The 57671-nt window shown below is 73.8% G+C and carries 45 protein-coding genes and 1 riboswitch (2 of these 46 running past the window's edge); of the genes, 12 read left to right on the forward strand and 33 right to left on the reverse strand.

Annotation, left to right across the window (positions count from 1 at the left end; translation table 11 throughout):
- On the reverse strand, window positions 1-182 hold the start of the coding sequence (locus ACFVQZ_RS11535) for a hypothetical protein (RefSeq protein WP_383621254.1). The gene continues 850 nt to the left of window position 1, outside the view; the window shows 182 of its 1032 coding nt (coding positions 1-182); it begins with the start codon at window positions 180-182; its stop codon lies beyond the left edge, outside the window.
- A gap of 378 nt (window positions 183-560) precedes the next feature.
- Between ACFVQZ_RS11535 and sepH the strand changes: the two genes are divergently transcribed.
- On the forward strand, window positions 561-1622 hold the full coding sequence (sepH, locus tag ACFVQZ_RS11540) for a septation protein SepH (protein ID WP_081959098.1): 1062 nt from the start codon (window positions 561-563) through the stop codon (window positions 1620-1622).
- A gap of 77 nt (window positions 1623-1699) precedes the next feature.
- On the opposite strand, the gene ACFVQZ_RS11545 is transcribed toward sepH, so the two are convergent.
- Window positions 1700-2527: a sulfurtransferase gene (locus ACFVQZ_RS11545; RefSeq protein ID WP_383621257.1), complete on the reverse strand. Its 828-nt coding sequence runs from the start codon at window positions 2525-2527 to the stop codon at window positions 1700-1702.
- Between the two features lie 163 nt (window positions 2528-2690).
- Here ACFVQZ_RS11545 and ACFVQZ_RS11550 point away from each other — a divergent pair, with 163 nt between their 5' ends.
- On the forward strand, window positions 2691-3464 hold the full coding sequence (locus ACFVQZ_RS11550) for a VOC family protein (RefSeq protein WP_383621258.1): 774 nt from the start codon (window positions 2691-2693) through the stop codon (window positions 3462-3464).
- Between the two features lie 30 nt (window positions 3465-3494).
- Here the strand turns inward: ACFVQZ_RS11550 and ACFVQZ_RS11555 are convergent, their stop codons facing one another.
- The 7 genes from ACFVQZ_RS11555 to ACFVQZ_RS11585 all read right to left on the reverse strand — a co-directional run bounded on the left by ACFVQZ_RS11555 (window position 3495) and on the right by ACFVQZ_RS11585 (window position 14210).
- Entirely contained in the window at window positions 3495-4832 is a 1338-nt protein-coding gene (locus ACFVQZ_RS11555; protein ID WP_383621260.1) for a polysialyltransferase family glycosyltransferase, read from the reverse strand.
- A 2-nt stretch (window positions 4833-4834) separates the two neighbouring features.
- A complete protein-coding gene (locus ACFVQZ_RS11560) occupies window positions 4835-5800 on the reverse strand; it encodes a glycosyltransferase family 2 protein (RefSeq protein ID WP_030495126.1) in 966 nt (321 codons plus the stop codon).
- A gap of 90 nt (window positions 5801-5890) precedes the next feature.
- Window positions 5891-8506, reverse strand: a complete 2616-nt coding sequence (locus ACFVQZ_RS11565) for a YfhO family protein (RefSeq protein ID WP_383621262.1) — start codon at window positions 8504-8506, stop codon at window positions 5891-5893.
- A gap of 213 nt (window positions 8507-8719) precedes the next feature.
- Complete coding sequence (locus tag ACFVQZ_RS11570; protein ID WP_030495124.1) at window positions 8720-9370, reverse strand: thymidine kinase; 651 nt, start codon at window positions 9368-9370, stop codon at window positions 8720-8722.
- A 41-nt stretch (window positions 9371-9411) separates the two neighbouring features.
- The gene (locus tag ACFVQZ_RS11575) at window positions 9412-10617 is read right to left on the reverse strand and encodes an alkaline phosphatase family protein (protein ID WP_383621264.1); all 1206 of its coding nucleotides are present in this window, start codon (window positions 10615-10617) and stop codon (window positions 9412-9414) included.
- Window positions 10617-11216, reverse strand: a complete 600-nt coding sequence (locus ACFVQZ_RS11580; protein ID WP_030495122.1) for a DUF5998 family protein — start codon at window positions 11214-11216, stop codon at window positions 10617-10619. The genes ACFVQZ_RS11575 and ACFVQZ_RS11580 overlap by 1 nt, the downstream gene beginning before the upstream one ends.
- 39 nt (window positions 11217-11255) lie before the next feature.
- Complete coding sequence (locus ACFVQZ_RS11585; RefSeq protein ID WP_383621266.1) at window positions 11256-14210, reverse strand: GNAT family N-acetyltransferase; 2955 nt, start codon at window positions 14208-14210, stop codon at window positions 11256-11258.
- Window positions 14211-14404: 194 nt separating this feature from the next.
- Here ACFVQZ_RS11585 and ACFVQZ_RS11590 point away from each other — a divergent pair, with 194 nt between their 5' ends.
- On the forward strand, window positions 14405-14686 hold the full coding sequence (locus tag ACFVQZ_RS11590) for an HPr family phosphocarrier protein (protein ID WP_030495120.1): 282 nt from the start codon (window positions 14405-14407) through the stop codon (window positions 14684-14686).
- A 187-nt stretch (window positions 14687-14873) separates the two neighbouring features.
- Here ACFVQZ_RS11590 and ACFVQZ_RS11595 read toward each other — a convergent pair whose 3' ends face one another.
- The 4 genes from ACFVQZ_RS11595 to ACFVQZ_RS11610 all read right to left on the reverse strand — a co-directional run bounded on the left by ACFVQZ_RS11595 (window position 14874) and on the right by ACFVQZ_RS11610 (window position 19633).
- Entirely contained in the window at window positions 14874-15557 is a 684-nt protein-coding gene (locus tag ACFVQZ_RS11595; RefSeq protein ID WP_030495119.1) for a GntR family transcriptional regulator, read from the reverse strand.
- A 193-nt stretch (window positions 15558-15750) separates the two neighbouring features.
- Window positions 15751-16521 (reverse strand): M23 family metallopeptidase, encoded by a 771-nt coding sequence (locus ACFVQZ_RS11600; RefSeq protein WP_030495118.1) that lies wholly within the window; start codon window positions 16519-16521, stop codon window positions 15751-15753.
- Between the two features lie 9 nt (window positions 16522-16530).
- Window positions 16531-16691: riboswitch (cyclic di-AMP (ydaO/yuaA leader) on the reverse strand.
- Between the two features lie 198 nt (window positions 16692-16889).
- Window positions 16890-18254: a M16 family metallopeptidase gene (locus ACFVQZ_RS11605; RefSeq protein WP_383621367.1), complete on the reverse strand. Its 1365-nt coding sequence runs from the start codon at window positions 18252-18254 to the stop codon at window positions 16890-16892.
- Window positions 18255-18280: 26 nt separating this feature from the next.
- Window positions 18281-19633, reverse strand: a complete 1353-nt coding sequence (locus tag ACFVQZ_RS11610; protein ID WP_383621269.1) for a M16 family metallopeptidase — start codon at window positions 19631-19633, stop codon at window positions 18281-18283.
- Window positions 19634-19822: 189 nt separating this feature from the next.
- Here ACFVQZ_RS11610 and ACFVQZ_RS11615 point away from each other — a divergent pair, with 189 nt between their 5' ends.
- Window positions 19823-22282: a DNA topoisomerase IV subunit A gene (locus ACFVQZ_RS11615; protein WP_030495115.1), complete on the forward strand. Its 2460-nt coding sequence runs from the start codon at window positions 19823-19825 to the stop codon at window positions 22280-22282.
- A gap of 64 nt (window positions 22283-22346) precedes the next feature.
- Here ACFVQZ_RS11615 and ACFVQZ_RS11620 read toward each other — a convergent pair whose 3' ends face one another.
- Entirely contained in the window at window positions 22347-23012 is a 666-nt protein-coding gene (locus tag ACFVQZ_RS11620) for a TetR/AcrR family transcriptional regulator C-terminal domain-containing protein (RefSeq protein ID WP_383621271.1), read from the reverse strand.
- A 97-nt stretch (window positions 23013-23109) separates the two neighbouring features.
- On the opposite strand from ACFVQZ_RS11620, the gene ACFVQZ_RS11625 reads away from it, so the two are divergent.
- A complete protein-coding gene (locus ACFVQZ_RS11625; protein ID WP_383621273.1) occupies window positions 23110-24621 on the forward strand; it encodes an FAD-dependent monooxygenase in 1512 nt (503 codons plus the stop codon).
- A 21-nt stretch (window positions 24622-24642) separates the two neighbouring features.
- On the opposite strand, the gene ACFVQZ_RS11630 is transcribed toward ACFVQZ_RS11625, so the two are convergent.
- Window positions 24643-25704: a CobW family GTP-binding protein gene (locus ACFVQZ_RS11630; protein WP_383621275.1), complete on the reverse strand. Its 1062-nt coding sequence runs from the start codon at window positions 25702-25704 to the stop codon at window positions 24643-24645.
- Window positions 25705-25886: 182 nt separating this feature from the next.
- On the opposite strand from ACFVQZ_RS11630, the gene ACFVQZ_RS11635 reads away from it, so the two are divergent.
- Together ACFVQZ_RS11635 and ACFVQZ_RS11640 are read left to right on the forward strand one after the other, a co-directional pair.
- Window positions 25887-27617, forward strand: coding sequence for an ATP-binding protein (locus ACFVQZ_RS11635; protein ID WP_383621277.1), 1731 nt, complete (start codon window positions 25887-25889; stop codon window positions 27615-27617).
- Window positions 27614-28294 (forward strand): response regulator, encoded by a 681-nt coding sequence (locus tag ACFVQZ_RS11640; RefSeq protein WP_030495110.1) that lies wholly within the window; start codon window positions 27614-27616, stop codon window positions 28292-28294. The genes ACFVQZ_RS11635 and ACFVQZ_RS11640 overlap by 4 nt, the downstream gene beginning before the upstream one ends.
- A 21-nt stretch (window positions 28295-28315) precedes the next feature.
- Here ACFVQZ_RS11640 and ACFVQZ_RS11645 read toward each other — a convergent pair whose 3' ends face one another.
- From ACFVQZ_RS11645 to ACFVQZ_RS11655, 3 genes are all read right to left on the reverse strand, one after another.
- Window positions 28316-29908, reverse strand: a complete 1593-nt coding sequence (locus ACFVQZ_RS11645) for a cation acetate symporter (RefSeq protein WP_030495109.1) — start codon at window positions 29906-29908, stop codon at window positions 28316-28318.
- Complete coding sequence (locus tag ACFVQZ_RS11650; protein ID WP_383621279.1) at window positions 29905-30345, reverse strand: DUF485 domain-containing protein; 441 nt, start codon at window positions 30343-30345, stop codon at window positions 29905-29907. Before ACFVQZ_RS11650 ends, ACFVQZ_RS11645 begins: the two co-directional genes overlap by 4 nt.
- 190 nt (window positions 30346-30535) lie before the next feature.
- The gene (locus ACFVQZ_RS11655; RefSeq protein WP_030495107.1) at window positions 30536-32653 is read right to left on the reverse strand and encodes a DNA topoisomerase IV subunit B; all 2118 of its coding nucleotides are present in this window, start codon (window positions 32651-32653) and stop codon (window positions 30536-30538) included.
- A 434-nt stretch (window positions 32654-33087) separates the two neighbouring features.
- On the opposite strand from ACFVQZ_RS11655, the gene ACFVQZ_RS11660 reads away from it, so the two are divergent.
- Window positions 33088-33318 carry a hypothetical protein gene (locus tag ACFVQZ_RS11660; RefSeq protein WP_030495106.1) on the forward strand — a complete coding sequence of 77 codons (231 nt, stop codon included), beginning with the start codon at window positions 33088-33090 and terminating at the stop codon, window positions 33316-33318.
- Between the two features lie 179 nt (window positions 33319-33497).
- On the opposite strand, the gene ACFVQZ_RS11665 is transcribed toward ACFVQZ_RS11660, so the two are convergent.
- From ACFVQZ_RS11665 to ACFVQZ_RS11695, 7 genes are all read right to left on the reverse strand, one after another.
- On the reverse strand, window positions 33498-34319 hold the full coding sequence (locus ACFVQZ_RS11665) for a serine protease (protein ID WP_030495105.1): 822 nt from the start codon (window positions 34317-34319) through the stop codon (window positions 33498-33500).
- Between the two features lie 178 nt (window positions 34320-34497).
- Window positions 34498-36051: an RNA polymerase sigma factor gene (locus ACFVQZ_RS11670; RefSeq protein WP_383621281.1), complete on the reverse strand. Its 1554-nt coding sequence runs from the start codon at window positions 36049-36051 to the stop codon at window positions 34498-34500.
- 381 nt (window positions 36052-36432) lie between these two features.
- Window positions 36433-37323 carry a FadR/GntR family transcriptional regulator gene (locus ACFVQZ_RS11675; protein ID WP_030495103.1) on the reverse strand — a complete coding sequence of 297 codons (891 nt, stop codon included), beginning with the start codon at window positions 37321-37323 and terminating at the stop codon, window positions 36433-36435.
- 160 nt (window positions 37324-37483) lie between these two features.
- Window positions 37484-39235 carry an ATP-binding cassette domain-containing protein gene (locus ACFVQZ_RS11680; RefSeq protein ID WP_383621283.1) on the reverse strand — a complete coding sequence of 584 codons (1752 nt, stop codon included), beginning with the start codon at window positions 39233-39235 and terminating at the stop codon, window positions 37484-37486.
- A gap of 122 nt (window positions 39236-39357) precedes the next feature.
- Window positions 39358-40122, reverse strand: a complete 765-nt coding sequence (locus tag ACFVQZ_RS11685) for an NUDIX domain-containing protein (RefSeq protein ID WP_030495101.1) — start codon at window positions 40120-40122, stop codon at window positions 39358-39360.
- A gap of 108 nt (window positions 40123-40230) precedes the next feature.
- Entirely contained in the window at window positions 40231-42285 is a 2055-nt protein-coding gene (locus ACFVQZ_RS11690; protein WP_383621285.1) for a glycogen debranching N-terminal domain-containing protein, read from the reverse strand.
- A gap of 115 nt (window positions 42286-42400) precedes the next feature.
- Window positions 42401-43801 (reverse strand): DUF4192 domain-containing protein, encoded by a 1401-nt coding sequence (locus tag ACFVQZ_RS11695; RefSeq protein WP_383621287.1) that lies wholly within the window; start codon window positions 43799-43801, stop codon window positions 42401-42403.
- Window positions 43802-43942: 141 nt separating this feature from the next.
- Between ACFVQZ_RS11695 and ACFVQZ_RS11700 the strand changes: the two genes are divergently transcribed.
- Window positions 43943-46126, forward strand: a complete 2184-nt coding sequence (locus tag ACFVQZ_RS11700; RefSeq protein WP_383621289.1) for a RecQ family ATP-dependent DNA helicase — start codon at window positions 43943-43945, stop codon at window positions 46124-46126.
- A 228-nt stretch (window positions 46127-46354) separates the two neighbouring features.
- Window positions 46355-46981, forward strand: coding sequence for a hypothetical protein (locus ACFVQZ_RS11705; protein ID WP_030495097.1), 627 nt, complete (start codon window positions 46355-46357; stop codon window positions 46979-46981).
- 123 nt (window positions 46982-47104) lie between these two features.
- Here ACFVQZ_RS11705 and ACFVQZ_RS11710 read toward each other — a convergent pair whose 3' ends face one another.
- The 3 genes from ACFVQZ_RS11710 to ACFVQZ_RS11720 all read right to left on the reverse strand — a co-directional run bounded on the left by ACFVQZ_RS11710 (window position 47105) and on the right by ACFVQZ_RS11720 (window position 49256).
- Window positions 47105-47728, reverse strand: coding sequence for a hypothetical protein (locus ACFVQZ_RS11710; protein ID WP_383621291.1), 624 nt, complete (start codon window positions 47726-47728; stop codon window positions 47105-47107).
- 106 nt (window positions 47729-47834) lie between these two features.
- Window positions 47835-48542, reverse strand: a complete 708-nt coding sequence (locus ACFVQZ_RS11715) for a ribonuclease HII (protein WP_030495095.1) — start codon at window positions 48540-48542, stop codon at window positions 47835-47837.
- 84 nt (window positions 48543-48626) lie between these two features.
- Complete coding sequence (locus tag ACFVQZ_RS11720; protein WP_383621293.1) at window positions 48627-49256, reverse strand: TetR/AcrR family transcriptional regulator; 630 nt, start codon at window positions 49254-49256, stop codon at window positions 48627-48629.
- 136 nt (window positions 49257-49392) lie between these two features.
- On the opposite strand from ACFVQZ_RS11720, the gene ACFVQZ_RS11725 reads away from it, so the two are divergent.
- Entirely contained in the window at window positions 49393-50946 is a 1554-nt protein-coding gene (locus ACFVQZ_RS11725; RefSeq protein WP_030495093.1) for an MFS transporter, read from the forward strand.
- A gap of 115 nt (window positions 50947-51061) precedes the next feature.
- Here ACFVQZ_RS11725 and ACFVQZ_RS11730 read toward each other — a convergent pair whose 3' ends face one another.
- The 3 genes from ACFVQZ_RS11730 to ACFVQZ_RS11740 form a co-directional block, all read right to left on the reverse strand.
- Complete coding sequence (locus ACFVQZ_RS11730; protein ID WP_383621295.1) at window positions 51062-51976, reverse strand: ADP-ribosylglycohydrolase family protein; 915 nt, start codon at window positions 51974-51976, stop codon at window positions 51062-51064.
- A 12-nt stretch (window positions 51977-51988) separates the two neighbouring features.
- A complete protein-coding gene (locus ACFVQZ_RS11735; protein WP_030495091.1) occupies window positions 51989-52648 on the reverse strand; it encodes a histidine phosphatase family protein in 660 nt (219 codons plus the stop codon).
- Between the two features lie 109 nt (window positions 52649-52757).
- A complete protein-coding gene (locus tag ACFVQZ_RS11740) occupies window positions 52758-53363 on the reverse strand; it encodes a YdbC family protein (RefSeq protein WP_030495090.1) in 606 nt (201 codons plus the stop codon).
- Between the two features lie 231 nt (window positions 53364-53594).
- Here ACFVQZ_RS11740 and ACFVQZ_RS11745 point away from each other — a divergent pair, with 231 nt between their 5' ends.
- Window positions 53595-54125 carry a TerD family protein gene (locus ACFVQZ_RS11745; protein WP_030495089.1) on the forward strand — a complete coding sequence of 177 codons (531 nt, stop codon included), beginning with the start codon at window positions 53595-53597 and terminating at the stop codon, window positions 54123-54125.
- Window positions 54126-54252: 127 nt separating this feature from the next.
- Here ACFVQZ_RS11745 and ACFVQZ_RS11750 read toward each other — a convergent pair whose 3' ends face one another.
- Window positions 54253-57150: a vitamin B12-dependent ribonucleotide reductase gene (locus ACFVQZ_RS11750; protein ID WP_383621298.1), complete on the reverse strand. Its 2898-nt coding sequence runs from the start codon at window positions 57148-57150 to the stop codon at window positions 54253-54255.
- Between the two features lie 174 nt (window positions 57151-57324).
- Window positions 57325-57671: the 3' portion of a transcriptional regulator NrdR gene (gene nrdR, locus ACFVQZ_RS11755; protein ID WP_030495087.1), read on the reverse strand. The gene runs 160 nt beyond the window's last position; the window shows 347 of its 507 coding nt (coding positions 161-507); its start codon lies off the right edge, out of view; its stop codon occupies window positions 57325-57327.

The raw sequence follows: 57671 nt of genomic DNA on the forward strand, positions 1-57671 counted from the left end.
GCGATCACCGCCGCGACGGCGCTGCCCGCCACCTGAGGCACGCTCAGGTCGATCTTCCGCTTGTCCGCGCCCCCAGGCGCGGGGTGTTCGCCCGGCCCGTCCCCGGTCCCCGGGGTCCGTATCTCCGGTTCGTCCGGGTCCGCCGGCTGCCTCTGACGCATCTCCACCCTCTGGTTGCTCATCTGTTCCACCGTGCACCCAGAAGGGACCCATGAGCGAAGTGAATAGTTCCGTTTCAGGGGGTTCTGTGAAGAGTGCCACGCGGGAGGAATGGAGTGGAGGGCCCAACTCCCGGGCACACGGAGAAGTAGGGCGGCGCGCCGGTCCACCCGGGTGGCCCGAATGGAGTACATTGACGAACCCTGGGTCCGGACGCCTTCCGGGGCGCCCGGGAACGGAACCGCTACTTAGTGTGACGCCCAGTCACTCCGGGTAGTGAACAGGTAACCGTGCCATAACGGCGGACCGGGGTCCACGCCCGACACGCCGGGCAACTCGGCAAGGTAGTGGCAGGCTGCACCCGGGCAGGCCACACTCGACTAGCGGAAGCAGCGACGCACGTGACGTCGGCAGGCACCACCCGGGAGGTCCCCATGCCCGAACTGCGTGTCGTGGCCGTCTCCAACGACGGCACACGACTGGTGCTCAAGGCTGCCGACAGCACGGAGTACACGCTTCCGATCGACGAGCGGCTGCGGGCCGCCGTCCGCAACGACCGCGCGCGGCTCGGGCAGATCGAGATCGAGGTGGAGAGCCACCTCCGCCCCCGCGACATCCAGGCGCGGATACGAGCCGGTGCCTCCGCGGAGGAGGTCGCCCAGCTCGCCGGCATCCCCGTCGACCGCGTCCGCCGCTTCGAGGGCCCCGTGCTCGCCGAGCGCGCGTTCATGGCCGAGCGCGCCCGTAAGACGCCGGTGCGCCGCCCGGGCGAGAACAGCGGTCCCCAGCTCGGCGAGGCGGTGCAGGAGCGGCTGCTGCTCCGCGGCGCCGAGAAGGACACCGTGCAGTGGGACTCCTGGCGGCGCGACGACGGCACCTGGGAGGTGCTGCTCGTCTACCGGGTCGCCGGCGAGGTGCACACCGCCAGCTGGACCTACGACCCGCCGCGCCGGCTCGTCCAGGCCGTGGACGACGAGGCGCGGGCGCTGATCGGCGAGACCGACGACACCCTCGCCGCCGCGCCGGAGCCCAGCTTCCCCTTCGTACCGAGGATCGCCCGGCTGCCCCGGGACCGGCCGCTCGACCGCGCCCTGGACCGGCAGCTCGACCGGGCGCCGCTGACCGCGTCGGCGGAGCCGGAGGAGGAGCGGGACTCGCTCACCAGCCTCCTGGAGGCGGTGCCGAGCTTCCGCGGCGACCTCGTGGTTCCCGAACAGCCCGACACCGAGCCGTCCGACGAGGTCGAGGCGGAGGAGCCGCCGGCCCCCGCGGCGTCCGCCGGGGCGGGCGCGGCCTACGCCGACGTCCTCATGCCGCGCTCCGTCTCCGGACACCGCGACCGGCTGCACGGCGCCACCGACCGGCAGGCGGAGGCCGACGGCGTCCGCCCGGGCCGCCGCGCGGCCGTTCCCAGCTGGGACGAGATCGTCTTCGGCACCCGCAGGAAGAAGCAGTCGGAGTAGGCCGGAGCAGGACGCAGTAGGACGCAGTACGGCGGCGGGCCCGCACCGGACGGCCGGTGCGGGCCCGCCGCGTCCGGCTATCGCGGGTCCGGTCCCGTGGCCACCGGGCGGGACGGGTCCGAGGACCACTCCGACCAGGAGCCCGCGTAGAGCGCCGCGGGAATCCCGGCCAGCTCCAGCGCCAGCACCTCATGGGCGCCGGAGACCCCGGAACCGCAGTAGACGCCGACCTCCGCCGCCTCCGTCGCGCCCAGCGCCGCGAACCGCTCGCGCAGCTCGCCGGCCGGCCGGAACCGCCCGTCCTCCGCCACGTTCTCCGTCGTCGGCGCCGAGTGCGCGCCCGGGATGTGGCCGCCGACCCGGTCGATCGGCTCCACGTCGCCCCGGTACCGCTCGGCGGCCCGCGCGTCCAGCAGCAGCCCCGACCGGGCCAGCGCCGCCGCCTCGTCCGCGTCGAGCAACCGCAGCCCGCCCGGCTTCGGCGTGAAGTCGCCCGGCTCCGGCTCCGGCACCTCCGTCGACAGCTCCCCCGGCCAGCCGGCCAGACCGCCGTCGAGCACCCGCACGTCCGGGTGGCCCGCCCAGCGCAGCAGCCACCAGGCACGGGCGGCGCCCCAGCCGAGCCCGCCGTCGTACACCACCACCGGACGGCCGGCGCTCACCCCCGCGCGGCGCATCGCCGCCCCGAACGCCTCCGGATCCGGCAGCGGATGCCGGCCGCCGGCCCCGGGCGGTCCGGCCAGTTCGGTGTCGAGGTCCACGTAGACGGCGCCGGGCAGGTGCCCGGCCTCGTACGCCGGGCGGCCGGGCGGGCCCCCGAGGGTCCAGCGCACGTCCAGCAGGACCGGCGGACGGGCACCCGCCGACTCGCTGGCGAGTTCGCTTGCGGAGATGATGGGCTTCATGGGGCCATCCTCGCGCAGCCACGCCCGCGCCGGGGACGGACCCGGCGTCCTCCCGAGGGATCGTGCCAGGACGGGTGCGGCCCGGGGCGGCGCGCCGTGCGCGGGCCGGCGGTTCCACCGGCGGCGGGGCACGGTCACGACCAGGTCCGAGGAGAGAGCGACCATGACCGAGGCGGCGCGACGCAGCCCGGGGACACCCTGCTGGGTGAGTCTGATGGTGCACGGGATCGAGGCGACCCAGGAGTTCTACCGGTCGCTCTTCGGCTGGGAGTTCGTCCCCGGGCCGCAGCAGCTCGGCCCCTACGTACGGGCGCTGCTGGGCGGCCGGGAGGTCGCCGGCATCGGCCAGCTCCCCCCGGACCGGCACCTGGACATCGCGTGGACCACCTATCTGGCCACGGACGACGCCGACGAGACGGCGGAGACCATCCGCTGCTGCGGCGGGACGGTCGCGGTGGGCCCGCTGGACGCCGGCGAGGCCGGCCGGATGGTCATCTGCGCCGACCCCGCCGGGGCCGTCTTCGGCGTCTGGCAGGCGGAGGCCCACCACGGCACCGCGCTCGCGGGCCCGCCCGGGACGCCGGTCTGGAACGAGCTGCTCACCTACGAGACGACCACCGTCGCCAAGTTCTACCGGACGGTCTTCGGCTACGAGGTCGAACCGCTGGTCTCGGCCGACTTCGACTACGCCACCCTGCACGTCGAGGGCCGCCCGATCGCCTCGCTGCACGGAGTGGGCGAGGCGCTGCCCCGGGACCGGGGCCCGCACTGGATGACGTACTTCGAGGTGGCCGACACGGACGCGGCGGCTGGGCTGGTGGTGCGGCTGGGCGGCCAGGTGCTGCGGCCGCCCCGGGACGGCACGGCCGGGCGGCTCGCCCTGGTCGCCGACCCGGAGGGCGCGGTCTTCACCCTCGTGCGGTCCGGCGACCGCTGACTCCCCGCCGCTAGGCGTGGGCCCGCGGGGTCAGCGCCGGCCGCGGACCAGGCCCCGGCGGGGTGCCGGGGGCGCGCTCCGGCCGGGTTCGCCGCCCGGGAGGTCCAGCTGGGTGAGGCGTACGGTGCCGAAGTGGTGGGCGACCGCCGGGTCGGCGTGGTGCGCCGCCAGGTACAGCTCCGTCTCCGCCCGCAGCCCCGGGTGGGCCTTGTGCCGCATGCAGAAGCTCACCGCCCGGACCAGCGGGGCGAGCGAGTCCGGCGCCGGGCCGGGCACCGCCGGCGCCTCGCCGCCCTCCAGGTCGGCGACCAGGTGGTCGACCACGGTGAGCGGGATGCGGTTGCTGTTCTCGAAGGGGGTCAGCCGCTCCAGCAGCTCCTCGGTGCCGACCCGGGCGACGGGGACCCCGTAGTAGACGGCGGCGGTGAGCAGGGCCGTGGAGAAGCAGCCGACGACCAGCTCCAGCTCGCAGCGCTCGTAGAAGGTCTCCGCGAGCAGCGGCACGTCGAGGACGGTGAGCCTCACCCCAGCCTCCTCCGCGGCCTCGCGGAGCGCGGTCGAGTAGCCGGCGGGCGCGGTGGGGTGCGGCTTGAACACGATGCTGCGGTGGCCGAGGGCGGCGGCGCCGCGCAGCATCCGCACGTGCAGTTCCTCCTCCTCCTCGACGGTCAGGAGGCCGAGCGCGGCGAGGTACTGGCCGAGGAGGAGCGCGGTCGGCCGCGCGGCCACGGCGGCGGCGACCGCCGGGTCGTCGCCCGCGTCGGCCGCGATCTCGGCGAGGACCGCGCGGAACGCGGCGTCGGGGACCAGCTCGGACGGCGTCCCGTACTCGGTGAGGAGCATCGGCGTCAGGCCTGGCACCAGGTCGAGGTGGAGCAGCCGGCGGATCCGGCAGGCCAGCGACTGGGCGACGTCCGTGCGGGTGGGGCCGTAGCTCATCAGCCCGTCGGCGTACACCTCGACGCTGCTCTCCGGGAAGCAGGCGCCGAGCGCCTTCGCCGGGTTGACCTGGATGGACTCGACGATCAGCTCGACGCGGGCGGTGCCGAGGTCCCAGGCGGTGCGCAGCACGCGCTGCCACAGCGGGGTCTCCTCGGGGCGGGGGGCCCAGGCGGCCGGGTGGTACGGGTGGATCGTCTCGTTCCAGTCGAGGACGCCGTCGAAGCGGGCGGCGATCCGCGCGTAGCCGGTCATGGTCTCCAGGCGGAGCGCGGTCTCCGGGATCTCGGCGTTGTGCGAGAGGAGGAGCAGGCGGCGGGCGTCGCCGGGGGCGCCGTACAGTCCGGCGTCGATCGCGGCGGCGACGGTCGCGGCGCCGTAGAGGGTGGAGACCTGGAAGATCTGGACCGTGGTGGTGTCGGGGATCATGGTCAGACGGTCCTTCCGGTCTCGCGCAGGCTCCGCAGAAGGGTGGCGCGGGGGGTGTCCATGGTGGCGAGGGTCTCTTCGAGGACGTCCTGCGGCATGCGGTGCAGGGCGTCGGCGACATCGGCGCGGAGCCGCTGGGCGACCTCGGGCTCGTACTTCCCCGCCTTGTTGACGTGGAAGGCGATCATGGCGCAGTAGGTGCGGACGACCTTGGGCAGGAAGCGGTCGGCGTCGCGGTCCCGGGAGACCTCCTCCAGGAGCAGGTCGTAGGAGGGGATGAAGTCCAGCTGGCGGTTGTCGCTGATCTGGGTGAGCGAGGTGGTGACGCCGCGCCGGTAGAAGACGCCGTGCAGGGAGAGGGCGGCGTAGGTGCGGGCCTTCAGGTGGAGGCGCCAGACCCAGAGCCGGTCCTCGGCGGTGCGCAGCTTCGTCTCGAAGCGGGACTGGCCGTTCTCGAAGAGGGTGCGGCCGTAGATGCCGAAGGGGACGAAGGGGTAGTCCACCATCGTGATCATGCTGGCCGGGGCGATGCCGTCGCGGGGGTCCATGACGGCGTCGCGGACCTTGGCGGGGGCGTACTTGACGTGCCGCTTGCGGCCCTCGGCGAGGACGTGGTCGGTGCGGGCGAAGTCGCAGCCCAGGCGCTCTATGCCGTCGACGGCGGCGCGGAGGTGGCCCGGGGCGTACCAGTCGTCGCCGTCGAGGAAGGTGAGGTAGTCGCCGGTGGCGGCGTCGATGCCGGTGTTGCGGGCCTGGGCGACGCCCTTGTTGGTCTCGTGGCGGATGACCCGGGCGTTCGGGATGCGGTCCTTCCAGCGGTCGAGGACGTCCGGGGTCTCGTCGGTGGAGCAGTCGTCGACCAGCAGGAACTCGAAGTCCGGGTCCGCGTTGCGGGCCAGGCTGCGCACGGTGTCGGGGGCGTACGGCCCGACGTTGTGGAAGGGGACGACGACGGAGAGTTTGGGCACGCGGAGAATCCCCACACTGGATCGGGAAGAGGGTCGGACAGGGCAACGCGGAGGTGGAGCGGTGGTGGAAGCGGAGGTGGATTCCGGCTGTCAGGCGCCGGTACGGCGGGCAGCGTAATCGGCGTCCTGGCCGCCCGAACGAGCCTCGTGTGGACGGTCGGTGAACTCTTGTCGTCCCGCGTGCGAACCGTCGGCCGGCCGTGCGGCGCGGCGCCGGACGAGGACGGCGGTGGCGAGGAGACCGAGCAGGGCGGCGGCTCCGGCGGCGGCGCCGAGCCGGACGCCGGGCGGCCGGAACGTGCAGCTCACGCGGGTCGCGCGGCCGTCGAGGGGGACGGCGATCAGGCCCCGGTGGGAGCGGGCGGAGACGGGTGCGGCGTCGCCGGCGGCGCACCGCCAGCCGGTGGCGCGGGGGATGGCGACGACGGCGATGCCGGTGCTGCCGGGCGGCAGTTCGGCGGTGAGGCCGTGGCCGGTGGCGGTGACGCGGGTGGCACCGGTGGCGGTGAGGCGGGCGACGGCGGCGGTGAGCCGGGCGCGGTCGAGGCAGCCGACGGACTGCCGGGGCAGGGTGACGGTCCGGTCGGTGACCAGGTCGATCCGGACCTCGCCGCCGGCCGGGACGGTGCCGAGGGCCCGCATGGCGGCGCGGGTGGCGGGCGGGCGGCCGTCGAAGTCGGCGGGGGCGCCGCCGGCGAGGGCCGCGGTGCCGTGGTACTCGGGTGCCCAGAACCAGACCTCCGTACCGGCCGGGCAGCGGGCCGTGAGGGTGGTGCCGGCGCGGCGGACGGCGGGCAGCGCGTAGACGGAGGAGCCGAGGAGGAGTTCCTGGTTGCGGAAGGCGGACTCCTCGGGGTCCACGGTGGCGTTCCCGGCCGGGTGGACGGTGACGAGCGGCGGTACGGGGGTGGTGGTGGCGGTCGCGGTGCCGCGGGGCGCGGCGTCCTGGCGTACCGGCTCGGTGGCCTCGGAGCGGATCCGGGTGCCGATGGAGAAGATCGCGTCGGTGACGGGGTTGTCGAGGGTCTCCGGGTGGCGGCCCTTGGCGTAGTGGCCGAAGCCGAGGGAGTCGAGGGTGCGGGAGGTGTTCTCGGTGGTGAGGCTGGAGTAGGCGTCGGCGCCCTCGCCGCCGAGGAGCAGCGGTTCATTGCCGCCGGGCAGCGGACCGGGGTCGGTGCGGTACGCGGGCCAGGCGTCGGCGCGGGCGACCTCGGCGGCCACCGCGCGCTGCCAGGGGCCGATCCGGGGTGCCCAGGCGACGTCAGCGCGCTGCCGCACCTCGGTCCGCATCCCGCTGACGGCCGCCTCCCCGGCCTGCGCGGCGAGCAGCAGCACGGCGGCGGTGACGGCGAGGGCGGGCCGCCGGGCGCGGTGGATCAGGAGCGCCGCGGCGCCGGCGAGCAGGAGGGCGGCGCCGGCGGCGGGGTAGGTCCAGGCGTCGATGTCGGTGCTGCCCCGGGCGGCGAGGGCGAGCGCGCCGGCGACGGCGGCGCCGCCGAGGAGGGCGGCCGGGCGGGGCGTTCGGGGGACGGCGGACAGCCAGGCGGCGATCAGCAGCAGGCCGCACAGGACGAAGGTCTGGCGGTACGGGTTGCCGTTGGGCGAGGCGCCCGCGTGCCACAGGAGGTGGGTGGGGCCCCACTGGAGGGAGAGCGTCACCAGGACGATCAGCGCGGTCCAGGCGAGCCGGACGCGCGGGGCGACGGCCGTGTGGAAGGGCAGGCTGAGGGCGAGGACGAGCGCCGGGGTGCCGATGAAGAGCGCCGGCGTGTTCACGTTGGCGGTGGCCGGCAGCAGGCGGCCGAGCAGTTCGGTCCAGCCGGCGGGCGCGAAGACGGTCTCGGGGGTGGGGTCGGCGTACGTCGTGCCGCGGAAGACGACGAGGACGAGCGGGGCGGCGAGGCCCACGCCGAGGCCGACCGTGCGCGCGGCCCGCAGCAGGGCGCCGGGCCAGGGGCGCGGCTGCTCGTCCGGGCCGGCGGTGCAGAGCCGGACGGCGAGGAAGAGCGCCGCGCCGAGGGTGGCCATGTAGGCGGTGTAGAAGTTGGCGATCCAGGCGACGGCGACGACGAGCGGGCCGAGCACCGGCCGCCGGCCGGCCCTGGCCCACTCGGCGACCAGGCACAGCAGCGGGAAGGCGATGAGGCCGTCCAGCCACATGGGCACGGAGGCGCCGTGGTTGAAGGTCCAGCCGGAGAGCGCGTACGCGGCGCCGAGGAGGGCGGCGAGGGGCCACGGGCCGGTGCGTCCGGGCGGGCGGAGCCGGACCAGCAGCGCGGCCATCGCCGCGCCCGCGGCGGCGATCTTGAGCGCGGTGATGACGTACAGCGCGAGTTCCGGCCGGTCGGCCGGGAAGAGGACGACGAGCAGGGAGAACGGGCTGCTCAGATAGGTGCCGATGTCGCCGAGGAAGCCCGCGCCGAAGCCGGAGTTCCAGTTGAGGAACGCGTCGCCGTGGGTGTCGCCGAGCAGGAAGGCGCGCCAGTAGGCGTGGTACGGCAGGTACTGCTGGCCCAGGTCGACGACGTTCCGGGTGTACGGGCCGAGGGGGTGGCTGCGGGCGAGCGCGGTGGCGAGCGCGAACACGGCGGCGGTGAGCAGTCCGGCACCGGCGGGGGCGAGCAGTCGCGGGTCGCGGAGCGGTCGGGGGCCGCCGCGTGCCCCGTCCCGGGCGGGTTCGGGCACGGGTGGGGCGGCGGGTGGCACGGGTCCTCCAGGGAGCACGGGGCTCTCTCGTCGATCACCCGCGGCGAACGCACGGCGGGACGACCCCATTACTCCTGGTGGGGGCGACCCGAAGTGGATCACCCGGCGATCCCCCGGCGACCCTCGGGTGAACAGCGGGTGTCACCACCGCCGTCCGGGTGACCGGCGGGGCGCCCGGCCCGGCGCGTCGGGGGCCTCAGACCGGCCGGCGCGTCAGGCCGGGGTGACGGGGAGGACGTCCGGCGAGAGGGCCGCCGCGCGGGCGCTCGCGCTCGTCATCCGCCGGCGGTGGTGGCGGCGGCACAGCACCTCGTACCCGACGACCTCGGCGGCCGTGTTCACGTCGCCGACGACGACCTGCTCGCCCTCGACGACCATGTGGCCGCCGACGGTCCGCGCGTTGTGGGTGGCCCGGGCGCCGCACCAGCACAGGGCCTCGACCTGGAGCTGCTCGATCCGGTCGGCGAGCTCGATCAGGCGCTGCGAGCCCGGGAAGAGCTTGGTGCGGAAATCGGTCGTGATCCCGAAGGCGTACACGTCGAGGCCGAGGTCGTCGACGATCCGCGCGAGCTGGTCGATCTGGACCGGCGCGAGGAACTGCGCCTCGTCCACGATCACGTAGTCGGCCTTGCCGCCCTGGGAGAGCTGGTCGACGAGATGGCCGTACAGGTCCATGCCCTCGGGCGCCTCGACGGCCTCGGTCACCAGGCCGAGCCGCGAGGACAGCTTGCCGGCGCCCGCCCGGTCGTCCCGGGTGAAGATCACGCCCTGGAGGCCGCGCGCGTCGCGGTTGTGCGCGATCTGGAGCGCCAGCGTGCTCTTTCCGCAGTCCATCGTTCCGGAGAAGAACACCAGCTCGGGCATGACGGGTCGGAAACCTTTCGGGTCGGGGGCGGTACGGAGGGTCAGGCGCGGACTTCGAGCAGCGGCACATGCTGCTCGGCCGGGGTCATCGACCCGTGCATGCCGGTCATCTGGGTCTCCAGCGGCTCGCCGACGGAGGCGACGAGCGCCACGTCGTGGTGGGCGGCGGCGACCACGTCGCCGATCCGGCCGTACACCCGCTCGTCGACGGTGTCGCCGAACCAGCCGAGCGCGATCGCCTCGTCGCGGCCCGCCACCCAGAACTGCTCGCCGAGGACCTCGCGCCAGCAGGTGAGGACGTCGGCCTCGGCGCCGGGCACGGCGTAGACGTGCCGGGCGCGGCCCTCGCCGCCGAGGAGGGCGACGCCGGCGCGCAGCTCCCAGTCCTCGTCGACATCGATGCGGTGCTCCTCGTCGAAGGGCACGTCGACCATGCCGTGGTCGGCGGTCACGTACAGCGTCGAGCGGGCCGGCAGCTGCTCGGCGAGCCGCCGCACCAGCCGGTCGACCATCATCAGCTGGCCGCGCCAGGCGTCCGAGTCGATGCCGAAGCGGTGCCCGGCCCCGTCGAGCTCGCTGTAGTACGTGTAGACCAGCGCGCGGTCGCCGGCGGCCAGCTGCTCGGCGGCGAGGTCCATGCGCTCCTCGCCGGAGAGCCGCCCGTGGAAGGTGCCGCCGCTCAGCGCGACCTGGGTGAGCGGGGTCTGCTCGAAGATCGGGGAGGAGACCTGCGCGGTGTGGACCCCGGCCTCGTGGGCCAGCCGGAAGACGGTGGGGTACGGCTGCCACACCTTCGGCTCGGTCCAGGGGCGCCACTTGAGCTGGTTCATCAGCTCGCCGCTCCGAGGGTCGCGGACGGTGTAGCCGCCGAGGCCGTGGCTGCCGGGGGCGCGGCCGGTGCCGACGGAGGCCAGCGAGGTCGCGGTGGTGGCGGGGAAGCCGGCGGTGATCGGCCGGCCGGTGCCGCCGCGGGAACTGCCGAGCAGCGAGGTCAGATAGGGGGCCTCGTCCGGGTGGGCCTTGATCTGCTCCCAGCCGAGCCCGTCGACGAGGAAGACGCAGACGCGGTCGGCGGGGGTCAGCTCGGCGATCCGCGCCTCGAAGCCGGGGACGCCCTGGCCGGCGACGACGGTGGGCAGCAGGTCGGCGAGGGAGCCGGTGCCGTATGCGGGCACGGGCGCGCTCGCCGGGTCGAGCGGCTCCGGTTCGTCGGGCCAGCCGTGGGCGACGGAGGTCGGCTGCGCCATCAGCGGCCGGCCGTCGGCGCGGTGGCGGCGGTGGCCTCGGAGAGCGCCTGGGCGAAGACGAGGGTCTGCCGGACGGTGTCCGGGCCGTCGCCGGCCTCGCTGACGCGCAGGCTGAGGTCGTCGGCGGTGGCGTTGCCGGTGTAGCCGTGGTCGGCGTCGCAGTTCGGGTCGCCGCAGGCGGCGGGCTCCAGGTCGATCCGGGAGACGGCGCCCCAGCCGATGGTGAGGACGACCTCGCGGGGCACGGTGCCGGGGGTGTACGACTCCGGGTTGGCGACGACCCGGCTGACCACGACCGACGAGATCCGGTCGAGCTTCACGGACTCGGTGGACGTGGTGGCGTAGGGGCTCGGGGAGCTGTTGTCGGCGGCCTGCTCGTCGGTGTGGCTGACGATGAACCGGCTCGGGGTCAGCACGAGCACGGTGACGTGGCGCCGGACCTCGTTGGCGTCGAAGGTGGTCTCCTGGTGGACCACGTACGACGCGACGTCCTCGCCGCCGACGGCGGCCTCCACCGCCTCGGCCACGAGTGCCGGGTAGTAGCCGCTGCGCTCGATCGCCGCGCGCAGCCCCTGGGTCGTCGTACCGGTCTTCGCCATGGACTCCATCCTACGGGGCGGTGGACCCCCTCCGGCCCGTCAGTAGCCGGGCAGGCGGCGGGGGCCGAGGTCGGTGGTGGGTGCCGCCGGGGCGAGCCGGACCTGGGCGCCGAGGACGGACACGCCGGCGGGGGCGACCACGGCCGGTTCGAGGACGACGGAGACGATCTCCGGGTGGTCGTCGACGAGCCGGGAGACCCTGAGCAGCAGCTCCTCCAGGGCGGGGGTGTCGACCGGCGCCGAGCCGCGCCAGCCGAACAGCAGCGGGGCGGTGCGGATGGAGCGGACCAGCTCGGCGGCGTCCCGGTCGGTGGCCGGAACGAGTCGGTGGGCCATGTCGCCGAGCAGTTCGGACGCGGCGCCGGCCAGGCCGAAGGAGAGCACCGCGCCGGCCGCCGGGTCGATGGTGGCGCGCACGACGGTGTCGACGCCCCGGGGCGCCATCGCCTGGACGACGGGCTGGAGCTCGGCGGGCCTGCCCAGGGCCTCGGTGAGCTCGGCGTAGGCGGTGCGCAGCTGCTCCTCGGTGGCCAGGTCGAGGCGGACGCCGCCGAGGTCGGGGCGGTGGCGGAGGTGGGGGGCGGTGGTCTTGAGCGCCACGGGGTAGCCGAGCCGGGCCGCGGCGGCGACGGCCTCGTCGGGTCCGGGCGCGGGCAGGGCGGGGCGGACCTCGATGCCGTACCGGCCGAGCAGGGCGCGGGCCTCGTCGGCGGTGAGGGTGACGCCCCGGGACTCCTGGCCGGCGCCCCGCTCGCCGAGCACCCGGTCGATGAGGGCGGCGGCGCCGGTCTCGTCGATGGAGTCGTACTCGGGTACGCGTCCCGGGTCGGCGGCCTGGCGCCGCCACTGCCCGTACCGCACGGCTTCGGCGAGCGCGCGGACGGCCCGCTCGGCGGCCGGGTAGGCGGGGATGTTGCGGACGGGCTCGGACGGCCGCGGGTCCCGCGCGTCCGGGGCCGGCTCCTCCGTCGCGGGGGCGGCCTCCGGGGCGGGGGCGGCCTCCGGGGCGGGCGGTGCGGCGGCGGCCGGGCGGCGGGGGCGCGCGGGCGCGGGGCGGGTGCTGGTGGCGGCGGAGAGGGCTTCGGCGAGTCCGCCCATCTCGACGTGGACGACGACGACCGGCTTGGCGGCGCCCGCGGCGCCCGCGCCGGCGACGGCCTCGCGGAGGGACGCGGCGAGCACCTCGGTGGTGCCCTCGACGCCGACCCAGGGGATCGCGGTGACGACGACGGCGTCGCAGGAGTCGTCGGCGAGGGCCGCGGCGAGCGCGTCCCGGAAGTCGGCCGGGGTGGCGCCGGTCGTCAGGTCCACGGGCCGCTGCGGGCGCAGCCCCTCGGTGAGGCAGGCGTCGTACGTGAGGAGGCCGAGCGACTCCGAGTTGCCGAGGATCGCGACGCGCGGTCCGGCGGGCAGCGGCTGACCGGCGAGGAGCAGTCCGGCGTCGACGAGTTCGGTGACGGTGTCGACGCGGATGACGCCGGCCTGGCGGAGCAGCGCGGAGACGGTGGCGTGCGGGATGCGGGTGACGGGGACGCGGTGGCCGGGCGGGGCGCTGCCGCTGTGGCGGGCGCCCTTGACGACGACGACCGGTTTGACGGCGGCGGTGCGGCGGGCGAGCCGGGTGAACTTGCGGGGGTTGCCGATCGACTCCAGGTAGAGCAGGACGACGTCGGTGGCCGGGTCGTCGTACCAGTGCTGGAGGAAGTCGTTGCCGGAGACGTCGGCGCGGTTGCCGGCGGAGATGAAGGAGGAGAGGCCCGCGCCACGCCGGTGCAGTCCGGCGAGGAGGGCGATGCCGATGGCGCCGGACTGGGTGAAGAGGCCGATGCGGCCGGCGGCGGGCATCTCGGGGGCGAGGGAGGCGTTGAGCCGCACGTCGTCGGCGGTGTTGATGATGCCGAAGGCGTTGGGGCCGATGATCCGCATGCCGTACGAGCGGGCCTGCCGGACCAGGGCGCGCTGCCGCTCGCGGCCCTCGGTGCCGCTCTCGGCGTATCCGGCGGAGAGGACGACGAGGCCGCGGACGCCGTGCTCGCCGCAGTCGGCCACGACATCGGGGACCCGTTCGGCGGGGACGGCGACGACCGCGAGGTCGACGGTGGCGCCGATGGCGGCGACGGAGGGGAAGGCGGGCACGCCGTCGAGTGCGGCGCCGGGGGTGCCGAGCACGGGGTTGACCGCGTACAGCCGGCCGGTGAAGCCGGTGCCCCGCAGGTTCCGCAGGACCGTGCGGCCGACGCCGCCGGGGGTGCGTCCGGCGCCGACGACGGCGACGGAGCCGGGGGCGAGGAGCCGCTGGACGGAGCGGGCCTCGGCGCGCTGCTCGCGGGCGCGCTGGACGGCGAGGGAGCGGTCGGTGGGCTCCAGGTCGAGGTGGAGCCGGACCGAGCCGTCCTCGAAGCTGCGCTTCTGGGTGTAGCCGGCGTCCGTGAACACCTTGATCATCTTGGTGTTGGCGGGCAGTACCTCGGCGGCGAAGCGGCGGATGCCGCGCTCGCGGGCGACGGCCGCGATGTGTTCGAGGAGCGCGGAGGCGACGCCGCGCCCCTGGTGGGCGTCCTGGACGAGGAAGGCGACCTCGGCCTCGTCGGCGGGCGCGGAGGCGGGCAGGCCGCGGGCGTCGATCCGGTCGTAGCGGACGGTGGCGATGAACTCGCCGCCGACGGTGGCGGCGAGGCCGACCCGGTCGACGAAGTCGTGGTGGGTGAAGCGGTGGACGTCCTTGGCGGAGAGCCGGGGGTAGGGGGCGAAGAATCGGTAGTACTTCGACTCGTCCGAGACCTGCTCGTAGAAGCTGACGAGCCGGCCTGCGTCGTCGGCGGTGATGGGGCGCACGCGCGCGGTGCCGCCGTCGCGGAGCACGACGTCGGCCTCCCAGTGGTCGGGGTAGGCGTGCTCCTGCGGGGCCGGGCGCCCGGCCGGGGCCTGCCGCTCCCCCGGTCCCGCACCGCCCGTCCCGTCCGGTCCGTCCGCCTGTTCCGACGTGCTCCGCATGGGGCACAGCCTACGGCCGGGGTCCGACAGCGGCACCGTCCGCGCGCGGCCCGGGAGGGACGCGGCACGGTCCGCGCGCCGCCGGGGCGGGAGGGCCGGAGGTCGTACGGTGGGGGGACCAACGTCGACGGGAGCACTCCGCTTCCCGTGAGAGACTGGTCTAGACAACCGCTGAAGACCTGAAGGGCAACACCATGGCTGAGCGCCGCGTCAACGTCGGCTGGGCCGAGGGCCTGCACGCCCGCCCCGCCTCCATCTTCGTCCGTGCCGCCACGGCCTCCGGTGTTCCGGTGACCATCGCCAAGGCCGGCGGCAACCCGGTGAACGCCGCCTCCATGCTCGCGGTGCTCGGCCTGGGCGCGCAGGGCGGCGAGGAGATCGTGCTCGCTTCGGACGCCGAGGGCGCCGAGGCCGCGCTGGAGCGCCTCGCCAAGCTGGTGGCCGAGGGCCTGGACGAGCTTCCCGAGACGGTCTGATCACGGCGAGTCGATCCCGTTCCCCACGGACGGCCGTGTCCCCGGAATTCCCGGCGGACACGGCCGTCCGGCATTTCCGCGGTCCCGCAATTTCCCTTTTCCGGGCAGCAGGAAAAGGCCGGGACAAGGTCGGCACAAAGCCGCGACAAGGCCGGGAGAATTCCTCTTCCTGTATACGGCGCCCGTGTTAAATCCGGGAACTCGCCGTGTTGACGGCGTGTTGCGAAACCCTCACGCGGCCGTGCTCCGGCCTTTTCAGCCGGTGCAGCGGCAGGGAGCGCTCGGCGTGCAGGGCGGTCAGCGCGCGGGCCCGCTCGGCGTCCCCGCGCGCGACGGCGTCGACGATCGCCCCGTGCTCGGCCCAGGCGTCCGCCGGCCGGTCCGGCGGGTCCACGACGTACATCCAGGCGATCTTGTGGCGCAGCTGGGTGAGCAGGACGGCGAGCGCCGGGCTGCCGGACGCCTGCGCCAGCGTCTCGTGGAACCAGCCGCCGAGCGCCCGCAGGTCCTCCCCCTGCCCCCGCCGGGCCCGCTCCTGTCCCAGCCTGACCAGGCCGCGCAGCACCTTGAGGTGGGCGTCGGTGCGCCGCTGGGCGGCCCGGGCGGCGCCGAGCGGTTCGAGCAGCGCCCGTACGTCGAGGAGGTCTGCGGCCTCCTGGTCGGTGGGCTCGGCGACCTGGGCGCCCGCGTGCCGGCGGCTGACCACGAAGCCCTCGGACTCCAGGGTGCGCAGGGCCTCGCGGACCGGCACGCGGGAGACGCCGTAGCGCCGGGCGAGCTGGTCCTCGGTGAGCCGGCTGCCGCGCTCGAAGACCCCCGAGACGATGTCGTCCCGGATCGCCGTGCATACCGATTGCGCGGGAACCCGCATGTCCGACCTCCGTATTCGCTCCGCGCGCCCCGCATTCGAGCGGCGCTTCTTCCGCGACTCTATTGCAGCGCGCCGGAAATTCCGATGCCCCCTCGGAATCCGGCCGGTAGACGCCCGGGGCATGCGGGCCGGAAGCGACGGAAAAGGCCCCGGCTCGGGAGAGCCGGGGCCTTTTCGGGGCGGGAATGGCGGGTCAGAGGCTGACGCCGCGGGCGCGGAGGTACGCGACGGGGTTGATGTCGGAGCCGTACTCGGCGGTGGCGCGGGCCTCGAAGTGCAGGTGCGGGCCGGTCGAGTTGCCGGTCGAGCCGGAGACGCCTATCTGCTGGCCGGGCTCGACGGTCTGGCCGACGTAGACGCCGATGGACGACAGGTGGCCGTACTGGGTATAGGTGCCGTCGTGCATCCGGATCACGACGTTGTTGCCGTACGCGCCGCCCCAGCCGGCCTCGACGACGGTGCCGGAGCCGACGGAGACGACCGGGGTGCCGTAGGCGGCGTGGAAGTCGACGCCGGAGTGGCTGCCGGAGGACCAGAGGGAGCCGCCGGTCTTGTAGCCGGTGGAGACGTACGAGCCGGCGACCGGGAGGTTGAAGGAGGCGAGGCGGCGGCGCTCGGCCTCGCGGGCGGCGCGCTCCTTCTCCTCGCGGATCTCCTTGGCGCGGGCCTCGGCCTTGCGCTTCGCCTCGGCGCGCGCCTTGGCCCGGGCCTCGGCCTCGGCGGCCTCCTGCTCCTGGGCGGCGGCCTGCGCGCTGATCTGGTCGGCGATCGACTCGTCGGCGATCACCTTCATGAGGCCGGTGTCCTCGGGGGAACGGTCCTCCCCGTCGGCGGCGAGGGCCGGAGAGGCGAGGGTGCCGACGACGCCGGTGGTCGCGAGGGCGGCCACGCCGGCGATGCCGGCGCTGCGGCGAGCCAGTCGGCTCGCACCACGGTGCTTCCCGGTGGCACGGGTGAACGCCAAGAGACGGTCCTTTCCTTCCTTCTCGCCTACCGGGTTAGCTGACGGGTTCGGAGCAGGAAGGTCTCCTACGGGCCCCTCCGCGCGGGCGAAGGCGTCCGATTCACCCCAGGGACTGGTGGGTCCCCGGCTCCCCAGGCTCGCGCCTGACGGGGACTCGGCGATGACTGTCCGGTGCCGCGGGTGCGGCGCGTGCGTGGGCCGGACAGCCGCGTCGACGCTAGGCCGGACGGATGTCGATCGCCAAACAGACACGCCTTTTTGTAAGACATGCCACAGGGCATACGATCATGCTTAGCTTCATAACGGACAAAGCGGAGGTCCCCGACGCTTCATCGCATCGGAGACCTCCGCCGCCCGCTGACCCGGGGTCAGCTCACCACGGTCACCTCGCCGATGCCGAGGGCTCGCACGGGCTCCTCGATCTGCGCGGCGTCGCCCACCAGCACGGTGACCAGCCGGTCCACCGGGAAGGCGCTGACGACGGCCGCCGTGGCCTCGACCGTGCCGGTCTCGGCGAGCCGCGCGTACAGCCGGGCCTGGTAGTCGTCCGGCAGGTGCTGCTCGACCTGGTCGGACAGGGTCGCGGCGACCGAGGCGGCCGTCTCGTACTTGAGCGGCGCCACCCCCACCAGGTTCTGCACCGCGACGTCCCGCTCGGCGTCGGTCAGTCCGCCCTCGGCCAGCGTGCGCAGGACCTTCCACAGGTCCTCCAGGGCCGGCGCGGTGTTCGGTGTGTCGACCGAGCCGCTGATGGCGAGGAGCGAGGCGCCGTGCCCCTCGCCGTCCGAGCGGAGCACCTGCCCGAAGGCGCGCACGCCGTACGTGTAGCCCTTCTCCTCGCGCAGGACGGCGTCCAGACGGGACGTCAGGGTGCCGCCGAGGCAGTAGACGCCGAGGACCTGCGCGGCCCAGACGGAGTCGTGGCGGTCCGGCCCGATCCGGCCGATGAGCAGCTGCGTCTGGACGGCCCCCGGACGGTCGACGATGACGACCCGTCCGGTGTCGTCGGCGGTGATCGGCTGCATGGGGCGCGGCGCGGCCGGCGCGCCGGTCCAGCGGCCCAGCGTGTCGGCGAGGACCGCGTCCAGGTCCACGCCGGTGAGGTCGCCGACGACGACCGCGGTGGCGGTGGCGGGCCGCAGGTGCGCGTCGTAGAAGGCGCGGACGGCGGCGGCGTCGATGGCCTCCACCGTCTTCTCGGTGCCCTGGCGCGGCCGGGACATCCGCGCGGAGGCCGGGAAGAGCTCCTTGTAGAGCTGCTTGGCCGCGCGCCGGCTCGGGTTGGCGGACTCGTGCGGGATCTCGTCGAGCCGGTTGGCCACCAGACGCTTGACCTCGTCGGCGTCGAACGCCGGGGAGGTCAGCGCCTCGGCGACGAGCGCGAGCGCCTTCGGCAGGCGGGAGACCGGGACCTCCAGGGAGACCCGGACGCCGGGGTGGTCGGCGTGCGCGTCGAGGGAGGCGCCGCAGCGCTCCAGCTCCGCCGCGAACTCCTCGGCGCCGCGCTCGGTGGTCCCCTCGGAGAGGGCGCGCGCCATGATGGTGGCGACGCCGTCGAGGCCCTCGGGCTCGGCGTCCAGCGGCGCGTCGAAGAAGAGCTCGACGGCGACGACCTGCTGGCCGGGGCGGTGGCAGCGCAGCACGGTCAGGCCGTTGTCGAGCGTGCCGCGCTCGGGGGCCGGGAAGGCCCACGGCCTCGCCGCGCCGGCCTGCGGCTGGGGGTGGAACTCCATGCTGGTCAGGGGCTGGGCGGTGTCCGTCACTGGTCCGCTCCCTCTTCGTCGTCGCTCTCGTCGGTGGCGTCGCTGTCGGCGGTCTCGGCCGGCTCGTACACCAGCACCGCGCGGTTGTCCGGCCGGAGCCGGGCCGCGGCCACCTCGCGCACCTCGTCCGCGGTGACCGAGAGGACCCGGTCGACGGCGGTCAGCGCCAGCTGCGGGTCGCCGAACAGCACGGCGAAGCGGCACAGTTCGTCCGCGCGGCCGGCGACCGTGCCGAGCCGGTCGAGCCATTCGCGCTCCAGCTGGGCCTGGGCGCGCTCCATCTCCTCGGCGGTCGGGCCCTCGGCGGCGAAGCGGGCCAGCTCCTCGTCGACGGCCGCCTCGATGACGGGCACCTCGACGCCTCCGGACGTCTTGACGTCCAGCCAGCCGAGCGAGGGGGCGCCGGCGAGCCGGAGCAGGCCGAAGCCGGCGGCGACCGCCGTGCGGTCGCGGCGGACCAGCCGGTTGTGCAGGCGGGAGGACTCGCCGCCGCCGAGCACGGTGAGGGCGAGGTCGGCCGCGTCGCACGCGCGCGTGCCGTCCTCGGGCAGCCGGTAGGCGGCCATCAGGGCGCGGGCCGGGGCCTCCTCGACGACGACCTCGCGCAGCTGCTCGCCGATCACGTCCGGCAGGGAGCCGTCGCGCGGGGCGGGCTTGCCGTCGTGGCCGGGGATGGAACCGAAGTACTTCTCGATCCAGGCGAGCGTCTGCTCCGGGTCGATGTCGCCGACGACCGAGAGGACCGCGTTGTTGGGCGCGTAGTAGGTGCGGAAGAAGTTCCGCGCGTCCTCCAGGGTGGCCGCGTCCAGGTCCGCCATCGAGCCGATGGGCGTGTGGTGGTACGGGTGGCCCTCCGGGTACGCGAGCGCGGTGAGCTTCTCGAACGCGGTGCCGTACGGCACGTTGTCGTACCGCTGGCGGCGCTCGTTCTTCACGACGTCCCGCTGGTTCTCCATCGACTCGTCGTCGAGGGCGGCCAGCAGCGAGCCCATCCGGTCGGCCTCCAGCCAGAGCGCGAGCTCCAGCTGGTGGGCGGGCATGGTCTCGAAGTAGTTGGTCCGCTCGAAGCTCGTGGTGCCGTTGAGCGAGCCTCCGGCGCCCTGGACGAGCTCGAAGTGCCCGTTGCCGTGGACCTGCTTCGAGCCCTGGAACATCAGGTGCTCGAAGAGGTGGGCGAGGCCGGTGCGGCCGGCGACCTCGTGGCGGGAGCCGACGTCGTACCAGAGGCAGACCGCGGCGACCGGGGTCAGGTGGTCCTCGGAGAGCACCACCCTCAGGCCGTTCGCCAGCCGGTGCTCGGTCGCTGTCAGGCCGCCGGAGCCGGCCTCGGCCGTGGCCGTGTGACCCATGGGCATGTACGTCCCTTCGATCGCGGTGCGGAGAAAGTCCTGCCACTGTATGCAAGCGCGCCGACACCTGGCGAAGTTCCCGGACCCCGCAGATGTCCCTCGTCCGGGTCGCGGTCCGCGCTGTCGGTGGCACGGTCCACAATGGTCCGCGTCAGATCAAGCTTTGTCGGATAAGGAGCCGCAGCCGCGATGGCCCGCCGCAGCACGAAGACACCGCCGCCGGACGACGCGTACGAGGAGAGGATCCTCGACATCGACGTCGTCGACGAGATGCAGGGCTCCTTCCTCGAGTACGCCTACTCGGTGATCTACTCGCGCGCGCTGCCCGACGCCCGCGACGGCATGAAGCCGGTCCAGCGCCGCATCGTCTACCAGATGAACGAGATGGGCCTGCGGCCGGACCGCGGGTTCGTCAAGTGCGCCCGCGTGGTCGGCGAGGTGATGGGCAAGCTGCACCCGCACGGCGACGCGTCGATCTACGACGCCATGGTGCGCATGGCGCAGCCCTTCTCCATGCGCGTGCCGCTGGTCGACGGCCACGGCAACTTCGGCTCGCTCGGCAACGACGACCCGCCGGCCGCGATGCGGTACACCGAGTCGCGGATGGCGCCGGCCGCGCTCCTCATGACCGAGTCCATCGACGAGGACACGGTCGACTTCGCGCCCAACTACGACGGCCAGGAGCAGGAGCCGGTCGCGCTCCCCGCCGCGTACCCGAACCTGCTGGTGAACGGCGCCTCCGGCATCGCGGTCGGCATGGCGACCAACATGCCCCCGCACAACCTCGGCGAGGTGATCGCGGCCGCCCGCCACCTGATCCGCTACCCGAACGCGGACCTGGACGCGCTGATGCGCTTCGTCCCCGGCCCCGACCTGCCGACCGGCGGCCGGATCGTCGGCCTGAACGGCATCCGGGACGCGTACGAGTCGGGCCGCGGCACCTTCAAGATCCGCGCCACCACCTCCGTGGAGACCGTGACCGCCCGCCGCAAGGGCATCGTCGTCACCGAACTGCCCTTCACGGTCGGCCCCGAGAAGGTCATCTCCAAGATCAAGGACCTGGTCGGCTCGAAGAAGCTCCAGGGCATCGCCGACGTCAAGGACCTCACCGACCGGGCCCACGGCCTCCGCCTGGTCATCGAGATCAAGAACGGCTTCGTGCCCGAGGCGGTCCTGGAACAGCTCTACAAGCTGACGCCGATGGAGGAGTCCTTCGGCATCAACAACGTGGCCCTGGTCGACGGCCAGCCGCTCACCCTCGGCCTCAAGGAGCTCCTGGAGGTCTACCTCGACCACCGCTTCGAGGTCGTCCGCCGCCGCTCCGAGTTCCGCCGCGGCAAGAAGCGCGACCGGCTCCACCTGGTCGAGGGCCTGCTCGTCGCCCTCCTCGACATCGACGAGGTCATCCGGCTCATCCGGGAGAGCGAGAACTCGGCGCAGGCGAAGGAGCGCCTGATGGAGCGCTTCTCGCTGAGCGAGGTCCAGACCCAGTACATCCTGGACACCCCGCTGCGCCGGCTCACCAAGTTCGACCGCCTGGAGCTGGAGACCGAGCGGGACCGGCTGACCGGCGAGATCGACGAGCTGACCGGCATCCTGGAGTCCGACTCCGAGCTGCGCAAGCTGGTCTCGGCGGAGCTGGCCGCGGTCGCGAAGAAGTTCGCCACCGACCGGCGCACGGTCCTCCTGGAGTCGGCGGGCGCGCCCGTCTCGGCCGTTCCGCTGGAGGTCGCCGACGACCCGTGCCGGGTGCTGCTCTCCTCCACCGGGCTGCTGGCCCGGACGGTCTCGGCGGAGCTGCCGCCGGCCGAGCCGGACGCCAAGCGGGCCAAGCACGACGCCATCGTCTCGTCGGTGGCGGCCACCCAGCGCGGCGACGTGGGCGCGGTGACCTCCGCGGGCCGGCTGCTGCGGATCGCGGTCATCGACCTGCCGCAGCTGCCGGACACGGCCGCCGCGCCGAACCTGGCGGGCGGGGCGCCGCTGAGCGAGTTCCTGTCCCTGGAGGCGGACGAGACGGTGGTCTGCCTGACCAGCCTGGACGAGTCCTCCCCCGGTCTGGCGCTCGGCACGCTCCAGGGCGTGGTCAAGCGGGTGGTGCCGGACTATCCGGCGAACAAGGACGAGCTGGAGGTCATCACCCTCAAGGACGGCGACCGGATCGTCGGCGCGACCGAGCTGCGGACGGGCGAGGAGGACCTGGTCTTCATCACCTCCGACGCGCAGCTGCTGCGCTACCCGGCCGCGCAGGTCCGGCCGCAGGGCCGCCCGGCCGGCGGCATGGCGGGCATCAAGCTCGCGGCCGGCGCGGAGGTGCTGTGCTTCGCCGCGGTGGACCCGGCGGCGGACGCGGCCGTGTTCACGGTGGCCGGCGCGAGCGGCACGCTGGGCGGCGCCGCGGCGACCTCGGCGAAGCTGACCCCGTTCGACCAGTACCCGCGCAAGGGCCGGGCGACCGGCGGCGTGCGCTGCCAGCGCTTCCTGAAGGGCGAGGACGCCCTGCTCCTGGCCTGGGCGGGGGCCCTGCCGGCCCGTGCCGCGCAGAAGAACGGCACACCGGTCGAGCTGCCGGAGCCGGACCCGCGCCGCGACGGCTCGGGCACCCCGCTGCCGAAGCCGGTGGACGTGGTGGCCGGCGCGGCCGGCTGACCGGCCCCGCAGATGGGCGAAGCCCCCGCTCCTGACCGGAGCGGGGGCTTCGTCGTGCCCGGGTTCAGGTCCGCGCGCCGGGGGCGTACACCGTCTCGATGCCGGCGACGATGAGCCGCAGCCCTTCCTCGAAGCGCTCGTCGTAGTCGGCGAACAGCTCGGCCCCGGCCGCCGCGGCGAGCGGGTACGCGGCGAGGCGCCGGGCGCGCTCCTCGATGTCGAAGCCCTCCCGGGGCTCGCCGGGCAGCGGTTCGGTGCCCTGCTCCTCGGTGACGAAGCCGAGGGTGAACATGTACGCCGTCGTGCTGGCCCGCACCGCCTCGCGCAGCGTGAACCCGGCGTCGACGAGGGCGCCGAGCTGGAGTTCCATGTCCTGGGCGTGGTCGGTGCCGGTGAACCGGGCGCCGCTGTAGACCTTGGCGCCGTCGCGGTAGCGCAGCAGCCCGGCGCGCAGGCCCCGGTTGGCGGCGAGCATCAGCTCCTGCCAGCTCCGCCCGGTGGCGGGCCGGGCCTCGGGGTCGGCCGCCATGCGCCGGTACATGACGGTGGCCATCTCGTCGAGCAGGGCCTGCTTGTTCTTGAAGTGCCAGTACAGGGCGGGGGCCTGGACGTGCAGCTCCTGGGCGATGGCGCGAAGCGTGAGCCCTTCGAGGCCGCGCTCGTTCAGCAGCCGCAGGGCGGTCTCCGCCACCGTGCCCGGGTCCAGCTTGGTCGTCTTCTTCGTCGCCACCCCGTCACGGTATCCCCTTGACTCTTTAACGACGTTAAGGAGATCCTGGGGAGGTCGGGATTTAACAACGTTAAGGACGGACGGGAGGCGGTCACCCATGCCCGCGCACACGCAGACGCAGACGCAGACGGATCCCGCGCGGAGGGACCGGGACACGGACGTCGTCATCGCCGGCGCGGGACCCACGGGGCTCGTGCTCGCCCTCGACCTCGCGCGGCGGGGCGTCCGGGCGCTCCTGCTGGAGCGGGCGGACGGGCTCTTCCCGGGCTCGCGCGGCAAGGGGCTCCAGCCGCGGAGCCTGGAGGTCCTGGACGACCTCGGCGTGCTCCCCGGGGTGCTGGCGGCCGGCGGCCCGTACCCCCGGATGCTGGCCTGGGAGGGCGCCGAGCGGCGCGGTGAGTGGGACATGATCCCGCGCGCCGAGCCCACCGAGCAGGTGCCGTACGCGAACACCCTGCTCATCCCGCAGTCGCGCACCCAGGAGCTGCTGTACGACCGGCTGACCGCGCTCGGCGGCGGCGTGCGCTTCGGCGCCGCCCTCACCGGCCTCCGGCAGGACCCGGCCGGCGTGACGGCGGAGCTGGACACCGGGGAGACGATCCGGGCCGCCTACGGGGTGGGCGCCGACGGGGGCCGCTCCACGGTCCGCCGGGCCCTCGGCATCGGGATGACCGGCGAGACCGTCGACCCGCGCCCGATGCTCGTCGCCGACGTGCGGATCGCCCCGGGGGCGGTGGCGGACCGGGACCACTGGCACGTCTGGCGGGCGCCGGACGGCGGCGTGGCGCTCTGCCCGCTGCCCGGCGACGCCGGCCTCTTCCAGCTCGCCGCCACCTTCGAGGACCCCGCGGCCCCGATGGACACGGCCCCGGAGGCCGTACGCGCGCTGCTCGCCGCCCGCACCCCGCTGGCCGCCGAGGAGATCACGGACGTGCCGTGGGCGTCGGACTACCGCGCCAGGGCGGCGCTGGCGGACCGCTTCCGCGACGGCCGGGTCTTCCTCGCGGGCGACGCCGCCCACGTCCACTCCCCCGCCGGCGGCCAGGGTCTCAACACGGGCATCCAGGACGCCTACAACCTCGGCTGGAAGCTCGCCCAGGTCCTGCTCCACGGTGCGCCCGCCGCCCTCCTGGACAGCTACGAGGCCGAGCGGCGCCCGGTCGCGGCGGACGTGCTGGGGCTCAGCACCCGGCTCCACCGGGCCACCGCCGACGGCGAGGCCGCTCAGCGCGGGAAGGACGTCCAGCAGCTCGCCCTCGGCTACCGGGGCTCGCCCCTCGCGGTCGACACCCGCCCGCAGGGCGCCACCGGGGACGCCCTGCGCGCGGGCGACCGCGCCCCGGACGGCCGGTACGGCGAGGGGCGGCTCTTCGACCTCTTCCGGGGCCCGCACTTCACCCTGCTGACAGCAGGCGGGGCGGAGGCTCCCGCGACGCTCCCGGAGCGGGTCCGCGCGGCCCGGCTCCCGGCGTCCGCCGAGCCGTACGGCACCGGCGTCTACCTGATCCGCCCGGACGGGTACGTGGGGTGGGCCGGCGACCGCGCCGACGCGACCCTCGACGCCTACCTGGCCGGCGTCGGGCTGGCCCCGGCCGGCATACCGGCCTGAGGCTCCCCTCCGCCCCGCCCGTCAGGACTCCGCCGCGTCCTCCGTCTCCGGCTCGTCGCCCTGGGGAACATAGCGGAGGACACCCCACAGGGCGTGCTCGTCCGGTGCGTCCGCGGGGCCGTCCACCTCGCAGGCGGCCAGCTCCTTGCGCAGCCCGGCGGCGTCCACGCCGGAGCCGATCAGGACGAGCTGCGTGAGGCGCTCCTCGCCGGCCGGCCAGGGCTCCGGGTAGAAGCGCAGGAAGCGGCCGACCGCGTGCACCGCGTACCGGTGGCCGGGGTCGGCCGCGCCGAAGTCCACGAAGCCCTTGAGCCGGTACAGCCCCTCCGGGCGGGAGTCGAGGAAGGCCATCAGCCGCCGCGGGTGCAGCGGGACCGCCGTGGTCAGCGAGACGGTGTCGTAGGCGGCGTGCACGTGCGCGTGCCCGTCCTCGTCGCCGTACAGGATGTCCTCGATCGACATCTGCCCGGCGATCTCGTCGTCGGGGACGACCCGGTCGAAGAGCAGCTCGGGGTCGATCCGGCCGTGCGCCGCCTCGATCACGGCGGCCCGGTCCGCGAGACCGGCCACGGTGTCCCGAACGGCGCGCAGCTCCGCCTCCGGCACGCGGTCGGCCTTGTTGACGACGACCAGGTCGGCGAGGGCCAGATGCCGGTCGGTCTCCGGGTGCCGGCGGCGGGTCGCGGAGAACTCGGCGGCGTCGACCACCTCGACCAGACCGCCGTACACGGTCCGCCGGTTCTCGCTGGCGAGCACCATCCGGACCAGCTCCTGCGGCTCGGCGAGCCCGCTCGCCTCGATCACGATCACGTCCAGGCGCAGTTCGGGCCGGGTCAGCACCTCCAGGTACTCGTCCAGCTCGCTCGCGTCCACCGCACAGCACAGGCACCCGTTGCCGAGGGAGACCGTGGACCCCACCTGTCCGGCGACCGTCATCGCGTCGATGCCGATGTCGCCGAAGTCGTTGACCATGACCCCGATCCGGGTCCCCCGGGCACTGCGCAGCAGATGGTTGAGGAGCGTGGTCTTCCCCGCTCCGAGAAACCCGGCCAGGACGACGACGGGGATCTGCTGCGCACTCAAGGAGCAAACCTTTCGCTGGACGACACGAACACGGACAGGGACGGCGCCTTCGCCTGCGGATGCGGGACCGCCCCGGCCGGCACCCAGGATAGGCAGCCCCCGACCCCGGTTCCGGCCGCACGCGCGCGGGGGCGCCCGGCCTCGTTTCCGGTCGCCGCCGCCGTCCCCGTACCGTTTCCGGCATGAGGAGCACCGGACCCGACACCGCCGCGCGGCCCGCCGCGCGCCGCCGGCGCCGGCTGGGGTGGCCGCGCCGGGTGTTCTCGCAGGTGCTGCTGATGCAGCTGGCGGTCGCCACCGGCGTCACCGTGCTGGCCACCGGCTTCTTCCTGGCCCCGCTGAGCGCCCAGCTCGACGACCAGGCCATGCGGCGGGCCCTCGCCATCGCGGAGACCGTGGCCTCGTCCCGTACGGCCGCGGACTTGGCGGGCGGGCCGCCGTCGGCGACGGGACCGGTGCAGCGCGAGGCGGAGCGGGTCCGGGCCGCGACCGGCGCCGAGTACGTCGTCGTCATGGACACCCGCGGCGTGCGCTGGTCGCACCCCGACCCCGTCCAGATCGGCCGGACGGTCTCCACCGACCCGAGCGAGGTCCTGGCGGGCCGCGAGGTGATGGAGATCGACAGCGGCACCCTGGGCCGCTCCGCCCGCGGCAAGGCCCCGCTGCGGAACGCCGACGGCGGGATCGTCGGCGCGGTCTCCGTCGGCATCGCGTACGACAGCGTCCGCGACCGGCTGCTGTCCGCGATCCCCGGGCTGCTCGCCTACGCGGGCGGCGCGCTCGCGGCCGGCGCGCTGGCCGCGTACCTGATCTCCCGGCGGATCCAGCGGCAGACCCGCGACCTGGCCTTCTCCGACATCTCGGCGCTGCTCGCCGAACGCGAGGCGATGCTGCACGGCATCCGGGAGGGTGTGGTGGCGCTGGACCGCAAGGGTTCCGTACGGCTCCTCAACGACGAGGCCCAGCGTCTGCTCGGGCTCGGTCCGGAGGCCGCCGGGCAGCCGCTGGACGCGCTGCTCGGGCCGGGGCGCACCGCGGACGTGCTGACGGGCCGGGTGACCGGCGCCGACCTGGTGACCGTGCAGGGGCACCGGGTGCTGATCGCCAACCGGATGCCGACGGACGACGGCGGCGCCGTGGCCACCCTCCGCGACCGCACCGAGCTGGAGCGGCTGGGCCGGGAGCTGGACTCCACGCGCGGCCTGATCGACGCCCTGCGCGCCCAGGACCACGAGCACGCCAACCGCCTCCACACCCTCCTGGGCCTGCTGGAACTGGAGCTGTACGACGAGGCCGCCGATTTCGTCACCGAGGTCGTCGGGGTGCACCGGGCCACCGCCGAGCAGGTCACCGAGAAGGTCCACGACCCGCTGCTCGCGGCCCTGCTGGTGGGCAAGGCGACGGTGGCCGCCGAGCGGGGCGTCTCGCTGCGGATCGCCCCGGACTCCCTGCTCCCCGACCGGCTGGTCGACCCCCGCGAACTGGTCACCGTCGTCGGCAACCTGGTCGACAACGCCCTGGACGCCGCCGCCGGCTCCCCGGACGCCCGGGTGGAGGTCGCGCTGCGCGCCGAGGACCGGACGGTGGTCCTGCGGGTCGCGGACAGCGGACCGGGTGTCCCGGAGGACCGCCGGGAGCTGATCTTCACCGAGGGGTGGACGACGAAGGAGCCGCCGGCCCACGGCAGGCGCGGCCTCGGGCTCGCGCTCGTCCGGCGCCTCGCCGAGCGACGCGGCGGCAGCGCGCGCGTGACGGCCGGCCCGTCCGGCGGCGCGGAGTTCGCGGTGGTCCTGCCCGACGCCCTGACGGAACCCGTCCCGTCCGACCCCACCCCGCCCCCGCCCGCCGCGTCCGTGCCGACCGCCCCGCGCGGGCCGGTGGACGCCGCCCCGGCCGAGGAGCGGTCCCGGTGATCGACGTGCTCGTCGTCGACGACGACGTCCGGGTGGCGCGGGTGAACGCCGCGTACGTGACCAAGCTGCCGGGCTTCCGGGTCGCGGCCACCGCCCACTCCACCGCGGAGGCGCTCGCCGTCCTCGACGGAGGACCGGTGGACCTCGTCCTGCTCGACCACTACCTCCCTGACGAGAACGGGCTCGCCGCCATCCGCGAGCTGCGGGCCCGCGGCCACCAGTGCGACGTGATCATGGTGACGGCGGCCCGGGACGTGGCGACCGTCCAGGCCGCGATGCGGCACGGCGCCCTCCAGTACCTGGTCAAGCCGTTCAACTTCGCCGGACTGCGGGCCAAACTGGAGGCGTACGCGACCCTCCGCCGCGCCCTGGAGCGCGGCGGCGAGGCGGAGCAGGCCGAGGTCGACCGGATCTTCGGCACCCTCGCGGCCGGCACCGTCGCGCCCGACCTGCCCAAGGGGCACTCCCCGACGACGGCCGAGCTGGTCCGCCAGGCGCTGATGGCCGCCGACGGGCCGCTGTCCACCCAGGAGCTCGCCGAGCGGACCGGCGTCAGCCGCCAGACCGCCCAGCGCTACCTCAAGCTCCTGGAACGCACCGGGCGCGTCCGCCTCTCCCTCCGGTACGGCGAGACCGGCCGCCCCGAACACCGCTACACCTGGGTCTCGTCCCCCTGAGGCCCCGGCCCCGCGGCGGCGTCAGGCCGCGCCCGCCCCGGTGAGCGCCCGCACCTCGGTCTCGGCGTGCCGTGCCTCGTCGGGCGGCTCGGGCGAGGTCACCGTCCCGAGCCAGCCGGCGAGGAAGCCGAGCGGGATGGAGACCACCCCGGGGTTCTGCAACGGGAAGACGTGGAAGTCCAGGCCGGGGAAGAGGGCGTCGGGGCTGCCCGAGACGACCGGCGACAGCACCACCAGGAGCACCGCCGGGACGAGCCCGCCGTAGACCGACCAGACCGCGCCCCGGGTGGTGAACCGGCGCCAGAACAGCGAGTACAGCAGCACCGGCAGGTTGGCCGAGGCCGCCACCGCGAAGGCGAGGCCGACCAGGAAGGCCACGTTGAGGTCGCGGGCGAGCAGCCCGAGTCCGATCGCGGCGGCGCCGATGACGGCGGCGGCCACCCGCGCCACGGTGACCTCGCTGTGCTGCTTCCCGCCGGGGCGGCGCAGCGAGGCGTAGAGGTCGTGGGCGACGGAGGCGGAGGAGGCCAGGGTGATCCCGGCGACGACGGCGAGGATGGTCGCGAAGGCGACGGCCGCGACGATCGCGAAGAGCACCGCGCCGCCGGTGGAGCCCGCTCCTCCGCCGAGGTCGAGGGCGAGCAGCGGGACGGCCGTGTTCCCGGAGGCGTTGGAGGCGCGGACCTCGGCGGATCCGATGATCGCGGCGGCGCCGAAGCCGAGGACGATGGTCATCAGGTAGAAGCCGCCGATGAGGCCGATGGCCCAGACGACCGAGCGGCGGGCGGCCCGCGCGGTGGGCACGGTGTAGAAGCGGGACAGGATGTGCGGCAGGCCCGCCGTGCCGAGGACGAGCGCGAGTCCGAGGCTGATGAAGTCGAGCCGGGCGGTCCAGTCGCCGCCGTAGCGCAGTCCGGGGCCGAGGAAGTCGCTGCCGTGTCCGCTGCGTTCGGCGGCGGTGCTGAGCAGGCTGTTCACGTCGCCGTGGAAGCGGACCAGGACGAGGACGGTGAGCGCGACGGTGCCGGCCATCAGCAGGACCGCCTTGACGATCTGGATCCAGGTGGTGGCCCGCATCCCGCCGAGCGACACGTAGATCACCATCAGCGCGCCGACGCCGACGACCGTCCAGGTGCGCGCCGCCTCGCCGGTGCCGCCGAGCAGGAGGGCCACCAGGCTGCCCGCACCGACCATCTGGGCCACCAGGTAGAGCACCGAGACGGCCACCGAGGAGGTGCCGGCCGCGATCCGCACCGGCCGTTCGGCCATCCGCGAGGCGACGACGTCGGCGAGGGTGAACCGGCCGCAGTTGCGGACGAGTTCGGCGACGAGGAAGAGCACGACCAGCCAGGCGACCAGGAAGCCGACCGAGTACAGCATGCCGTCGTAGCCGTAGAGGGCGATGAGGCCCGAGATGCCGAGGAAGGAGGCCGCGGACATGTAGTCGCCGGCGATGGCGAACCCGTTCTCCATCGGGGAGAAGAGCCGGCCTCCGGCGTAGAACTCCTCGGCCGATCCGTGCCGGTTGCGGCTCACCCAGGTCGTGATGCCCAGGGTCACCGCGACGAAGGCGCTGAAGAGCAGCAGGGCGAGCGTCTGGTGGTCTCCGGTCACCATTGGCCGGCTCCCCTCGTCATCTCCTGGGTATCCCAGCGCAGTTCGAGCGCGGCCCGGTCCCGGCGCAGCCGTGCGTGCCGGGCGTAGGCCCAGGTGAGGAGGAAGGTGGTGAGGAACTGGCCGAGGCCGGCGAGCATCGCCACGTTGACCGCCCCGGCCACCGGGCGGGCCATCAGGCCGGGGGCGGCGGTGGCGGCCACGACGTAGGCGAGGTACCAGGCGAGGAAGGCGAGGGTCGCGGGGAGGACGAACCGGCGGTAGCGGCGCCGTACCTCCTGGAAGGCGGGGCTGCGCTGGACCTCCAGGTAGATCCCGGCCGCCCCGGGCAGCGGGTGCGCGGCCTCGTCGTGCCGCTGGTGCGGCAGCTCCGGCGGGGCCCCGCCCGGCCCGTCGTCCCGCGCCCCCGCGCGCTCCTGTTCGTCCAGCTGTTCCACCGGTCAACTCTCCTTGTCAGCGAACCGTTTCGGCCGCGTGCCCAAGGATGGACAGAGTGGGCAGATCCTGGACTCTTCTCCCTCCGGTCTTCACCCCATCAGGTGACTCTGCGGCCCGGCCTCTGACCGGACCGGACCGATAGGCGTATGGACGCCGGAGGCCCGCCCCCGGAGGGACGGGCCGTACGGCTCAGGCGTCGATGCGCGAGCGGTCGAGCGTCGCGGCGGAGCTGGTGATGAACTCCTTGCGGGGCGCCACGTCGTTCCCCATCAGCAGGTCGAAGACCGTCTCGGCCGCGTCCAGGTCGCCGATGTTGATCCGGCGCAGGGTGCGGTGGCGCGGGTCCATCGTGGTCTCCGCGAGCTGGTCGGCGTCCATCTCGCCGAGACCCTTGTAGCGCTGGATGGAGTCCTTGTAGCGGACCCCCTTGCGCTGGAACTCCAGGAGCGTCTGCCGCAGCTCGCTGTCGGAGTACGTGTACACGTACTTGTCCTGGCCCTTCTTGGGCTGCACGAGCTCGATCCGGTGCAGCGGCGGCACGGCGGCGAAGACCCGGCCGGCCTCGACCATCGGGCGCATGTAGCGCTGGAAGAGGGTCAGCAGCAGCGTCCGGATGTGCGAGCCGTCGACGTCGGCGTCGGTCATCATGATGACCTTGCCGTAGCGGGCCGCGTCGATGTCGAAGGTGCGGCCGGAGCCCGCTCCTATGACCTGGATGATCGCGCCGCACTCGGCGTTCTTGAGCATGTCCGAGACGGACGACTTCTGGACGTTGAGGATCTTGCCGCGGATCGGCAGCAGGGCCTGGAACTCGCTGTTCCGGGCGAGCTTCGCGGTGCCGAGCGCGGAGTCCCCCTCGACGATGAAGAGCTCGCTGCGCTCGACGTCGTCGCTGCGGCAGTCGGCCAGCTTGGCCGGGAGCGAGGAGGTCTCCAGGGCGGTCTTCCGGCGCTGCGCCTCCTTGTGCTGGCGGGCGGCGATCCGGGTGCGGGCGGCGGCGACGGCCTTCTCCAGGACGGCCCTGGCCTGGGCCTTGGCGTCCCGCTTGGTGGAGGTCAGGAACGCCTTGAGCTCGCGGGCGACCACGTTCGCCACGATCCGGCGGGCGGCCGAGGTGCCGAGGACCTCCTTGGTCTGGCCCTCGAACTGCGGCTCGGCGAGACGCACGGTGACGACGGCGGTCAGGCCCTCCAGGGCGTCGTCCTTGACGATGTCGTCCTCGGCGACGCGCAGCAGCTTGGCCGAGCGCAGCACCTCGTTCACCGTCTTGGTGACGGCCTGCTCGAAGCCGGAGACGTGGGTGCCGCCCTTGGGGGTGGCGATGATGTTCACGAAGGACCGGACGGTGGTGTCGTACCCGGTGCCCCAGCGCAGGGCGACGTCCACGCCGAGCTCGCGGGTGACCTCGGCGGGGGTCATGTGGCCGCGGTCGTCCAGGACCGGGACGGTCTCCTTGAAGGTGCCCTGGCCGGTGAGGCGCAGCACGTCGCAGACGGCCTTGTCCTGCGCGAGGTACTCGCAGAACTCGCTGATGCCGCCGTCGAAACGGAAGACCTCCTCGCTCTTGCCGATGCCCTCCAGGTCCCGCTCGTCGCGGACGACGATGGTGAGGCCGGGCACGAGGAAGGCGGTCTGGCGGGCGCGCTGGTGCAGCGTCTCCAGGGAGAGCTTGGCGTCCTTGAGGAAGATCTGGCGGTCGGCCCAGTAACGGATCCGGGTGCCGGTGCGGGTCTTGGGGACGCGCTTGCCCTTGGTCAGTCCGTTGCCCGGGTCGAAGGGGCTGTCGGGGCCCTGCTCGGTGAAGATGCCGGGGACGCCGCGCCGGAAGCTGATGGAGTGGGTGGCGCTGTTCCGGTCGACCTCGACGTCGAGGCGGGCCGAGAGGGCGTTGACCACGGAGGCGCCGACGCCGTGCAGACCGCCGGAGGCCGCGTACGAGCCGCCGCCGAACTTTCCGCCGGCGTGCAGCTTGGTCATGACGACCTCGACACCGGAGAGGCCGGTCTTGGGCTCGACGTCGACCGGGATGCCGCGGCCGTTGTCACGGACCTCGACCGAGCCGTCGTCGTGGAGGATGACGTCGATGTGGTCGCAGTAACCGCCCAGGGCCTCGTCGACGGAGTTGTCGATAATCTCCCAGAGGCAGTGCATCAGGCCACGGCTGTCGGTGGACCCGATGTACATGCCGGGGCGCTTGCGGACCGCTTCGAGCCCTTCGAGGACGAGCAGGTGCCGCGCGGTGTAGTTGGAACCGTCACGGTCTGCGGTCAGCAGCGCACTCGACGGCACGGACGTTTCGGCGGTCACGCGGTTCGCTCCTCGCTGAATTTGAGATCTTGCCCGATGGGGTGAGGATCGGCGTCGCTCACCGCTCAGAGGGTACCGATGCCTGGTGGGGCCGCTGTCACGCCACCCTCCCGGTTTCCTCATGCTAGTCCAGGTTCGCATGGGTGTTCGATCCCTCGAAGGGGTGACGTGAACATCACGTTCCCTTCCAGGCATGAACCATCTAGGCTCCGGGCACGTCCTCATGAACAACCGGCAACCCCGCCGGGAGGACGACCGACACCACAGCAACGCGAAACCCGTAGAGCGACGCAATACGGCTCATTCGCCGCCAACCGGCAGCAGACAGCCACCTTGGGAAAAAGTTTCAAGGAAAAGCCACGAGCGGGAACGTTTTCGGCCTGGTTGGATGTTGACCCTGGTACGACAGCTCGTCGAGCTAGAGAAGAGGCGACGTGACTACTGTTCTGACCCCCGCGAGCCCCCTGACGGCCGCTGACCGCTGCGACCGCTGCGGCGCCCAGGCTTACCTGCGTGTCGTCCTGGCCAGCGGAGGTGACTTGCTCTTCTGCGCCCACCACGGTCGCAAGTTCGAGCCGGAACTCAAGAAGATCGCCGTTGAGATACAGGATGAGACGGACCGGCTCACCGACGTGCCGGCCCGCACGGTGGGCGACGAGCACTGACGCCGCGCATCCACGACGAGCTCAGGGCCGGTCGCTGAGACCGGACGACGGGCGGTCGTCCCCTCGACCAGGGGACGACCGCCCGTTCTCGTACCCGTGCGGCGCCTGACGCCACAGGGCTCAGGGGCGTACGGGATCCGCACGCCCCTGCCCCAGTCAGTGCCGCCCGGGCATCCCGCTCAATACCGCTCGGGCAGCACCGTGGAGACCCGCGTGTACACGCCGGGGTTCTCCGCCTGGCCGCAGCCGCTCCCCCACGACACCAGACCGACCAGCACCCCCCGGGCCACCAGCGGGCCGCCGCTGTCGCCCTGGCAGGCGTCCCGGCCGCCGGCCGGGTCTCCGGCGCACAGCATGCTGTCCCGGCGGTACGAGACGCCGCCGAAGCGCCCCGGATACGCCCGCTCGCAGGTCGTGTCCGGCAGGACCTGGACGCGGGCCGAGTGGAGCGAGGAGGCGTAGCCGCCGTTCCCGGTCGTGTCGCCCCAGCCGTACACCTCCGCCGCCGTCCCCGGCGCCTCCGCCGCGTCCCCGGCCGACGCCACCTTGATCACGTGGGATTGCGGCAGGGCCGTGGCGAGCGTGAGCACCGCGAGGTCGCCCGCGTTGGTGGACGGGTCGTAATCCGGGTTCACCCAGGTGTCCGCGACCCGTACCTCCTGCCCGCCCTGTCCGCGCAGCGCCGCCCGGCCGGCGATCACCGAGAAGTCGGGGAGCTGCCAGGGGGCGCCGCCGAGCACGTCGCGGCCCAGGCAGTGCGCCGCGGTCAGCACCTTGGTGGGCGCCACGACGACGCCGCCGCAGAACTGACCCGCCCGCGTACCTCCGAACCGGTCACGGCTGGACAGCGCCACCACCCAGGGCGCCTCGGCGATCGCGGCCGGGCTGCCGCCCACCACGACGCTGTCCGCGCCGGCCGGGGCGGCCCAGGCCACCTGTCCGGCCGCCGCCGTGATCAGACCCAGGGCACCCGTCATCGTTCGGGCGAAGGGACCACGCATGGAGCCTCCTGACTCTCCGCAGATATCCGTTCACCCAGCGTCCTTCACGGACGGGCCCCCTGCACGCGCGAACGGCCGAAGGGCCCGGTTCCCGAACGGGAGACCGGGCCCTTCGGCCACTGCTCTGCGCCTGTCGCGCGCCTCGACTGATCCCCGGGGATCTGCCGAGGTGGTCGCGTCAGTCGAGGTAGTCGCGCAGGACCTGCGAGCGCGACGGGTGACGCAGCTTCGACATCGTCTTCGACTCGATCTGGCGGATCCGCTCACGGGTCACGCCGTAGACCTTGCCGATCTCGTCGAGCGTCTTCGGCTGGCCGTCGGTGAGGCCGAAGCGCATGGAGACCACGCCCGCCTCGCGCTCGGAGAGCGTGTCGAGGACGGAGTGCAGCTGCTCCTGGAGGAGCGTGAAGCTGACCGCGTCGGCCGGCACGACCGCCTCGGAGTCCTCGATGAGGTCACCGAACTCGCTGTCGCCGTCCTCACCCAGGGGGGTGTGGAGGGAGATCGGCTCGCGGCCGTACTTCTGGACCTCGATGACCTTCTCCGGGGTCATGTCGAGCTCCTTGGCCAGCTCCTCCGGGGTGGGCTCGCGGCCCAGGTCCTGGAGCATCTGGCGCTGGACGCGCGCGAGCTTGTTGATGACCTCGACCATGTGCACCGGGATGCGGATGGTGCGGGCCTGGTCGGCCATGGCGCGGGTGATCGCCTGCCGGATCCACCAGGTGGCGTACGTGGAGAACTTGTAGCCCTTGGTGTAGTCGAACTTCTCGACCGCGCGGATCAGACCGAGGTTGCCCTCCTGGATCAGGTCCAGGAAGAGCATGCCGCGGCCGGTGTAGCGCTTGGCCAGCGAGACCACCAGACGGAGGTTGGCCTCCAGGAGGTGGTTCTTGGCCCGGCGGCCGTCCTCGGCGATGATCTCCAGCTCGCGCTTGAGCTTCGGCGCGATCTTGTCGGAGCCCGCGAGCTTGTCCTCGGCGAAGAGACCCGCCTCGATGCGCTTGGCGAGCTCGACCTCCTGCTCGGCGTTGAGCAGGGGGACCTTGCCGATCTGCTTCAGGTAGTCCTTGACCGGGTCGGCGGTGGCGCCGGCCACGGCGACCTGCTGGGCGGGAGCGTCGTCCTCGTCCTCGTCGGACAGCACGAAGCCCTTGGTCTCGCCCTCGGCCTCTTCGTCGTCCTTGCCCGGCGCGACGTCCTCGAGCAGCTCCTCGCCCTCGATCAGTTCGTCGTCGGACTTCTTGGCCGCGGTCTTCTTGGCCGCCGTCTTCTTGGCGACGGTCTTCTTGGCAGCCGTCTTCTTGACGGCGGCCTTCTTCGCGACCGCCTTCTTGGCGGGCGCCGCGGCCTCGTCGGCCGGGTCGGCGCTCTCGGCCGCGGGAGCGGTCGAGCCGGTCGCAGCGGTGGTCCTCGTCACCGTCGCCGCCCGGGCGGTGACGGTGGTCTTGGCGGCGGTGCGCTTGGCCGGGCTCTTCGCTGCTGCGCTCTTGCGGGCGCGCTTCGGCGACTCCGCTGCACTGACCATCAGCGTCACACCCTCTTCCTCGAGGATCTGATTGAGGCTGCGCAGAACATTCTTCCACTGGGTTGGCGGAATCTGGTCAGCCTCGAAGGCCCGACGCACGTCATCGCCGGCGATCTGCCCATCAGCCTTTCCCCGCTCGATGAGCGCCATCACAGACTCGGACTCGGCGATCTCCGGCGGGAGCGTACGGGATGTGCTGGCCGACACGAACAACCTCTCGGAACGATGGAAACGGCTTCCGGCCCCGCCCGGGATCGGGCCGGAGCCGACGACCGTCGACGGGGAATGAGCCGACGGCGCGGGCTGGACCGGGGAACTGCACAGCGCCTGCACCGGCTGCTGTATTCCTTCCTCGGCTGTCACCTCTTAGGTCATCGCACGGCTCGGAGGAGTGTTACGCCCAATCTTCGTGTCCCGAGTCACACCGCATCCGCGACGAACCGGACGGAAGGGACTCAAGCGTACATTCGGCGCCGCCGGCACCCTGGCGCGGTCCGGGGAACCCCTTCCGGGCTCCCCGGACCGCGCTCGGACCCGGCGGCTCTCCCTGCGTACGCGCCCGTGCGCTTCCGGCCACGGTCCGCGGATTCAGTGTTCGCGGGGGGCGGGAACCACGCGGGGTTCCACCTCGGGGTGGACCGTGAGCAGTTGGCGCATCGCGCTCTCGGCCGCGTAGGCGTCCCCGGCGGCGAGGGCGTCGACGATCCGGGCGTGGTGCGCCAGGCAGCTCTCACTGGGGCGGTCACAGCCGGTCGCGGGGCCCCCGGAGACCTGGAGGGCGGCGGCGACGATGCCGGACAGATGCTCCAGCATGCGGTTCCCGGCGAGCTGGATCAGCAGGGAGTGGAACTCGGTGTCGGCTCGGGAGAAGGTGATCCCGTCACCCTGCGCGTACGCGTGCCCCATGATCTCGACCATGTCGGAGAGGCGCTGCTGCACGTCCTCGCGGCCGTGGCCGGCGGCGAGGCGGGCGGCCAGCGGCTCGATGGTCCAGCGCAGCTCGTTCAGCTCCCGCCGCTGGTCGTCGCGCTGCGGCCCGAAGGCGCGCCACTCGATGATGTCGGGGTCGAGCAGGTTCCAGTCGCTGACCGGACGGACCCGGGTGCCGACGTTGGGCCGGGCGCTGACGAGGCCCTTGGCCTCCAGGACGCGCAGGGACTCGCGCACGACGGTGCGCGAGACCTCGAAGCGCTGGCCGATCTCCTCGGGGACGAGGGGACGGTCGGCGCCGAGGTCGCCGGAGACGATCATCTGGCCGAGCTGCTGGACGAGCTGGCCGTGGAGGCCGCGGCCCCGGCTGCCGGCGGTGCGGCGGCCGACGCGGCCGAGGTCGGTGTCCACCCCCTCCCAGGAGGGCGGGCTCACGCGGTCGGCGGCGGGGGCCTCCGTGTAGGGATAGCGGTCGAGATCGCCCGGGGCGCCGAGGCCGGAGTCGACGGAACGGGCGGCGGTCATCATCGTGTGCGCAAGGGTACTCACGCATCCTTTGTCGGCGTGGCCTCCGTGACCCTTGAGGTCTTTGGTGAAAAGCACACGAAAGGGTGATCGGCACCCGATGCGCAATTGACGATTATTGGGACATAAGCGGCATTTCTCAAGGGAGTTGTGCGCCAACCGGAACCGGGCGATCCGGAAGTGATCACCAACGGGCCTGCGGGCGAAGACCCGTGAACACATAGGCGCACAGCAGAACCGTCAACGTGAGACCGAGGGCCACACCGGCGGGCTGCCCGACCACCTCCAGCGCCCCGGCGATCCAGCGATCCAGCGACGGCGCCCAGCGCGGTCCGGCGAACTCGCCCAGCCGGCCGGGCAGTCCGGCGACCGACCGGACCGCGGGGCCGCTCATCACGTGACCCAGCACCGGAACGAGGGCGACCGGCACGAAGAGCACCGCCGCCACCCCGGCCGCCGCGGCCCGGAACACTCCGGCCCCCAGCACCCCCGCCCACGCACAGCCCACCGAGAGCCCCAGCCAACTCGCCGCCATGAGCCCCCAGTTGTCCGGCACGGAGATCAATTCCGGTCCGTAACAGAGCCGGAGGGCCGCCAGGTCGGCCGCCGCCACCAGCGCGCCGAGGAGCAGCGCGCCGCCCGCTGCCACGGCCAGCTTGGCCAGCAGCAGCGCGAGCCGCCGCGGCACCGCCCCGCGCCCCGCGGCCAGCGCGGGGTAGCGGTACTCCTCGCCGAAGGAGAGGGCGCCGAGCAGACCGGCGCCGAGGGCGGCGGGCGGCAGCGGCAGGAGGTCGGGCCAGGCGGCCAGCACCGCGGGGAGCGGGGTCCCGCCGCCCCTGCCGAGCAGCACCGCGAGCACGGCCGACACCGCGAGGACGCCCACCGTCACCAGCCCCGTGGACGGTACGCCGAGGGCCCGGCGCAGCTCGTACCGGAGCGGGCGCAGCGGCGACCGGACCGGCCGGCGCGCCGCCCTCGCCCGGTCCGGAGCGGGGGCGCCCGGCACCGGGCCGGCATCGCGCGCCCCCTCCGCCGTCGTCCCGGCGGGGCCGGGGTCCGCCTCCGCCGCCTCCCCCGTCTCCTCCGTGAGCCGGTGGACCGGTACGCCGTGCCGGAACGCGATGTCCCCGACCTGGGCGCAGTCGCCGCCGTACACATGGAGGAGGGTGCGGTCGTCGGTGACGACCTCGACCGGGCGGCGGGCTGAGCGCGCCTCCTGGGTGACGGCGGCGGCGAGACGCGCGGCCTGCGGGGACCGGACGGCGACCCTCGGCCGCAGCCGGGTGCGGGCGAAGTCGCCGGCGTCCTGGGCGGCGACCAGCCGCCCGGCGTCGACGGTGACGACGTGGTCGGCGTGGCGGGCGGCGTCCTTGGGGTCCCTCGTCGTGTAGAGGACGGTTCCTCCGGCCCGTGCGTGCGCGCGCAGCAGTTCGTGCAGCCGGGTCCGTTCCGCCGGGGACAGTCCGGCTCCGGGATCGTCCAGGAGGAGTGTGTGCGGCTCCCCCAACAGGGCGGCGGCCAGCGCGAGTCGGCGGTCGGCCCCGCGCGGCAGGGTGCCGAGCCGCCGTCCTTCGAGCCCGCCGAGCCCCACGGCGCGGATCACCTCGTCGGCCCGGGCGACCGGAACTCCCGCTCCCGCGGCGAGCATCCGCAGCTGTCCGCGCACGGTGCGGGACGGGTGCCCGGGCACGTCGCCGAGGACCACACCGATCTCGCGCGCCGGCTGGGCGATCCGGTGCAGCGGCCGTCCCCGGAAGTAGGTGAGCCCCCGCCCCGGGTCGAGCTCCAGGAGCAGCCGCAGGGCGGCGGTCTTCCCGGAGCCCGGGGGGCCGACGAGGGCGGTCACGGCTCCCGTCGGCGCTTCGAAGGTCAGATCGTCCACGGCGGGCGGGCGATCGCGGCGGGGGGTGCTGGTCAGTCCGATGGCCTGGAGCATCGCTTCTCTCGCGGTAGGTGTCACCGCTCCGCGGCAGGGCGGCGCTATCGCAGCAAGATAACGCCAGATTTCGGACTTTTGCCGCAGGGTTGCCGCCTCGGGGGCGGCGGACCGCGCCTGCCTCAGACCTCGGGGCGCAGCATCGGGGGGTTGAGCAGGGTGGCGCCGCCGGCCCTGAACAGCTGGGCGGGGCGCCCTCCCTGACGGGTGGTGGTCCCGCCGGTCGGCACCAGGAAGCCGGGGGTGCCGGTGACCTTGCGGTGGAAGTTGCGCGGATCGAGCGAGACGCCCCAGACGGCTTCGTAGACCCGGCGCAGCTCGCCGACGGTGAACTCCGGCGGGCAGAACGCGGTGGCGAGCGAGGAGTACTCGATCTTGGAGCGGGCCCGCTCCACCCCGTCGGACAGGATCTGCGCGTGGTCGAAGGCGAGCGCGTCCGGAGAGTCGCTTCCTGCCGCCCGTGCCTGGTCGAGCAGTTCCTCGACGGGCGCCCAGCGGGCGCCGTGGGCGTCGCCGCCGGGCCGGGGCGCCGGCAGGTCGGGGGCGAGCGCGAGGTGCGCGACGCTCACCACCCGCATCCGCGGGTCGCGCTCGGGCGCCCCGTAGGTGGCGAGCTGTTCCAGGTGCGCGCCGTTGTCCGGCACCGGGTGGGCGGCCGACGGATCGTGGGCGCGCAGTCCGGTCTCCTCGGCCAGCTCCCGCGCGGCGGCGGCGCCGAGGTCCTCGTCGTCGCGGACGAAGCCTCCGGGCAGCGCCCACCGTCCCTTGAAGGGCGCTTCTCCCCTGCGGACGACCAGGGTGCACAGGGCGTGGCTCCGCACGGTGAGGACGACCAGGTCGACGGTGACAGCGAAGGGCGGGAAGGCCGACGGGTCGTAGGGAGACATGCCGCGATCATAGTCGTCTTCCTGACGATAAACACGCCCCTCGCGTGCTCCGTCCGCGACTTCGTCACCTGGTCGCGAGGACTTCCTCGTCTCCGTGCCCGGCATCCGTCACACCCCCAGCTGCAGACCCTCGGCGGCCTCTTCGACCATACCGAGTCCGAGGCGGCTCACCCGCACGGCGAAGGGCTCGCCGGCGACCACGAGCCCGGCGAACCGGATCGCTCCCAGCGGCGCCGAGGGCATCGGCTGGACGGCGACGCTCCCGCCGGGGGCGTCGGGGCGGATCCCGGCGAGGGCGGCGAGCGCGTGCACCGCTCCGGCCGCCGCGACGGCGGCGGGCCGGCAGGCGGCCGGATGCGGCACGGGCTGGGCGCCGGCGGTGCGCTGCTCGCCCGCGTACATCTCGGGCAGCCGGTACCCGAAGTGTTCGGCGGCGTCGAGCAGCCCCCGCAGCAGGGCGGCGGCTTCCTTCTCGTATCCGGCGGCGGCCAGGCCCGCGACGGCGACGGCCGTCTCGTGGACCCGGACGGCTCCGGCCCGGTGGCCGAAGGGGTTGTGGCCGGGTTCCTTGGCGCCGAGGCCGCGGAGCCCCCAGCCCGAGTCGAGCGCCGGGGTGCCGAGCAGGCGCGCGACCTGTTCGGCCTCCGCCCGGTCGAGCAGCCCCTGGGCGTACCGGCCGCCGCCGAGGAGTCCGGTGTCGAGGAGGTGGGCGGCCCATCCGCCGAGCTGGTTCCAGATCCGTCCCTCCGGTCCCCGGGCGGCGGCGGGCCGGCCGCCGGACGGGTCGTCGAGCCAGAGGGCGCTCCGGAAGCGTTCGCGGAGGGTACGGGCAGCGGCGCGGAGGCCGGCCGCACCGGGCCGCCCGCAGGCGTCGAGGAGGTCGGCCCCGAGCAGGGCGGCCCGGTGGGCGTGGGCCTGGGTCTCGGCCCGCCAGGGCTCGCCGGGAGCCGGGTCCGGCAGGAGCCCGTCCGCGTCGAGGCGGTGGCGCAGCCAGCCGAGGCAGCGCTCCGCCACCGGAAGGAGCTCGTCGAGGTCGGCTGCGGGGAGGCCCCACCGCCGGGCTTCGGCGAGGACGACGGGGAAGGCGAGGGTGGCCTCGACTCCGGTGCAGCGGGGCGGGAGCCGCGGACCGGCGTCCCGCAGCGGGCCGGGGAGGCGGCCGGCCTCGGCGCCGGTGGTGAGCTGGGTGCGGCCGAGGGCGCGGAGCGTGGTGACGGCGAGCCGGGTGCCGAGCGGCAGGGCCATGCGGGCCGCCCAGAGTGCCTCCGCGGTGACGGGGCCGCAGCGCCACGGGACGCCGGCCGCGAGATGGACGTCGGCCGGGTGCGCGGGGTCGCGCTGGAGGAGGGCCCGCAGGTCCTCGGCGGAGGTGCGGAGCAGTTCGCCGGGCCTCCGGTCGTCGCCCTCCGCCTGCGCGTCGGAGAGCAGGTGGCCGCCGGGGCGGGCACCGCCGGGCGGGGTGGCGCCGGGGGTCCGTCCGGTGTGCAGCCGGAGGTGGAGGGTGAGGGCGCCGCCGGGGGCGAGGTCGGTGTCCCAGCGCAGGACCCCGGCCGCCGCCAGGGCGTCCGTCGGGGCCGGGTCGGCCGTGACGGTGACGGTCCGTCCGTCGGGCGAGGCCCAGCGGAGGCCGGTGCCGTGGACGGCGGCTCTGAGCTCGGGGCGGCTGCGGCCGGACGCGACCGCCGCCAGCTCCGCGAGATCCGTGCCCAGAGCGAGCTCCACCGGGAGGCGGACGGGGCGGGGGGCGGCGCTGCGGAAGGTGATCCGCTCGGTTCCGTCGGCGCCGCGGGAGCGCTCGACGGTGACGGCCGGGTCGGGCCCGGTGTCGCCGGGGCCCCGGAGGGCGCCGGCGAACACGGCCCGGTCGGCGGCGGCGAGCCGTCCCTGGAGGGGGACGGGCTCGCGCCCGGCGACCCGCAGGACGCTGCGGGCGAGGAGCCGCCGGCCCGACGCGTACACACCTTCGGGGCCGTGTCCGGTGAGCTGGCCGTGCCGGGGAGAGACGGCGAAGGCGGGCAGGGCGACGCAGAGGAGCGCGTCGTGGACCGGCGGGAGTTCTCCGGGGCGGGCCCCGGGGGCGGCGGGGCCGCCGCCGGGTCCGGACGGTTGCCCGGCGGGCTGTTCCGTCGGGCGTCCGGGGGCCGGGACAGGGCTGAGGACCATGAGGGGTGCGGCGTGCTCTCTGTGCGATCCGGACGGCCGGCGGGTGGTCGGCGGCACGGCTCGCCCGGCTCCGCCACAGAGGTGAACGGCCGGGTGGTGTGCGGGGTCACGCTCGTCATCGCCCGCTCCTCGTGCCGCGCCGGCCACCGTGCCGCGGGGCAGGGGCGCCCGGCCGGGTGGAGGCCCGTCCGGCGGGCCGCGTGCCCGGCGCCCCGGCGCCCCGCCGGGCACCGGCGGCCCCAGCCCTGGGGAGCGCCGGCCGGGGCCCGCCGGGGAGGGCTCCTCGGGTGCGGGGCCGCGTCCGCGTGCGGGTGCGGGAGCGGCGGGCGTGCGCGGCGGCCTTCTCGGCCGCCAGGCGGTCCTCGCGCTCGCGGCGCAAGCAGGAACGGAGCGACTCGGGTTCGAGGCCGTCGTTGCACGCCTGGTGCAGCAGCCGCGCGAAGACGTACTCCGGGTCGGCCTCCAGGGCGAGGTGGAGGGCGACGCGGGCGGTGGGTTCGTCGCCGGTGGACCAGGCGGCCCAGCCGGCCAGGGTCAGCGGCGCGGCGGCGTACTCCTGGTAGGGGGCGACGCAGCGCCGGGCGAGGACCCGCCAGAGCCGCACGGCGGCGGTGCCCTCGGGTCCTTCCATCCATTCGGCGAGGCGGTCGCGGGTGATGCGGTCCTGGAGCCCGAGGATGACCGCCGCCGCCTCGGAGGGTTCGACGCGGGCGTCGTCGGCGGCGTCGATCGCCGCCCGGCCGAGGCGGGCGCCGTCCGGTCCGACCCGCTGCGGCGGTTCGGCGAACCTGCCGAGGAGCCGGCCCGCGAGGGCGAGGGTCGTCTCGCGCAGCCGCGCCCTGACCCGCTCCTCCGCCCCGTCCAGGACGAGGGGCACGATCCGGGCCGCGGCGGCGTCGAGGGCGGCGCGCTGCTCCGCCTCCCCCGGTCCTCCGGTGGGCTTGAAGCCGTCCTCCATCTCCCGCAGCGAGCCGCGCACCTGGATGCCCGCGTACGCCGCCGCGGCGGCCATGACCGAGGTGCCGCTGAGGGCGAGCGGGGTGCCGTCGGGCGGGCAGCAGCGGGTGTCGGGGCAGCAGTACGAGAAGTGGCGGCCTCCGGAGATGCACAGCACCTCGTAGACGGGGATGTCGAGGGCTCCGCAGGCGGTCCGGAGCCGCTGGGCGAGGGGGCGCAGCCGCTCGTGGACCTGGGGGGCGGTCTCGTCGGGACCCGGGTCCTGGCAGAGGAAGCCGACGATGCCGTCGGGCGGCGAGGTGCGCTGCGCCGAGGTCTCGACGAGACACTCGGCGAGGCGGTCCGCGATCGCGTCCCATTCGCCGGGGGCGCGGGGGATGCCGATCCTGACCCGGCCGCCGAAGCGTCCGTTCGGACCGTGCAGGGCGATGAGCACGATGGAGTCGGTCGGGTGGAAGCCGAGCACGTACGGCAGGGCGTCGGCGAGCTCGGCGGCGCTGCGCAGGGTGACCTGCCGGCCTCGGGTGGATGCGCTGATCTCAGGGTGATTCGCGTTCATGGCGAGGACGGTCTCGTGATCTCCGTTTTCCGACAACCCCTGTGGATAACTCCGGCCTTACGCCATGATGATGTGATTTGCACTGTCCACAGATCGCCGGCCCGTTCGCCGAATGTCCGAGGCATCGGGTTGCATGGACGCATGACCCACGCAGACCTCCCGGAAGACCGCGCCGCGCTCCGCACCGCCGCCGACGCCGTACTGGCCCGACTCGTCGGGGACCCGGCCGGCGCGGCGAGACTCCGCGAGGACCAGTGGCGCGCCATCGAGGCGCTCGTCGCCGATCACCGCCGGGCCCTCGTGGTGCAGCGGACCGGCTGGGGCAAGTCCGCCGTGTACTTCGTGGCCACCTCACTGCTGCGGGAGCGCGGCAGCGGGCCCACCGTCATCGTGTCGCCGCTGCTCGCGCTCATGCGCAACCAGGTGGACGCGGCGGCGCGGGCGGGCATCCGGGCGCGCACGATCAACTCGTCGAACACGGAGGAGTGGGAGGACGTCCAGCGGGAGATCGCCGCCGGAGAGGTCGACGTGCTGCTCGTCTCCCCCGAGCGGCTGAACAATCCCGACTTCCGCGACCAGGTCCTGCCGCGGCTGGCGGCGGCCACGGGCCTGCTGGTGGTCGACGAGGCGCACTGCATCTCCGACTGGGGACACGACTTCCGGCCGGACTACCGGCGGCTGCGCACGATGCTGGCCGACCTCCCGGCCGGGGTCCCGGTGCTCGCCACCACCGCGACGGCGAACGCCCGGGTGACGGCGGACGTGGCCGAACAGCTCGGCACCGGCGTGGGCACCGACGCCCTCGTGCTGCGCGGCCCCCTGGACCGCGAGTCCCTCAGCCTCGGCGTGATCACGCTGCCCGACGCCGCCCACCGGCTGGCCTGGCTCGCCGACCACCTCCACGAGCTGCCCGGCTCGGGGATCGTCTACACGCTGACCGTGGCGGCGGCCGAGGAGGTCACCGCGTACCTCCGCCAGTGCGGGCACACGGTCGCCTCGTACACGGGCCGCACGGAGGACGCGGACCGCCGGCAGGCCGAGGAGGACCTGCTGGCGAACCGGGTGAAGGCGCTGGTGGCGACCTCGGCGCTCGGCATGGGCTTCGACAAGCCGGACCTCGGCTTCGTCGTGCACCTGGGCTCGCCGTCCTCCCCCATCGCCTACTACCAGCAGGTCGGCCGCGCCGGGCGCGGGGTGGAGCACGCGGAGGTGCTGCTGCTGCCCGGCAAGGAGGACGAGGCGATCTGGCGGTACTTCGCGTCCGTGGCCTTCCCTCCGGAGGAACTGGTCCGCCGGACCCTCGACGTGCTCGCCGACGCGGGCCGGCCGATGTCGCTGCCGGCCCTGGAGCCGCTGGTCGAGCTGCGCAGGACCCGGCTGGAGACGATGCTCAAGGTCCTCGACGTGGACGGGGCCGTGCGGCGGGTCAAGGGCGGCTGGGAGAGCACGGGCCGGCCGTGGGTGTACGACACGGAACGGTACGCGTGGGTGGCGCGGCAGCGTGCCGACGAGCAGCAGGCGATGCGCGAGTACGCCACCACGACCGGGTGCCGCATGGAGTTCCTGCGGCGCCGGCTGGACGACGAGCAGGCGGCGCCGTGCGGTCGCTGCGACAACTGCGCGGGGCCGCGCTTCGATCCGAAGGTGACCGGCGCGGCGCTGGACGCGGCCCGGGGCGAACTGGGCCGCCCGGGCGTGGAGGTGGAGCCGCGCCGGATGTGGCCCACGGGACTCGCCGCCGCGGGCGTCGATCTGAAGGGCCGCATCCCGGCGGGTGAGCAGGCGTCCGCCGGCCGCGCCCTGGGGCGTCTTTCGGACATCGGGTGGGGCAACCGGCTCCGGCCGCTGCTCGCCGAGTCCGCTCCGGACGGGCCGGTGCCGGACGACGTGGTGCAGGCGGTGGTCCAGGTGCTCGCCGACTGGGCGAAGGGGCCCGGGGGTTGGGCGTCCGGAGCCGCCGACGCCCCGTCGCGGCCGGCCGGTGTGGTCACGGTCGCCTCGCGCCGGCGGCCGACGCTGGTGGGTTCGCTGGGCGCGCGGATCGCGGAGATCGGGCGGATGCCGCTCCTCGGGGCGGTGGAGTACGCGGCGGGGGCGGAGGACGTCCATCTGTCCCGTACCAACAGCGCCCAGCGGGTGATCGGGCTCCACCGGACCCTGGAGGTGCCGCCCGGGGTGGCGGAGCGGGTGGCCGCCGCCGGCGGTCCGGTCCTGCTCGTGGACGACCTGTCGGACACCGGCTGGACCCTGGCCGTGGCCGCCCGGCTGCTGCTCCGTTCCGGAGCGGAAGGAGTCTTTCCGCTGGTGCTCGCCGTCCAGGGTTGAGAAGGGCTGGGAAACGGCGAGTGAATACTGGGTAACTGGGCAGGGATATCAGTGGCATAACGGTTCATTACCGTCAGCCGCCTCAATTGCTCGTTGCCGCCCTCGCTCGGGCCGAGACAGAATTGGGGAACCGCCCCACACGGCTCGAAGCGGTCCGGAAGGACTGTGCCGTGCTGCGCCCTCACCCCACCTTGCCCGCCTCGCGGGCGCGTATCCGAAGGGAGGACCGTGACCCTCGGATTCGCTCCGTCCACCACCTCGCTCGGTGCCGGCTCCGCCTCCGCGAGCCGCCTCGCCCGGATGCTGGAACCGGCGGACTGGGCCGCGGCCGGAATTCCCTTGCTGCGCAGTCCCCGTGAGGTCGTGAGCGGACTCCACTCCCGCCATCGTCCGCGGCCCGCGACGGCGATCGTGGCGGTGCTCGACCACGAGGAACGGCTCACCGCGAGCGCCTCCTTCACGCGCCGGCCCGGCCCCGCCGACGGCTGGGAGTTCCGGAACGCGCTCCTCGCCCATCTGCGGCGCGTGGTGCCGCACGACCTGCGGCGCCGCACCCCCGTGCGGACCGCCGTCCTCGTCTACTGCCGCGACGGCGACGAGCGCTGGACGGAGGAGGACGGAGCCTGGATGTGGGGGCTCCGTGACGCCTGCACGCTCCACGGCCTGCGCTGCGGCGCGTACATCACCCTCACCCAGGCCGGCTGGCAGGTCTCCGGCGAAGGCAGGGGCGGCCGTCGGCCAAGCGCGGACTCCGCTCCGCTCGCACTCGGCGAGCCGAACGACGACTTCGGTCACCTCGCGCCGAGGACGGCCGGCGGAGCGGCCGAGCCCCTGCGCAGGGTGGCGGCGCGCTGAGCCGTCGTCCGTCGCGCGCAACCGGCTGTGGAGCCGCCACGCGCGGCGCGGCACGCCGAACGCTCGCCCGGAGACGTCCGCCGCTCCGCCGGGCCGGTGCCGGTCCGGCGGAGGCGCGACCGGTCAGACTCCGGCGCCGAGCACCGCGGTGACGCGCTGCGGGTCACCGCAGACCACGAGCAGGGCACCCGCGCGCGAGCGGGCGACCGGCAGGGCCCGGGCGACCGTCTCGTCGTCGCCGCCGTTGACGGCGACGATCACCACGGGACGGGCGGCGACCCGGTCCACGGAGGCGGCGTCCGCGAAGAACACGTCCTCGGCGGTGTCCTGCTGGGCCCAGTAGGCGGCCTCTCCGAAGGAGAGCTCGTGCGCGGCCCAAGGGTGGCGCTCGCCGGTGGTGAGCACCAGGACCTCGCCGGGCGACCGGCCGCTGTCGAGGAGCAGGTCGAGGGCCTCCTCGGCGGCGTCGAGGGCGCCGCCGGCCGGGGCCGGGACGAGCTGGAGCTGCGGGCCGTCAGCGGAACGATTCGCCGGACGGTTCGCGGGCGCGGGGGGGCCGGGGACGGGCCGCGGGGCCGGCGGAGCGGGGCGGGCCGGGCCGGGGCCCGGACGGCCGGGACGCGGGGAGGCCGCCGAACGCGGGCCGGGGACGGGACGTGGGGTCGGCGCGGGGCGGCCGGCGGCCGCGGTGGCGCTAGGACCCTGGGCGCTCTCGTGAATCTGAGGCTCCTCGGGAGGGAGAGGCATGGGTGGATGTCTATCAAATGCCGTTTCGGACGGCACCGTCGGGTGGGCGCACAGGGGCGCCTCCGGTCCTGCGGGGCCTCGTCGGTGAGGTCCCGCGGCCGGAAGATCAGAAGTCGAAGCCGAGCTGGCCCCCGCTCTCCAGAGCGGCCGCCTCCGCGGAGAGGCGGACCTTCTTGAGGTGGCGCCACCGGGGCATGGCGTCCAGATAGGCCCAGGAGAGCCGGTGGTACGGGGTGGGTCCCAGCTCTTCGAGCATGGCCTTGTGGACGGGCGAAGGGTAGCCCGCGTTCGCCGCGAAGCCGTAGCCCGCGCAGCCCGGGCCGGTGTCGAGACCGGCCATGAAGGCGTCCCGCCGCACCTTGGCGATCACGGAGGCCGCGGCGACCGCGACGCAGGACTGGTCGCCCTTGATCACCGTGCGCACCTGCCAGGGGCTGCCGAGGTAGTCGTGCTTGCCGTCGAGGATCACCGCGTCCGGGCGGACCGGGAGGCCGTCGAGGGCCCGTACGGCCGCGAGGCGCAGGGCCGCGGTCATCCCGAGTTCGTCGATCTCCTGCGCGGACGCCTCGCCGAGCGCGTAGGCGGTGACCCAGCGCTCCAGCTCGGCGGCGAGTTCGGCGCGCCGCTTGGGGGCGATCAGCTTGGAGTCGGTCAGTCCCTCGGGGGGACGGCGCAGCCCGGTGACGGCCGCGCACACGGTGACGGGCCCGGCCCACGCCCCGCGTCCGACCTCGTCGACCCCGGCGACGATCCTGGCGCCGGTGGTGGCTCGGAGCGACCGCTCGACGGTGTGAGTAGGGGGTTCGTACGGCATGGCGCCTGACAGGTTACGCCGCCGGGTGCCGCGTGCGGTACCCGGATTCCCGTCAGGCGGGCCGCCGCCGTGCCGCGGGCCCGGTCAGGCGGGCGCCGAGCGCACCAGCGGGACCATGATCCGGTCGACGACAGCGGCCAGCTCGGCATCGTCCCATTCGCTGCCGCACACCTTGGCGCGGTACATCATCAGCGCCGGGATGACGTCGAGGACGAGGTCGTCGACGGCGTCCGGACGCACCTCTCCTCGCGTGATCCCGCGCTCCAGGACGTCCGAGAAGAGCCGTTTCGACGGTTCGACGACCTTGGTCTGAATCAGTCCGCGGAAGCGGACGGCGGCCTCCTCGTCGCATTCGTGAAGGACGGCGCGGATGGCGACGCCGGAGCGCGAGTTCATGGCGTCGCGGACGCGCCGGCAGAGCTCGTACAGCTCGTCGCGGAAGCCGCCGAGGTCGGGGGCGGGCTCGTCGAAGCGCGGCAATCCGGCCTGGAGGGCGTCGGCCACGAGGTCTTCCCGGGACGGCCAGCGCCGGTACACCGCGGCTTTGCCCGTCTGCGCGCCGAGTGCGACACCCTCCATGGTCAGGCCGTTCCATCCGACGCTGCTCAGCTGCTCCAGCGCCGCCTCCAGAATGGCGCGTTCGAGCACCGGCCCGCGTCTGCGCGGCGCGGCTCCGTCCGGCCGAGCGGCGGCCGCGGAGCGCGAAGTCATCATCAGGTTCTCTCCGTTGGGGACGTGGCGAATCACCGGCGGTGCTCAGTGAACGGTTGCGTTCTCTGAGAGGGAGTCACTACCGTTGAAGAACAGTGAACGGTCGCGTTCACTGCCATTCTTCCGTGGGGGGTCCACCGTGACAACGACTCCGGTCGACACACAGACCGAGAAAGGCCTGGCCGGCTCCCGGGGCCGGCCGGGAATCGCCCTGACGGTCATCGCCGCCTGCCAGCTGATGGTCGTCCTCGACGCCACGATCGTGAACATCGCGCTCCCGCACATCCAGGACGCGCTCTCCTTCTCCACCACCGACCTGTCGTGGGTGCTCAGCGCCTACACGCTGACCTTCGGCGGCCTGCTGCTCCTCGGCGGCCGGGCGGGCGACATCCTCGGCCGCCGCCGGGTCTTCATGGCCGGCATCCTGATCTTCACCTTCGCCTCGCTGCTCGGCGGCTTCGCACAGGAGCCGTGGCACCTGCTCGCCGCGCGGGCGCTGCAGGGCGTGGGCGGCGCGATCGCCTCGCCCACCTCGCTCGCCCTGATCACCACCACCTTCCCCGAGGGCCCGGAGCGGAACCGGGCCTTCGGCGTCTTCGCCGCCGTCTCGGCCGGCGGCGGCGCGATCGGGCTGCTCGCCGGCGGCATGCTCACCGAGTGGCTGGACTGGCGCTGGGTGCTCTTCGTCAACGTGCCCATCGGCCTGCTGATCGCCTTCCTCACCCCCCGGTACATCAGCGAGTCGGAGCGCCACCCGGGCCGCTTCGACATCGCGGGGGCGGCGACGTCGACGCTCGGCATGGCCGCCCTGGTCTACGGCTTCATCCGCGCCTCGGAGCAGGGCTGGAAGGACGCGCTGACCGTCGGCTCGTTCGCCGCCGCCGTTCTGCTGCTCGTCGCCTTCGCCCTGGTCGAGTCGCGCGCGAAGGAACCGATCACACCGCTGCGGATGTTCGCCGACCGGAACCGCTCCGGCACGTACGTGATCATGCTGAGCCTCGCGGCGGCCATGTTCGGCATGTTCTTCTTCATCGTCCTGTGGGTGCAGGGCGTGCTGGGGTACTCGCCGATCGCGTCCGGGCTCGCGTTCCTCCCGGTCACCGTGGCCATCGTGACCGGCGCCGGCCTGTCGCAGCGGTTCCTGCCCGTCCTGGGCCCGAAGCCGTTCATGGTGACCGGTTCCACGATCACCGGCCTCGGCCTGTTCTGGCTGACCTTCATCGACGCGGACAGCGGGTACGCGAGCGGGGTGCTCGGACCCATGGTCCTGTTCGGCTTCGGCATGGGGCTGAACTTCGTCACCCTGACGCTGACGGCCGTCTCCGGGGTGGCCCAGCACGAGGCCGGCGCCGCGTCCGGGCTGCTCAACGCGACCCAGCAGGTGGGCGGCTCGCTGGGCCTGTCCATCCTGGTGACGGTCTTCGGCACGGCGAGCCGTACCGAGGGCGAGAAGCAGGCGGCGGACTTCCTGGCGTCGGCGACGCCCGAGCAGAAGGCCGAGTTCCTGCGGACGAAGGAACTGCCGGCGCCGTGGAGCCACGAGGTGCTGACCTCGGGCATCGCGACGGCGTTCACCGCGGCCGTGGCGATGGTCGCCGTCGCGCTCCTCACCGCGGTGCTGGTGATCCGGGTCCGCAAGAGCGACCTGGCGGCCCTCAGCGGCAAGGCCGAGGCCGCGGGCCCCGTCGCCTGACAGCCGGCCGTACGCGCGGCGGAGAGGTCCGCCGCGGGTACGGCCGGACCGGCGGCAAAAGGGCGGATGCCCGGACTCCGCGAGGGCCGGGCATCCGCCCCGTACGCAGCCGTGCTCAGCTGCGGGCCGTGCCCTCCAGCACCCAGGCGGGCAGCGCCTCGGTCCGGTCCGCCCACGCGGCCGGCGGCGCGCCGGCGGCTGCCGAGGCCACCACTCCGCCGGCGATGGCGCAGGTCGTGTCGACGTCCCCGCCGACCTGCGCCGTCGTCCAGAACGTCGTCGCGAAGTCGCCGAGGCCGCGGGCCGCCGACCAGAGGGCGAACGGCACCGTGTCGTGCGCGCTGGTCCGCCGGCCGCTGCCGAGCACCGCCGCGACGGTCCCGGCGTCGCCGTAGTCCAGCATGTCGCGGGCCCGGCGCAGCCCGGCACCGACCGCGCTGCGCGGGACCAGCGCGATCACGCCGTCGAGCAGCGCCTCGGGCGTGGGCGGACCCGCCGGAGCGGCCGCGAGGGCCGCCGCCGCGGCGACCGCCATGGCGCCGACGACGGCCTCGCGGTGCTGGTGGGTGGGGTAGGCGGAGATCTCGGCCTGGTGGGTGGCCTGCTCGGGGTCGTCGGCGTACCAGGCGCCGAGCGGGGCGATGCGCATGGCAGCGCCATTGCCCCAGGAGCCCTGCCCGTTGAAGAGCGCGGCGGCGAGTTCTCGCCAGTCGCCGCCCTCCCGGATCAACCGGAGCATCCGGTTGACGGCGGGACCGTAGCCCCGGTCGAAGTCGTGGTGCTCGGCGAAGGAGGCGGCCAGGGCGTCCTGGTCGATGCGCTCGTGGCGGGCGAGGACGGCGACGACGGAGCAGGCCATCTCCGTGTCGTCGGTCCACTGCCACGAGCCGGGCGGCAGTTCGCGCCGCTTCAGGAGGGGGTAGTGCGCGGGGACGAAGAACTGGGATCCCAGGGCGTCCCCCACGGCCAGTCCGCGCAGACTGGCGAGGGCGCGGTCGAAGCGCCCTGCGAATGAGGAGTCAGCGATCATCGGTGCGCCACTCTATCCGGTGGGGCCGTACGGTTCCGGGGTACACCAGCGTTCGAACGGGCGGTCCAGCCGATAGCGTCCGTCCTCTCCGAGCACCAGGATCCGGGTCTCCGCGTTGCCCGGGTTCGACAGCGATTCGAATTCGGCCACGCTCCAGTGGAACCACCTCATGCAGAAGAGCCGCATGGTCAGCCCGTGGGTCACCAGCAGGACGTTCGGCGGGTGGTCGGGGGCCTCGAAGCTCCGGTAGAGGCTCTCCAGGAAGGCCCCGACCCGGTCGTACACGTCGGCTCCCGACTCGCCCTGGGCGAAGCGGTAGAAGAAGTGCCCGTACGCGTCCCGGTAGACCTTCTGGAGCCGTACGTCCTCCCGGTCCTGCCAGTTCCCCCAGTCCTGCTCGCGCAGCCGCGGCTCCTCCCGGACCCTCACCCGGCCCGGCGGCAGCCGGAAGGCGTGCAGCGTCTCGTGGGTGCGGCGGTACGGCGAGACGTACACGCTGACCGCCTCGTCGCCGAAGAGCTCCCTGAGCCGCTCCCCCGTCGCCTCCGCCTGCCGCCGGCCCCGCTCGGTCAGCCGGAGGGCATGGTCCGGCTCCCGCTCGTAGACGGTGTCGTCGACATTGCCTTCGGATTCCCCGTGCCGTACGAGAACGATGCGCCGCGGTCGTGCCATGGTCCGACCCTAAAGGGGGGCGTCCCGTTCGGCTCAGCCGAGGAGGCGGCCGGAGCCCGTCCGGCGTACCGGCCGCCCCCGCGAAGGCCGGAGCGGGGCCACGGCGCGCTCAGACCGTCCAGGCGGGTTCGAGCCGCACCACGTCGCCCGAGAGGGCGGCCACGTCGGCCTCGGTCTGCGCCCGCAGGCCGAGGCGCTCCACCCGCTCCTCGCGGTACTTGCCGTGCTCGGCGACGGAGTTCCACAGCGACAGCACCAGGAACTCGTGGCCGGGCGCCTCGCCGAACAGCCCCCGCAGCATGCCCGGGGAACCGGCCATCGCCGGGTTCCACACCTTCTCCTGCATCAGCGCGAAGTGCTCCACGCGCTCCTCGTGGATCCGGCAGTGCGCCACCCGCGCCACGTCCGCGTCCGAGAACTTCGGCTCGAAACCGGTCTTCACGTCGAAACGGTGATCGAAGAGCCTGACCTGGGCGTCCTTGAACGTGCCGGACTGCGCCGCGGCCAGCCGGTCGTGCGAGCGGGCCATGAAGGAGTCGTAGAAGGCCCGGCTCTCCCAGAAGGAGAAGACGTGCGCGATCTCGGGACGGGCCCGGCTCCAGCCGCCGCCCTGCCCCCGGAAACCCGGCTCCCCGAGCAGCCCCGCCCACTTCCGCTGCCCCCGCTCGAAGCCTCGACGGTCCACGACGGTGCAGCGAATCCACTTGACCAGCACCGCGCCATCGTACGGGTCCGGCGAGCGCCCCGGCAGACCGTCTCCACAGACGGGGCCCCGCGTGACCCCTCGTCAGGAGACGTCTGATTCCAGCCAGTCGGGCGCCCGGTTCCGGCACGTGTGCACCGCGGAGGCGGGCGCGGCCGGCCCGGCTGTCGGAGGTGCGTGACACCATGAGGACAGACCCGGGGCGAAGGGTCTGCACGGGGACACGGGGAAAGGGGAGGCAGCGTGAGCGGACTCAGCAAGGGCGTCGGCAAGGTGGAGGTGGCGCTCCGGTGGGACCCGGCGCCGGCGGGCGCGCCCGCGCACGACCTGGATCTCGTCGCCGCCGTCTTCACCGCCGAGGACCCGCACGGCACGCCCGCGCAGTTGGTCCACTTCGGCAGCCGCTCCCCCGACGGGACGATCACCCTCCTGCGCGACAGCCGCACGGGGCAGGGATTCGGCTACGACGAGGCGATGACGCTCGAACTGGACCGTCTGGCCGAGCGGTACGCGCGCGTGGTGGTCGGCGTGGTGATACAGCAGGGCGGCGGCCGGGTGACCTTCGGCCGGATAGCACAGGCTTCGGTCCGGGTCAGCGAGGGCTACACGGAACTGCTGGCTTACGACTTCGCCGGCGTCGCCGACGCGACGGCCGCGACGGTCGTCGAGTTCGTCCGCGAGGCCTCGTCCGGCTGGACGTTCCGCCCCCTGCCGCGGGGCTTCGACACGGACCCGCAGTCCTTCGGCTCCCTGATGGGCACGCCGCGCGCCTGAGGTCGCCCGCCCCGGGACGCGGAACACCTCACGCCTGTACCGCGCACGCCGGAGGGGACCGGCCTGGGCCGGTCCCCTCCGTCCGTCACGCGTCAGCCGACGAGCAGGTCGGCTGACGCGGTGCGGGTCAGCTGCAGCCGCTGGTCGAGCCGCAGCCCTCGCAGATGTAGCAGGAGCCGGCGCGCTGCATCTTCGTCCCGCAGGAGAAGCAGAGCGGGGCGTCGGCGCTGATGCCGAGCTGCATCTCCACGAGCTCCGCGGAGGTGTGCGCCTGCTTCGGGGCCGGGACCTCGGCCTTGACGGCCGGGGCCGGGGCGGCGACGGCCTTCAGCTCCGTGGCGACCGGGGCGGACTGGGCCAGACCCTCCACGTCGACGTCCTCGGCGGACGGCTCGTAGGAGCCCGTCTCCAGGTGGCGCTGGCGCTCCTCGGCAGAGTGGATGCCGAGGGCCGAGCGGGTCTCGAAGGGCAGGAAGTCCAGCGCCAGGCGGCGGAAGATGTAGTCGACGATCGACTGTGCCATCCGCACGTCCGGGTCGTCGGTCATGCCGGCCGGCTCGAAGCGCATGTTGGTGAACTTCGAGACGTACGTCTCCAGCGGGACGCCGTACTGCAGACCGACGGAGACGGCGATGGAGAAGGCGTCCATCATGCCCGCGAGGGTCGAACCCTGCTTCGACATCTTCAGGAAGACCTCGCCGAGACCGTCGTCCGGGTAGGAGTTGGCGGTCATGTAGCCCTCGGCGCCGCCGACGGTGAAGGAGGTGGTGATCCCCGGGCGGCCCTTCGGGAGACGCTTGCGGACCGGGCGGTACTCGACGACCTTCTCGACGGCCTCGCGGATCGTCGCCTCGGTCTTCGCGGTCACCTCGGCCTTCTCGTCCTCCTTCTTCTTGGCGGAGAGCGGCTGGCCGACCTTGCAGTTGTCGCGGTAGATCGCGAGCGCCTTGACGCCCATCTTCCACGCCTCGAAGTAGACCTCCTCGACGTCCTCGACCGTGGCGGTCTCCGGCAGGTTCACGGTCTTGGAGAGGGCGCCGGAGATCCAGGGCTGGATGGCGGCCATCATGCGGACGTGGCCCATCGCGGAGATGGAGCGCTCGCCCATGGCGCAGTCGAAGACCTCGTAGTGCTCGGTCTTGAGGCCGGGGGCGTCGATCACGTTGCCGTGCTCGGCGATGTGGGCGACGATCGCCTCGATCTGCTCCTCCTGGTAGCCCAGGCGGCGCAGGGCCTGCGGGACGGTGCCGTTGACGATCTGCATCGAGCCGCCGCCGACGAGCTTCTTGAACTTGACCAGGGCGAGGTCGGGCTCGAGGCCGGTGGTGTCGCAGGACATCGCGAGGCCGATGGTGCCGGTCGGGGCGATGACCGACGCCTGGGCGTTGCGGAAGCCGTTCTTGGCGCCGAGGCGGATCACGTCCTGCCACGCCTCGGTGGCGGCGGCCCAGATCGGGGTGTCCAGGTCGTCCATGCGGACGGCCTTGTCGTTGGCGTCGGCGTGCTGCTTCATGACGCGCTGGTGCGGCTCGGCGTTGCGGGCGTAGCCGTCGTACGCGCCGACGACCGCGGCGAGCTCGGCGGAGCGCTTGTACGAGGTGCCGGTCATCAGCGAGGTGATGGCGCCGGCGAGGGCACGGCCGCCCTCGGAGTCGTACGCATGGCCGGTCGCCATCAGCAGGGCGCCGAGGTTGGCGTAGCCGATGCCGAGCTGGCGGAAGGCGCGGGTGTTCTCGCCGATCTTCTGGGTCGGGAAGTCGGCGAAGCAGATGGAGATGTCCATCGCGGTGATGACGAGCTCGACGACCTTGGCGAAGCGCTCGACGTCGAAGGACTGGTTGCCCTTGCCGTCGTCCTTCAGGAACTTCATGAGGTTCAGCGAGGCGAGGTTGCAGGACGTGTTGTCCAGGTGCATGTACTCGCTGCACGGGTTCGAGCCGTTGATGCGGCCGGACTCGGGGCAGGTGTGCCAGTGGTTGATCGTGTCGTCGTACTGGATGCCCGGGTCGGCGCAGGCCCACGCGGCCTCGGCCATCTTGCGGAAGAGCGCCTTGGCGTCGACCTCCTCGATGACCTCGCCGGTCATGCGGGCGCGCAGGCCGAACTTCCCGCCGGACTCGACGGCCTTCATGAACTCGTCGTTCACGCGGACGGAGTTGTTGGCGTTCTGGTACTGGACGGACGTGATGTCGTCGCCGCCCAGGTCCATGTCGAAGCCCGCGTCGCGCAGCGCGCGGATCTTCTCCTCCTCCTTGACCTTGGTCTCGATGAAGTTCTCGATGTCCGGGTGGTCGACGTCGAGGATGACCATCTTGGCGGCGCGGCGGGTGGCACCACCGGACTTGATCGTTCCCGCGGAGGCGTCGGCGCCGCGCATGAAGGAGACCGGGCCGGAGGCGTTGCCACCGGAGGAGAGCAGCTCCTTGGAGGAGCGGATGCGGGAGAGGTTCAGGCCGGCGCCGGAGCCGCCCTTGAAGATCATGCCCTCTTCCTTGTACCAGTCGAGGATCGACTCCATGGAGTCGTCGACGGACAGGATGAAGCAGGCGGAGACCTGCTGGGGCTGCGGCGTGCCCACGTTGAACCAGACCGGCGAGTTGAAGCTGAAGATCTGGTGGAGCAGGGCGTAGGTGAGCTCGTGCTCGAAGATCTCGGCGTCGGCGGGCGAGGCGAAGTACCCGTAGTCCTCGCCGGCCTTCGTGTAGGTCTTCACGATGCGGTCGATGAGCTGCTTGAGACCGGTCTCGCGCTGCGGGGTGCCGACGGCCCCGCGGAAGTACTTGCTGGTGACGATGTTGACCGCGTTCACCGACCAGAAGTCGGGGAACTCGACGCCACGCTGCTCGAAGTTGATCGAGCCGTCGCGCCAGTTGGTCATGACGACGTCACGGCGCTCCCAGTTCACCTCGTCGTACGGATGCACGCCGGGGGTGGTGTGGATGCGCTCGATCCGCAGGCCCTTGCTCGCCGCCTTGGCTCCCTTGGTGCGGGAACCACGTGCCGGGCCGCTCGCCGTCTCTGTCATGCCGCCTCCCATATACGGGCAAAACACCCTTTGGCGCCCAGATAGTCCCAGAGCACCGTTGTCTGTACTTCGTTCTGTACTGCTTGACCCGCGGGCGCCGCACAGGTCACCCGGGGCAGGTCTTCACGGCCGCACCACGGCCGGTCCCGGGCCCGCGAGGGGCCCGGACCGCCGTCAGTCGGCGGCGCCGGCGGGAACGGGCACCTCGGGGGTGCCGGTCCCGCCGTTCTCAGCGGGAGGCCGCACGCGGAGTTCCGCGATGGCGGCCTCGAAGTCCTCGAGCCCCTCGAACGCCTTGTAGACGGAGGCGAAGCGCAGGTACGCGACGAGGTCGAGCTCCTGCAGCGGCCCGAGGATGGCCAGGCCCACGTCGTGGGTGGTCAGCTCGGCGCTACCGGTGGCGCGCACCGCCTCCTCGACCCGCTGGCCGAGCTTGGCCAGGGCGTCCTCGGTGACCGGCCGCCCCTGGCACGCCTTGCGGACGCCGGAGATGACCTTGGTGCGACTGAAGGGCTCGGTGA

The organism is Streptomyces sp. NPDC057854, from assembly GCF_042797055.1.
In the GTDB taxonomy this organism is placed as follows: domain Bacteria; phylum Actinomycetota; class Actinomycetes; order Streptomycetales; family Streptomycetaceae; genus Streptomyces.

Bases quoted from the DNA above. Each gene is read 5' to 3' on its own strand.
- ACFVQZ_RS11545 (WP_383621257.1), bottom strand. From the start codon at position 2,527: ATGAAGCCCATCATCTCCGCAAGCGAACTCGCCAGCGAGTCGGCGGGT.
- ACFVQZ_RS11550 (WP_383621258.1), top strand. From the start codon at position 2,691: ATGACCGAGGCGGCGCGACGCAGCCCGGGGACACCCTGCTGGGTGAGT.
- ACFVQZ_RS11555 (WP_383621260.1), bottom strand. From the start codon at position 4,832: ATGATCCCCGACACCACCACGGTCCAGATCTTCCAGGTCTCCACCCTC.
- ACFVQZ_RS11570 (WP_030495124.1), bottom strand. From the start codon at position 9,370: ATGCCCGAGCTGGTGTTCTTCTCCGGAACGATGGACTGCGGAAAGAGC.
- ACFVQZ_RS11575 (WP_383621264.1), bottom strand. From the start codon at position 10,617: ATGGCGCAGCCGACCTCCGTCGCCCACGGCTGGCCCGACGAACCGGAG.
- ACFVQZ_RS11580 (WP_030495122.1), bottom strand. From the start codon at position 11,216: ATGGCGAAGACCGGTACGACGACCCAGGGGCTGCGCGCGGCGATCGAG.
- ACFVQZ_RS11585 (WP_383621266.1), bottom strand. From the start codon at position 14,210: ATGCGGAGCACGTCGGAACAGGCGGACGGACCGGACGGGACGGGCGGT.
- ACFVQZ_RS11590 (WP_030495120.1), top strand. From the start codon at position 14,405: ATGGCTGAGCGCCGCGTCAACGTCGGCTGGGCCGAGGGCCTGCACGCC.
- ACFVQZ_RS11595 (WP_030495119.1), bottom strand. From the start codon at position 15,557: ATGCGGGTTCCCGCGCAATCGGTATGCACGGCGATCCGGGACGACATC.
- ACFVQZ_RS11605 (WP_383621367.1), bottom strand. From the start codon at position 18,254: ATGGAGTTCCACCCCCAGCCGCAGGCCGGCGCGGCGAGGCCGTGGGCC.
- ACFVQZ_RS11610 (WP_383621269.1), bottom strand. From the start codon at position 19,633: ATGGGTCACACGGCCACGGCCGAGGCCGGCTCCGGCGGCCTGACAGCG.
- ACFVQZ_RS11615 (WP_030495115.1), top strand. From the start codon at position 19,823: ATGGCCCGCCGCAGCACGAAGACACCGCCGCCGGACGACGCGTACGAG.
- ACFVQZ_RS11625 (WP_383621273.1), top strand. From the start codon at position 23,110: ATGCCCGCGCACACGCAGACGCAGACGCAGACGGATCCCGCGCGGAGG.
- ACFVQZ_RS11635 (WP_383621277.1), top strand. From the start codon at position 25,887: ATGAGGAGCACCGGACCCGACACCGCCGCGCGGCCCGCCGCGCGCCGC.
- ACFVQZ_RS11665 (WP_030495105.1), bottom strand. From the start codon at position 34,319: ATGCGTGGTCCCTTCGCCCGAACGATGACGGGTGCCCTGGGTCTGATC.
- ACFVQZ_RS11680 (WP_383621283.1), bottom strand. From the start codon at position 39,235: ATGCTCCAGGCCATCGGACTGACCAGCACCCCCCGCCGCGATCGCCCG.
- ACFVQZ_RS11685 (WP_030495101.1), bottom strand. From the start codon at position 40,122: ATGTCTCCCTACGACCCGTCGGCCTTCCCGCCCTTCGCTGTCACCGTC.
- ACFVQZ_RS11690 (WP_383621285.1), bottom strand. From the start codon at position 42,285: ATGGTCCTCAGCCCTGTCCCGGCCCCCGGACGCCCGACGGAACAGCCC.
- ACFVQZ_RS11695 (WP_383621287.1), bottom strand. From the start codon at position 43,801: ATGAACGCGAATCACCCTGAGATCAGCGCATCCACCCGAGGCCGGCAG.
- ACFVQZ_RS11700 (WP_383621289.1), top strand. From the start codon at position 43,943: ATGACCCACGCAGACCTCCCGGAAGACCGCGCCGCGCTCCGCACCGCC.
- ACFVQZ_RS11710 (WP_383621291.1), bottom strand. From the start codon at position 47,728: ATGCCTCTCCCTCCCGAGGAGCCTCAGATTCACGAGAGCGCCCAGGGT.
- ACFVQZ_RS11715 (WP_030495095.1), bottom strand. From the start codon at position 48,542: ATGCCGTACGAACCCCCTACTCACACCGTCGAGCGGTCGCTCCGAGCC.
- ACFVQZ_RS11720 (WP_383621293.1), bottom strand. From the start codon at position 49,256: ATGATGACTTCGCGCTCCGCGGCCGCCGCTCGGCCGGACGGAGCCGCG.
- ACFVQZ_RS11730 (WP_383621295.1), bottom strand. From the start codon at position 51,976: ATGATCGCTGACTCCTCATTCGCAGGGCGCTTCGACCGCGCCCTCGCC.
- ACFVQZ_RS11735 (WP_030495091.1), bottom strand. From the start codon at position 52,648: ATGGCACGACCGCGGCGCATCGTTCTCGTACGGCACGGGGAATCCGAA.
- ACFVQZ_RS11750 (WP_383621298.1), bottom strand. From the start codon at position 57,150: ATGACAGAGACGGCGAGCGGCCCGGCACGTGGTTCCCGCACCAAGGGA.